This window comes from Micromonospora sp. DT233, from assembly GCF_049841815.1.
Classification (GTDB): Bacteria; Actinomycetota; Actinomycetes; order Mycobacteriales; family Micromonosporaceae; genus Micromonospora.
The window spans coordinates 435555-492982 of sequence record NZ_JBNCLB010000003.1 but is presented as its reverse complement, the minus strand read 5'-3'; the positions used below and the strand labels follow the sequence as shown (position 1 = coordinate 492982).

The 57428-nt window shown below is 74.1% G+C and carries 48 protein-coding genes and 3 pseudogenes (2 of these 51 cut by a window edge); 15 read left to right on the top strand and 36 right to left on the bottom strand.

Annotated elements, in window-relative coordinates; translation table 11 throughout:
- Nucleotides 1-180, bottom strand: the 5' end (the start) of a protein-coding gene (locus ACLQ2V_RS10315) for a glycosyltransferase family 87 protein (RefSeq protein ID WP_425718335.1). The gene continues 1158 nt to the left of window position 1, outside the view; the window shows 180 of its 1338 coding nt (coding positions 1-180); the start codon lies at nt 178-180; its stop codon lies off the left edge, out of view.
- A gap of 44 nt (nt 181-224) precedes the next feature.
- Between ACLQ2V_RS10315 and ACLQ2V_RS10310 the strand changes: the two genes are divergently transcribed.
- On the top strand, nt 225-800 hold the full coding sequence (locus ACLQ2V_RS10310) for a GNAT family N-acetyltransferase (RefSeq protein WP_425718163.1): 576 nt from the start codon (nt 225-227) through the stop codon (nt 798-800).
- On the opposite strand, the gene ACLQ2V_RS10305 is transcribed toward ACLQ2V_RS10310, so the two are convergent.
- The 18 genes from ACLQ2V_RS10305 to rimP all read right to left on the bottom strand — a co-directional run bounded on the left by ACLQ2V_RS10305 (nt 801) and on the right by rimP (nt 19516).
- Nucleotides 801-1286: a GNAT family N-acetyltransferase gene (locus ACLQ2V_RS10305; protein WP_425718162.1), complete on the bottom strand. Its 486-nt coding sequence runs from the start codon at nt 1284-1286 to the stop codon at nt 801-803.
- An 86-nt stretch (nt 1287-1372) separates the two neighbouring features.
- Nucleotides 1373-2146 carry a 4-hydroxy-tetrahydrodipicolinate reductase gene (dapB, locus tag ACLQ2V_RS10300; RefSeq protein ID WP_425718161.1) on the bottom strand — a complete coding sequence of 258 codons (774 nt, stop codon included), beginning with the start codon at nt 2144-2146 and terminating at the stop codon, nt 1373-1375.
- Between the two features lie 201 nt (nt 2147-2347).
- Nucleotides 2348-3718, bottom strand: a complete 1371-nt coding sequence (locus tag ACLQ2V_RS10295; RefSeq protein ID WP_425718160.1) for a M16 family metallopeptidase — start codon at nt 3716-3718, stop codon at nt 2348-2350.
- Nucleotides 3719-3810: 92 nt separating this feature from the next.
- Nucleotides 3811-6210 carry a polyribonucleotide nucleotidyltransferase gene (locus tag ACLQ2V_RS10290; RefSeq protein WP_425718159.1) on the bottom strand — a complete coding sequence of 800 codons (2400 nt, stop codon included), beginning with the start codon at nt 6208-6210 and terminating at the stop codon, nt 3811-3813.
- A gap of 231 nt (nt 6211-6441) precedes the next feature.
- Complete coding sequence (gene rpsO, locus ACLQ2V_RS10285) at nt 6442-6711, bottom strand: 30S ribosomal protein S15 (RefSeq protein ID WP_425718158.1); 270 nt, start codon at nt 6709-6711, stop codon at nt 6442-6444.
- A gap of 257 nt (nt 6712-6968) precedes the next feature.
- Nucleotides 6969-7898: a bifunctional riboflavin kinase/FAD synthetase gene (locus ACLQ2V_RS10280; protein WP_425718157.1), complete on the bottom strand. Its 930-nt coding sequence runs from the start codon at nt 7896-7898 to the stop codon at nt 6969-6971.
- Nucleotides 7899-7991: 93 nt separating this feature from the next.
- Nucleotides 7992-8876 (bottom strand): tRNA pseudouridine(55) synthase TruB, encoded by an 885-nt coding sequence (truB, locus tag ACLQ2V_RS10275; RefSeq protein ID WP_425718156.1) that lies wholly within the window; start codon nt 8874-8876, stop codon nt 7992-7994.
- Nucleotides 8877-9047: 171 nt separating this feature from the next.
- The gene (locus ACLQ2V_RS10270) at nt 9048-10373 is read right to left on the bottom strand and encodes an MATE family efflux transporter (RefSeq protein ID WP_425718155.1); all 1326 of its coding nucleotides are present in this window, start codon (nt 10371-10373) and stop codon (nt 9048-9050) included.
- A gap of 82 nt (nt 10374-10455) precedes the next feature.
- The gene (locus ACLQ2V_RS10265; RefSeq protein ID WP_425718154.1) at nt 10456-10974 is read right to left on the bottom strand and encodes an adenylate kinase; all 519 of its coding nucleotides are present in this window, start codon (nt 10972-10974) and stop codon (nt 10456-10458) included.
- 546 nt (nt 10975-11520) lie between these two features.
- Entirely contained in the window at nt 11521-11730 is a 210-nt protein-coding gene (locus ACLQ2V_RS10260; protein ID WP_425718334.1) for a DUF6186 family protein, read from the bottom strand.
- Nucleotides 11730-12137, bottom strand: coding sequence for a hypothetical protein (locus tag ACLQ2V_RS10255; RefSeq protein ID WP_425718153.1), 408 nt, complete (start codon nt 12135-12137; stop codon nt 11730-11732). Before ACLQ2V_RS10255 ends, ACLQ2V_RS10260 begins: the two co-directional genes overlap by 1 nt.
- Nucleotides 12138-12201: 64 nt before the next feature.
- Nucleotides 12202-13230, bottom strand: a complete 1029-nt coding sequence (locus ACLQ2V_RS10250) for a DHH family phosphoesterase (RefSeq protein ID WP_425718152.1) — start codon at nt 13228-13230, stop codon at nt 12202-12204.
- Nucleotides 13227-13718 (bottom strand): 30S ribosome-binding factor RbfA, encoded by a 492-nt coding sequence (gene rbfA, locus ACLQ2V_RS10245; RefSeq protein WP_425718151.1) that lies wholly within the window; start codon nt 13716-13718, stop codon nt 13227-13229. The genes ACLQ2V_RS10250 and rbfA overlap by 4 nt, the downstream gene beginning before the upstream one ends.
- 182 nt (nt 13719-13900) lie before the next feature.
- On the bottom strand, nt 13901-14197 hold the full coding sequence (locus ACLQ2V_RS10240; RefSeq protein ID WP_425718150.1) for a DUF503 domain-containing protein: 297 nt from the start codon (nt 14195-14197) through the stop codon (nt 13901-13903).
- A 90-nt stretch (nt 14198-14287) separates the two neighbouring features.
- Nucleotides 14288-17317 (bottom strand): translation initiation factor IF-2, encoded by a 3030-nt coding sequence (infB, locus tag ACLQ2V_RS10235; RefSeq protein WP_425718149.1) that lies wholly within the window; start codon nt 17315-17317, stop codon nt 14288-14290.
- A 93-nt stretch (nt 17318-17410) separates the two neighbouring features.
- A complete protein-coding gene (locus ACLQ2V_RS10230) occupies nt 17411-17743 on the bottom strand; it encodes a YlxR family protein (RefSeq protein WP_425718148.1) in 333 nt (110 codons plus the stop codon).
- A 16-nt stretch (nt 17744-17759) separates the two neighbouring features.
- Nucleotides 17760-18803, bottom strand: coding sequence for a transcription termination factor NusA (nusA, locus tag ACLQ2V_RS10225; protein ID WP_425718147.1), 1044 nt, complete (start codon nt 18801-18803; stop codon nt 17760-17762).
- On the bottom strand, nt 18800-19516 hold the full coding sequence (rimP, locus tag ACLQ2V_RS10220) for a ribosome maturation factor RimP (protein WP_425718146.1): 717 nt from the start codon (nt 19514-19516) through the stop codon (nt 18800-18802). Before rimP ends, nusA begins: the two co-directional genes overlap by 4 nt.
- A gap of 230 nt (nt 19517-19746) precedes the next feature.
- Here rimP and ACLQ2V_RS10215 point away from each other — a divergent pair, with 230 nt between their 5' ends.
- The 6 genes from ACLQ2V_RS10215 to ACLQ2V_RS10190 all read left to right on the top strand — a co-directional run bounded on the left by ACLQ2V_RS10215 (nt 19747) and on the right by ACLQ2V_RS10190 (nt 25469).
- Nucleotides 19747-20193, top strand: coding sequence for a hypothetical protein (locus tag ACLQ2V_RS10215; RefSeq protein ID WP_425718333.1), 447 nt, complete (start codon nt 19747-19749; stop codon nt 20191-20193).
- The gene (locus tag ACLQ2V_RS10210) at nt 20190-20639 is read left to right on the top strand and encodes a ferritin-like domain-containing protein (RefSeq protein ID WP_425718145.1); all 450 of its coding nucleotides are present in this window, start codon (nt 20190-20192) and stop codon (nt 20637-20639) included. Before ACLQ2V_RS10215 ends, ACLQ2V_RS10210 begins: the two co-directional genes overlap by 4 nt.
- 69 nt (nt 20640-20708) lie before the next feature.
- Nucleotides 20709-21305, top strand: a complete 597-nt coding sequence (locus tag ACLQ2V_RS10205; protein WP_425718144.1) for a PadR family transcriptional regulator — start codon at nt 20709-20711, stop codon at nt 21303-21305.
- Nucleotides 21302-22066, top strand: a complete 765-nt coding sequence (locus tag ACLQ2V_RS10200) for an ABC transporter ATP-binding protein (RefSeq protein WP_425718143.1) — start codon at nt 21302-21304, stop codon at nt 22064-22066. The genes ACLQ2V_RS10205 and ACLQ2V_RS10200 overlap by 4 nt, the downstream gene beginning before the upstream one ends.
- Nucleotides 22063-24903: an FtsX-like permease family protein gene (locus tag ACLQ2V_RS10195; RefSeq protein WP_425718142.1), complete on the top strand. Its 2841-nt coding sequence runs from the start codon at nt 22063-22065 to the stop codon at nt 24901-24903. The genes ACLQ2V_RS10200 and ACLQ2V_RS10195 overlap by 4 nt, the downstream gene beginning before the upstream one ends.
- A 68-nt stretch (nt 24904-24971) precedes the next feature.
- The gene (locus tag ACLQ2V_RS10190) at nt 24972-25469 is read left to right on the top strand and encodes a nitroreductase/quinone reductase family protein (protein WP_425718141.1); all 498 of its coding nucleotides are present in this window, start codon (nt 24972-24974) and stop codon (nt 25467-25469) included.
- An 11-nt stretch (nt 25470-25480) separates the two neighbouring features.
- Here the strand turns inward: ACLQ2V_RS10190 and ACLQ2V_RS10185 are convergent, their stop codons facing one another.
- Together ACLQ2V_RS10185 and map are read right to left on the bottom strand one after the other, a co-directional pair.
- Entirely contained in the window at nt 25481-26194 is a 714-nt protein-coding gene (locus ACLQ2V_RS10185; RefSeq protein WP_425718140.1) for a VIT1/CCC1 transporter family protein, read from the bottom strand.
- A complete protein-coding gene (gene map, locus ACLQ2V_RS10180) occupies nt 26191-27048 on the bottom strand; it encodes a type I methionyl aminopeptidase (protein ID WP_425718139.1) in 858 nt (285 codons plus the stop codon). The genes ACLQ2V_RS10185 and map overlap by 4 nt, the downstream gene beginning before the upstream one ends.
- A gap of 118 nt (nt 27049-27166) precedes the next feature.
- Between map and ACLQ2V_RS10175 the strand changes: the two genes are divergently transcribed.
- Complete coding sequence (locus ACLQ2V_RS10175; RefSeq protein ID WP_425718138.1) at nt 27167-27481, top strand: STAS domain-containing protein; 315 nt, start codon at nt 27167-27169, stop codon at nt 27479-27481.
- 66 nt (nt 27482-27547) lie between these two features.
- Here ACLQ2V_RS10175 and ACLQ2V_RS10170 read toward each other — a convergent pair whose 3' ends face one another.
- From ACLQ2V_RS10170 to ACLQ2V_RS10155, 4 genes are all read right to left on the bottom strand, one after another.
- Nucleotides 27548-31285: a SpoIIE family protein phosphatase gene (locus tag ACLQ2V_RS10170; protein WP_425718137.1), complete on the bottom strand. Its 3738-nt coding sequence runs from the start codon at nt 31283-31285 to the stop codon at nt 27548-27550.
- Nucleotides 31286-31522: 237 nt separating this feature from the next.
- Nucleotides 31523-32290: a 3-oxoacyl-ACP reductase gene (locus tag ACLQ2V_RS10165; RefSeq protein ID WP_425718136.1), complete on the bottom strand. Its 768-nt coding sequence runs from the start codon at nt 32288-32290 to the stop codon at nt 31523-31525.
- Nucleotides 32291-32294: 4 nt separating this feature from the next.
- Nucleotides 32295-33650: an aldehyde dehydrogenase family protein gene (locus ACLQ2V_RS10160; RefSeq protein WP_425718135.1), complete on the bottom strand. Its 1356-nt coding sequence runs from the start codon at nt 33648-33650 to the stop codon at nt 32295-32297.
- Nucleotides 33651-33670: 20 nt separating this feature from the next.
- A complete protein-coding gene (locus tag ACLQ2V_RS10155) occupies nt 33671-35035 on the bottom strand; it encodes a glutamine synthetase family protein (RefSeq protein WP_425718134.1) in 1365 nt (454 codons plus the stop codon).
- Between the two features lie 142 nt (nt 35036-35177).
- Here ACLQ2V_RS10155 and ACLQ2V_RS10150 point away from each other — a divergent pair, with 142 nt between their 5' ends.
- A complete protein-coding gene (locus tag ACLQ2V_RS10150; RefSeq protein WP_425718133.1) occupies nt 35178-35360 on the top strand; it encodes a DUF397 domain-containing protein in 183 nt (60 codons plus the stop codon).
- Between the two features lie 234 nt (nt 35361-35594).
- Here the strand turns inward: ACLQ2V_RS10150 and ACLQ2V_RS10145 are convergent, their stop codons facing one another.
- From ACLQ2V_RS10145 to pcaF, 3 genes are all read right to left on the bottom strand, one after another.
- On the bottom strand, nt 35595-36095 hold the full coding sequence (locus ACLQ2V_RS10145) for a DUF456 domain-containing protein (protein WP_425718132.1): 501 nt from the start codon (nt 36093-36095) through the stop codon (nt 35595-35597).
- Complete coding sequence (locus ACLQ2V_RS10140; protein ID WP_425718332.1) at nt 36092-38305, bottom strand: putative bifunctional diguanylate cyclase/phosphodiesterase; 2214 nt, start codon at nt 38303-38305, stop codon at nt 36092-36094. Before ACLQ2V_RS10140 ends, ACLQ2V_RS10145 begins: the two co-directional genes overlap by 4 nt.
- 334 nt (nt 38306-38639) lie before the next feature.
- Nucleotides 38640-39845, bottom strand: a complete 1206-nt coding sequence (gene pcaF / locus ACLQ2V_RS10135) for a 3-oxoadipyl-CoA thiolase (RefSeq protein WP_425718131.1) — start codon at nt 39843-39845, stop codon at nt 38640-38642.
- Nucleotides 39846-40215: 370 nt separating this feature from the next.
- On the opposite strand from pcaF, the gene ACLQ2V_RS10130 reads away from it, so the two are divergent.
- Both ACLQ2V_RS10130 and ACLQ2V_RS10125 read left to right on the top strand, forming a co-directional pair.
- A complete protein-coding gene (locus ACLQ2V_RS10130; RefSeq protein ID WP_425718331.1) occupies nt 40216-41526 on the top strand; it encodes a dicarboxylate/amino acid:cation symporter in 1311 nt (436 codons plus the stop codon).
- Between the two features lie 83 nt (nt 41527-41609).
- A complete protein-coding gene (locus ACLQ2V_RS10125) occupies nt 41610-42674 on the top strand; it encodes an NADH:flavin oxidoreductase/NADH oxidase (RefSeq protein ID WP_425718130.1) in 1065 nt (354 codons plus the stop codon).
- 31 nt (nt 42675-42705) lie between these two features.
- On the opposite strand, the gene ACLQ2V_RS10120 is transcribed toward ACLQ2V_RS10125, so the two are convergent.
- Nucleotides 42706-46236 (bottom strand): ATP-binding cassette domain-containing protein, encoded by a 3531-nt coding sequence (locus ACLQ2V_RS10120; RefSeq protein ID WP_425718129.1) that lies wholly within the window; start codon nt 46234-46236, stop codon nt 42706-42708.
- A gap of 138 nt (nt 46237-46374) precedes the next feature.
- Nucleotides 46375-47214: a GNAT family N-acetyltransferase gene (locus ACLQ2V_RS10115; protein WP_425718128.1), complete on the bottom strand. Its 840-nt coding sequence runs from the start codon at nt 47212-47214 to the stop codon at nt 46375-46377.
- A 115-nt stretch (nt 47215-47329) separates the two neighbouring features.
- Here ACLQ2V_RS10115 and ACLQ2V_RS10110 point away from each other — a divergent pair.
- A pseudogene (locus ACLQ2V_RS10110) lies at nt 47330-47886 on the top strand (PadR family transcriptional regulator).
- Nucleotides 47887-48028: 142 nt separating this feature from the next.
- Here the strand turns inward: ACLQ2V_RS10110 and ispG are convergent.
- From ispG to ACLQ2V_RS10080, 6 genes and pseudogenes are all read right to left on the bottom strand, one after another.
- On the bottom strand, nt 48029-49207 hold the full coding sequence (ispG, locus tag ACLQ2V_RS10105) for a flavodoxin-dependent (E)-4-hydroxy-3-methylbut-2-enyl-diphosphate synthase (protein ID WP_425718127.1): 1179 nt from the start codon (nt 49205-49207) through the stop codon (nt 48029-48031).
- A 9-nt stretch (nt 49208-49216) separates the two neighbouring features.
- Nucleotides 49217-50467: a M50 family metallopeptidase gene (locus ACLQ2V_RS10100; RefSeq protein WP_425718126.1), complete on the bottom strand. Its 1251-nt coding sequence runs from the start codon at nt 50465-50467 to the stop codon at nt 49217-49219.
- The gene (gene dxr / locus ACLQ2V_RS10095) at nt 50467-51678 is read right to left on the bottom strand and encodes a 1-deoxy-D-xylulose-5-phosphate reductoisomerase (RefSeq protein WP_425718125.1); all 1212 of its coding nucleotides are present in this window, start codon (nt 51676-51678) and stop codon (nt 50467-50469) included. Before dxr ends, ACLQ2V_RS10100 begins: the two co-directional genes overlap by 1 nt.
- Before the next feature lie 43 nt (nt 51679-51721).
- Entirely contained in the window at nt 51722-52387 is a 666-nt protein-coding gene (locus tag ACLQ2V_RS10090) for a Uma2 family endonuclease (protein WP_425718124.1), read from the bottom strand.
- Nucleotides 52388-52782: 395 nt separating this feature from the next.
- A pseudogene (locus tag ACLQ2V_RS10085) lies at nt 52783-52944 on the bottom strand (DUF397 domain-containing protein); the annotation flags it as partial.
- 4 nt (nt 52945-52948) lie between these two features.
- Nucleotides 52949-53485, bottom strand: a pseudogene (locus ACLQ2V_RS10080) (DUF5753 domain-containing protein); the annotation flags it as partial.
- Nucleotides 53486-54411: 926 nt separating this feature from the next.
- On the opposite strand from ACLQ2V_RS10080, the gene ACLQ2V_RS10075 reads away from it, so the two are divergent.
- From ACLQ2V_RS10075 to ACLQ2V_RS10065, 3 genes are all read left to right on the top strand, one after another.
- Nucleotides 54412-55386, top strand: a complete 975-nt coding sequence (locus tag ACLQ2V_RS10075; RefSeq protein WP_425718123.1) for a peptidoglycan DD-metalloendopeptidase family protein — start codon at nt 54412-54414, stop codon at nt 55384-55386.
- Between the two features lie 659 nt (nt 55387-56045).
- Nucleotides 56046-57332, top strand: a complete 1287-nt coding sequence (locus ACLQ2V_RS10070; protein ID WP_425718122.1) for an amidase — start codon at nt 56046-56048, stop codon at nt 57330-57332.
- Nucleotides 57329-57428, top strand: the beginning of a protein-coding gene (locus ACLQ2V_RS10065) for an MFS transporter (protein WP_425718121.1). 1250 nt of this gene lie beyond the right edge of the window; the window shows 100 of its 1350 coding nt (coding positions 1-100); it begins with the start codon at nt 57329-57331; the stop codon falls past the right edge of the window. The genes ACLQ2V_RS10070 and ACLQ2V_RS10065 overlap by 4 nt, the downstream gene beginning before the upstream one ends.

Here is a 57428-nt window from a genome sequence, read left to right as displayed (position 1 = left end):
CTTGAGGAAGTCGTAGATCTCCCCGCCGTCGTGCACCCAGAAGTTCAGCGCGCCGTAGTAGACCTTCAGGTCGAAGAAGCCGTGCCGCACGGCCGCGACCGACAGGAACAGGGCCACCGCGACGGCGAGCCCGACCACCGCGACGACCTGCCCGGTCGTCCGTCCGGCGCCGCTGGCCACCCTCGCCACCCTCGTCTCCCCCACCCTGCGTAGGCTCACGTCCCATGGCTCTCGGGTACGTCCGCCCGGCGCGTCCCGAAGACGCCGGCGAGATCGCACGAATCCAGCTCGCGACCTGGCGGGTCGCCTATCGCCGGATCCTGCCCCGGCACGTGCTCGACAACCTGGACGAGGAGTATCTCGCCCGGCGGTGGAGCGCGGCGGTGCAGGAGCCGCCCTCGGGCGCGCACCGGGTGCTCGTCGCCGTCGAACAGGCCGAGCAATCGTATCTGGTGGGCTTTGTCGCCTCCGGTCCCCCCGACGCGGAGTCCCTCGCCCCGAACGAGCCGGCCGAGGCGCTCGGCGACGACGTGGTGGCGGTGACGGACCTGCTGGTCGAGCCGCGCTGGGGTCGGCGCGGGCACGGCAGCCGGCTGCTGGCCGCGAGCGTGGACCTGTGGCGCGAAGACGGCTTCGCCCGCGCCGTGGCGTGGACGTTCGACGCCGACGCGGCGACCCGCAAGTTCCTCACCACCGCCGGTTGGGAGCCCGACGGGGCGGCCCGCGCCCTCGACGTGGACGACATGCTGGTCAACCAGCTCCGCCTGCACGTCGCCCTCCCCACCGACCAGCCCGGCTGATCAGCCGGACGTGGCGGGGCCGGTCAGTTCGGCGACCAGCTCGTCGTCCTCCCGCTCGCCCGTCGGGGTGAAGCCCAGGCGCGGGTAGAGGGCGGCGGCGGCCCGGTTCTCCGGGTGGTACGACAGCCGGACGGCCACGCAGCCGGGCTGGGCGCGCAGCCAGTCGGCCAGGGTGGTCACCGCGGCGGCGCCCACGCCCCGCCCCTGCTCGGCGGCGTCGACCATCATCCCGCCGATCCAGCGCGAGCCGTCGTCGTCCACCGCCCACATCAGGTGCCCGACGACGGTCTCGTCGGCGTACACCGCCAGCGAGGTCCAGGTGCCGCCGCGCGCGCTGAGCAGCAGGTAGCGGGCCGCCATCGGAAAGACCCAGGCCCGCTGGTCGTCGCGGGGCACCACGTCGGCGACGGCCCGCCAGTTGTCGTCGTCGACCGGGCGCAGGCTGATCCGCCGCCCGGCCCGGTCCCGGAGACTGGAGTTGATCATGCAGCGAGCCTAGCCCCGCCCCGACCGGCCGGCGCGGAGATTTCCGCGCCGGCACACCCCGGCACACCGGGGCGATGCGGGCCGGCTCAGTCGAGCAGCGGGTCCAGGCCCAGGGTGAGGCCGGGCCGGTGGCGCACCGCGCGGACGGCCAGCAGCACGCCGGGCATGAACGACACCCGGTCGTACGAGTCGTGCCGGATGGTCAGCGTCTCGCCCAGCGTGCCGAGCAGCACCTCCTGGTGGGCCAGCAGGCCGGTGGCGCGCACCGCGTGCACGCGTACGCCGTCGATGTCGGCGCCCCGCGCGCCCGCGACCTCCTCGGCGGTGGCGTCCGGGACCGGGCCGAGGCCGGCCTCGGCGCGGGCCGCCGCGATTCGCCGGGCCGTGTGGGTGGCGGTGCCGCTGGGGGCGTCGAGCTTGCGCGGGTGATGCTGCTCGATGATCTCGACGGACTCGAAGTGCCGGGCGGCCCGCTCCGCGAACTGCATCATCAGCACCGCGCCGATGCCGAAGTTGGGGGCGATCACCACCCCGACACCGGGCTTGTCGGCCAGCCAGCCGCGCACCTGCGCGATGCGCTCCGCGGTGAAGCCGGTGGTGCCGACGACGGCGCTGATGCCCTGGTCGACGCACCAGCGCAGGTTCTCCATGACCGCGTCGGGGGTGGTGAAGTCGACGACGACCTCGGCCCCGGCGTCCGAGGCGGCGAAGAGGCCGTCGCCCTGGTCGACCATCGCCACCAGCTCCAGGTCGGCGGCGGCGTAGACCGCCTTGCACACCTCGATGCCCATCCGGCCCCGGGCACCCAGCACGCCGACCCGGATCGGCTCCTGCGGGCCCTTCTCCTGCTCGTCAGTCACGGGGCACAACGTATCCCAATCGCTTACGCCACCGAGGGACGGCACGGCCCCGTCCCACGACGGGACGCGGGCGCGGGCGCGGGGTGATCAACTGCGTTTGCGGCACATCGCGGGTTCCCTCGGCTCGGAGACCGCAAGATCCCGCATGTTGCGCTGCGCGCGCCGAGGCGGGCGACGCCGGGCGGGCAATGCCCCCGCCGGTCAGGCGGAGAAGTCGTGCTTGCCGAACGGGCCGACGACCGCGAGGGACATCGGCCGGGTGAGCAGCTCGGCGGCGAGGGCGTTCACGTCGTCGCGGGTCACCGCGTCGACCCGGGCCAGCAGCTCGTCGACGGGCATCAGGTCGCCGTAGAGCAGCTCCCCCTTGGCCAGTCGGCTCATCCGGGAGCCGGTGTCCTCCAGGCCGAGCACGAACGAGCCCTTGCTCATCCCCTTGCCCCGGGCCACCTCGGCCTCGGTGACGCCGTCGGCGGCCACCCGGCGCAGCTCGGCGCGGGTCAGCTCCAGCACCTCGTCGACCTTGCCGGGGGCGCAGCCGGCGTAGACGGCGAAGAGGCCGCTGTCGGCGTACTGGCTGGCGTAGGAGTAGACCGAGTACGCCAGGCCGCGCCGCTCGCGGATCTCCTGGAACAACCGGCTGGACATGCCGCCGCCGAGGATGTTGTTGAGCACCCCGAGGGCGAAGCGCCGCTCGTCGGTGCGGTCGAAGCCGGGGCAGCCGAGGATGACGTGCGCCTGCTCGGTCTCCTTCGGCTCGACCAGGGTGCTGGCCGGCTGGACCGGCACCGTCGGGGTGGCGGGGCGGTGCGGGCCCGGCGCGGCCGGCTCGGTGTCCAGCGGGCTGCCGGCCAGCGCCTGACGGACCAGCTTGACCACGGCGGAGTGGTCGAGGTTGCCGGCGGCGGCGATGACGATCTGCGGCGGGGTGTAGCGGCTGCGGTAGAAGCCCTGGATCTGCCGGCGGGTCATCGGGGTGACCGTCTCCTCGGTGCCGGAGATCAGCCGGCCGAGGGGGTGGTCGCCGTAGACGGCGCGGGCGAAGATGTCGTGCACCTCGTCGCCGGGCTCGTCGTCGTGCATGGCGATCTCTTCGAGGATGACGCCGCGCTCGGTCTCCACGTCGTCCGGCTCCAGCAGCGAGTCGGCGACCGCGTCGCACATGACGTCGATGGCCAGGGGCAGGTCCTCGTCCAGCACCCGGGCGTAGTAGCAGGTGTATTCCTTGGTGGTGAAGGCGTTGGTCTCGCCGCCCACCGCCTCGATCTCGGCGGAGATGTCCATCGCGGTGCGCTTGTGGGTGCCCTTGAAGAGCAGGTGCTCCAGGAAGTGCGCCGCGCCCGCCTGCGGGCCCGTCTCGTCCCGGGAGCCGACCGCGACCCAGATGCCGAACGAGACGCTGCGCATCGCCGGGATCGCCTCGGTGAGCACGCGCAGACCGCTGGGCAGCACGGTACGGCGTACCGTGCCGCCCAGCGGGTCGTCACTGAGCGTGCGGGTGACCGCCCGCGCGGGCCCGCCGTCCCGGCCGGGCTGACCGCCGGCGGCGTGCCGGACGGCCCCGGGCCGGGCCACCCCCCGTCGATCCGCAGGAAAAGACGCGCGCTGGGCCCGACTCACGGAAACCTGCTCTCAACTCGACGAGGGGTGGGTGGTGCGGTGTTACGTCAGCTGTGCCGGGTCCGGCGGCGCGGACGCTCGCCGCCCTCGCCACCCTCCGAGCCGCCCTCGCCACCGGCGGACGGGGCGCGCTCGCCGCCGCCCGGGCCACGACCGCCCCGGTCGCCGCCGCGCTCCCGGTCGCCCCGGTCACGCGGGCCCCGGTCGCCGCCCCGGCTGGCCGGACGCTCGCCGCCGGCGACCTCGCCGGTGGCGGCCGGCGCCTCGGTGCCCTCCGGACGGACCTTGTCCAGGTAGATCTTGCCGCGGGCGTCGATGTCCGCGATCTCGACCTCGACCCGGTCGCCGACGTTGAGGAAGTCCTCGACCCGCTCGACCCGCTTGCCGTCGCCCACCTTGGAGATGTGCAGCAGGCCGTCGCGGCCGGGCAGCAGCGAGATGAACGCGCCGAACGCGGCGGTCTTGACCACCGTGCCGAGGAACCGCTCGCCCGCCTTCGGCAGGGTCGGGTTGGCGATGCCGTTGATCCGGTCCACGGCGGCCTGGGCCGACGGCCCGTTGGTCGCGCCGACGTAGATGGTGCCGTCGTCCTCGATGCTGATCTCGGCGCCGGTCTCGTCCTGGATCGCGTTGATGGTCTGGCCCTTCGGGCCGATCACCATGCCGATCTTGTCCACCGGGATCTTGACGGTGGTGACGCGCGGGGCGTACTCCGACATCTCCGCCGGGGCCTCGATGGCCCGCTGCATCACGTCGAGGATCGTCTGCCGGGCCTCGTACGCCTGCTGCAGCGCGGCGGCCAGCACGTCCGACGGGATGCCGTTGAGCTTGGTGTCGAGCTGCAGCGCGGTGACGAACTCCCGCGTGCCGGCGACCTTGAAGTCCATGTCGCCGAACGCGTCCTCGGCGCCGAGGATGTCGGTCAGCGTCACGTACTCGGTCTTGCCCTCGACCTCGTCGGAGATCAGGCCCATGGCGATGCCGGCGACCGGCGCCTTCAGCGGCACACCGGCGCTGAGCAGGCCCAGCGTGGAGGCGCAGACCGAGCCCATCGAGGTGGAGCCGTTGGAGCCGAGCGCCTCGGAGACCTGCCGGATGGCGTAGGGGAACTCCTCGCGCGAGGGCAGCACCGGGATCAGGGCCCGCTCGGCGAGCGCGCCGTGGCCGATCTCGCGCCGCTTCGGCGAGCCGACCCGGCCGGTCTCACCGGTCGAGTACGGCGGGAAGTTGTAGTTGTGCATGTACCGCTTGCGGTTCTCCGGGGAGAGGGTGTCCACCATCTGCTCCATGCGCAGCATGTTCAGGGTGGTCACGCCCAGGATCTGGGTCTCGCCCCGCTCGAAGAGCGCCGAGCCGTGCACCCGGGGCAGCACGCCGACCTCGGCGGTCAGCGGGCGGATGTCGCGCGGGCCCCGGCCGTCCATCCGGACCTGCTCGCGCAGCACCCGGTTGCGGACCTCGGACTTGGTGAGCGAGCGGAAGGCGGCGGAGAGCTCCTTCTCGCGGCCCTCGAAGCGCCCGCCCAGCTCCTCGGCGACCTTGGCCTTGATCCGGTCCAGGGCCTCCTCGCGGTCGGCCTTGCCGCCGATGGTGATCGCCTCGGCGACCTCGGCGCGGACCAGCTCGGCGACGGCGTCGTACGCGTCGGCGGCGTAGTCCAGGAAGACCGGGAACTCGGTGACCGGCTTGGCGGCCACCTCGGCCAGCTCGCTCTGCGCGCGGCACAGCTCGCGGATGGCCGGCTTGGCGGCCTCCAGGCCGCTGGCGACGATCTCCTCGGTCGGGGCGGTGGCCCCGCCCGCGATCAGGGTCACGGCGTGCGGCGTCGCCTCGGCCTCGACCATCATGATCGCCACGTCGCCGTCGGCGAGGGTGCGACCGGCCACGACCATGTCGAAGGTGGCGCGGGCCAGCTCCTCCAGGGTCGGGAAGGCCACCCACTGGCCGTCGATGTGCGCGACCCGGGTCGCGCCGATCGGGCCGGAGAACGGCAGGCCGGAGAGCTTGGTCGACATCGACGCGGCGTTGATCGCGACCACGTCGTACGGGTGCTGCGGGTCGAGCGCGAGGATGGTCTCGACGACCTGGACCTCGTGGCGCAGGCCCTTGACGAACGACGGGCGCAGCGGCCGGTCGATCAGCCGGCAGGTGAGGATCGCGTCCTCGCTGGGGCGGCCCTCGCGGCGGAAGAACGAGCCGGGGATCCGGCCCGCGGCGTACATCCGCTCCTCGACGTCGACGGTCAGCGGGAAGAAGTCGAACTGCTCCTTCGGGTGCTTGCCGGCGGTCGTGGCGGAGAGCACGACCGTCTCGCCGAGCGTGGCGACGACGGAGCCGGCGGCCTGACGGGCCAGCCGGCCGGTGGAGAAGGTGATCTCACGGGTGCCGAAGGACCCGTTGTCGATCACGGCGGTGCGGGACTCGGTGCCGAGGTTGTGCTCGGTCATTTTGCGGTGGTGCTCCTTCGCATCGGGGGGCCCACGACGCGGGGAGCTGCTCAGCCGGCCGGTCTTCGATCGAAGCGCCCGGGGCGCCGGCGACTGCCGGGCTCCCGGGGGCCACTACCGGAGACCGGTACGCTGACCGGCTCCCTGTCGGGTGGTCGCGCGGCCCCTGTGGTTCTTCAGGTGCTGGACGCCGATCGGGGGAGCGACCCCATGGGCCGCTCCCCCGTCACGTCAGCGACGCAGGCCGAGCCGCTCGATGAGCGACCGGTAGCGGGCGATGTCCTTCTTGTGGACGTAGTTGAGCAGCCGACGGCGCCGGCCGACCAGCAGCAGCAGCCCACGGCGGCTGTGGTGGTCGTGCTTGTGCACCTTCAGGTGCTCGGTCAGCTCCGCGATCCGCTTGGTGAGGACCGCGACCTGGACCTCCGGCGAACCGGTGTCGCCCTCGGCGGTCGCGTACTCCGAGCGGATCTTGGCCTTGGCTTCCTGGTCGAGCGCCATGTTCTCCCTGTTTCGTGGGTCGTCTGGTGGTGTCCGTCGGATCGGTCAGGTGACCGGTAACGGACCGGTTCCTCGCACCCGCGGCGTCGTGCAGGCACGCGAGGCCCCACGTCGGTCAGCCGACGTCTACGCCAGACTACCAGCCTTCGCCGGAACCGCCCGGCAAGGGCGGTACGCACCGCCCGACGGCACCCGCCCCGGCCAGGGCCGCAGCCCACCCGACCCACCCGGCGACCCGGGCCGGCAGGCGGGCGGACTCAGCCCAGGGCGCGGCGGGTGCGCTCGACGTCCTCGTTCATCTGGGCGATCAGCGGCTCGACCGAGTCGTAGCGCACCTGGCCGCGCAGCCGGGTGACGAAGTCCAGCGCCAGCCGCTCGCCGTACAGGTCGCCGGAGAAGTCCAGCGCGTACGCCTCGACCCGCCGCTCCCGCCCGGAGAAGGTGGGGTTGGTGCCGACCGAGACCGCCGCGGCCAGCCGCTCCCGGTGCCCCCGGCGCACCAGCCAGGCGGCGTAGACGCCGTCGGCGGGCACCGCCGCGTGCCGGTGGCAGAGCAGGTTGGCGGTGGGAAAGCCCAGCTCCCGGCCGCGCTGGTCGCCCCGGACCACCACCCCCTCGACCCGGTGCGGGCGGCCCAGCGCGACGCCGGCCGCGGTGACGTCCCCGGCGTCGACGCAGGCGCGGATGTACGTGGAGGAGAAGACCGTGCTCGCCTCGGCGACCAGCGACGCGCCCTCGACGGAGAAGCCGAAGGCCCGGCCGAGCCGCTCCAGCAGCGCCACGTCGCCGGCGGCCTTGTGCCCGAAGCGGAAGTTCTCCCCCACCACGACCAGCGCGGCGTGCAGGTGCTCGACCAGGATGTCGTGCACGAACGCCTCGGCCGGCAGGCGGGAGAAGGCCGGCGTGAACGGCACCACGCAGAGCGCGTCGACGCCGAGCGCCTCGATCAGCTCGGCCTTGCGGGCCGGCTCGGTGAGCACCGCCGGGTGGGAACCGGGGCGGACCACCTCGGCCGGGTGCGGGTCGAAGGTCACCACCACCGACTGCACGCCCAGCTGGCGGGCGCGGGCCACGGCATGCCCGATGGTCGCCTGGTGCCCCTTGTGCACCCCGTCGAAGACGCCGATGGTGACGACCGAACGGCCCCAGCCGCCGGGTGCCGCCTCGTACCCCCGCCACCGCTGCATGACGCTCCTCCCCTGCCCCTTCCGACTTCCCGCGCCGACCGTCGGCGGGTGCCCCGCTGCCCGGCCGGCGGCGGACGCTGCCCGCCCGTGCCGTCAGGCCGGGGCGAGCACGATCTCCGCGCGGGCCCGGCCGTCCCGCTCGCTGACGATAGCGATCAGGCCGCCGTCGGGGCCGAAGACGGCGTACGGCCCGGCGAGGCCGGCCGGTTCCAGCGGGCCGCCGTGGGAGAGCACCTTCGCCTCGTCGGCGTCGGCGGTGCGGCGTGGGAAGAACCGGGCGGCGGCGGCGTCGAGCGGCAGGTTGACCACCTCGGGCGCGCGCTGCTCCAGCTCGTCGAGGGTCGCCGCCTCGGCCAGCGCGAAGCCTCCGACCGCCGTGCGGCGCAGCGCGGTCAGGTGCCCGCCGACGCCCAGCGCGGCGCCCGCGTCCCGGGCCAACGCCCGGATGTACGTCCCGGAGGAGCAGGTCACGTCGATGTCCACGTCCACCACGTCGGGGGTGTCCCGGCGGATGGCCAGCACGTCGAGGCGGCCGACGGTGACCCGGCGGGCGGGCAGCTCGACGCTCTCGCCGTCGCGTACCCGCTTGTAGGCCCGCTGGCCGTCGATCTTGATGGCGCTCACCGCGCTCGGCACCTGGTCGATCTCGCCGGTCAGGGCCGCGAACGCCGAGCGGACCGCGGCGTCGGTGACCGTCCCGGCCGCGGTGGTGGCGATCACGTCACCCTCGGCGTCGTCGGTGACGGTGGCCTGGCCCAGCCGGACGGTGGCCGCGTAGCTCTTGCCCGCGCCGATGACGTACGTCAGCAGGCGGGTGGCCCGGCCGACCCCGATCACCAACACCCCGGTGGCCATCGGGTCGAGGGTGCCGCCGTGGCCGACCCGGCGGGTCCGGGCCAGCCGGCGGATCCGCGCCACCACGTCGTGCGACGTCATGCCGCCGGGCTTGTCGACCACGATCAGACCGTCTGCGCTCACGACCGCCAAGCCTGCCAGACGCGGCCGAGGGCCGGTCGACCGGTCGCCCACACCCCGCCGGAGGCAACCCGGAGACCCCCTTCGCGCCGCTGGACCGCGCCGCTCAGCGGACCGCGCCGCTCAGCGGACCGCGCCGCTCAGCGGACCGCGCCGCTCAGCGAACCGCGCCGCTCAGCGGACCGCGCCGACCACCGCCCAGCCGCCGGAGCGCAGTCGCAGCAGCAGGGCGGCCAGCCGCAGCAGCACGAACAGGGTCAGCCCGGCCCAGATCCCGCCGAGGCCCAGGTCGAACGCGTACGCCAGCCAGATCGCCGGCAGGAAGCCGCCGAACGCCGCGACCAGGGTGAGGTTGCGCAGGTAGCGCACGTCCCCGGCACCGATCAGCACCCCGTCGAGGGCGAACACCACGCCGCCGATCGGCTGCAACGCCACCAGCCAGGGCCAGGCGACCATGGCCTGCTGGCGGACCTGCTCGTCGGGGCTGAACAGCCCCGGCACGACGCCGGCCCCGGCGGCGATGACCACCGCGAACGCCACCCCGCATCCGGCGCCGAGCAGCGCGACCCGGCGGGCCAGGGCCCGCGCGGCGGCGGCGTCGCCGGCCCCGAGCGCCGCGCCGATCAGCGCCTGCGCGGCGATCGCCAGCGCGTCGAGCACCAGGGCGGTGAAGAACCACAGTTGTACGGCGATCTGGTGCGCCCCGACCGCCGCCGCGCCGAAGCGGGCGGCGACGGCGGTGGCGGAGAGGAAGCTGGCCTGGAAGGCGACGCCCCGCACCAGCAGGTCCCGGCTGAGCACGAGTTGCTGGCGGATCACCCGGGGGCGGGGGCGCAGCGACACCCGCTCGTTGGCCAGGGCGGCGGCGAAGAGCGCGCCGGAGAGGGTCTGCGCCGTCACGTTCGCCACCGCCGAGCCGGTCAGCCCCCACCCCAGCGGGTAGACCAGCAGCGGGCAGAGCAGCGCCGAGAGCAGGTTGGGGCCGAGCACGAACCACAGCGGGCGGCGGGTGTCCTGCACGCCGCGCAGCCAGCCGTTGCCGGCGGCGGCCAGCAGCAGCCCGGGCGCGCCGAGCACGGCGACGCGCAGCCACCGCTCGGCCGCCTCGGCCACCTCCCCGGCCCCGGCGAGGGCGTCGGTCAGCGGGCCGGCGCCGAGCTGCATGCCGAGCGCGGCCAGCACCCCGACGCCGAACGCCAGCCAGGACGCCTGCACCCCCTCGGCCACGGCGGCGGCCCGGTCGCCGGAGCCGAAGCGGCGGGCCGCCCGCCCGGTGATCCCGTACGCCAGCACGCTGCCCAGCCAGGCGATCAGGGTCATCACGGTGCCGGCGACCGCCAGCGCGGCCAGCGGCAGCCGGCCGAGGTGCCCGACCACGACGGTGTCGACCAGGACGTAGAGCGGCTCGGCGGCGAGCACCACGAGGGCGGGCAGGGCCAGCGCGGCGATCCGCCTCGGCGTGGCGACGGCAGACGGCGGGGCGAGGGCGGGCTGACTCATCACCGCCGATCCTGACACGGCCAGGGTAAGGACCGCAACAAGGCCGGTCGCTTACCAGTCGCCGGCCCGGCCCGCGGCGACCTCAGGTCGCTTCGGGTGGCAGGCGGGCCAGCCAGCGGCGGAGCTGGGCGCGGCTGCGGAGCCGGACCACCGGCAGCTCCGGGGCGTGCGCGGCCACCGCCGCGAAGACCCGGGGGCGAGCCTGCCGGGGATAGCGCCAGACGTAGCGCAGGAACGGCAGGTCGAGGCGTTCGGGGCAGTCGGGGGGCAGGTCCGGGCGGCCGGCGGCCCGCCGCTCCCAGCGGCGGCGCACCACCCGGGCGAGGCAGAGCGGCCAGGGCAGGTCCAGCACCACGAGCAGCTCCGCGCGGGGCAGCCGCAGATCGAGGCTGCCACCGTAGTTGCCGTCCATCACCCAGGCGGGCCCGGCGGCGAGGGCGGCGACGGTGGCCCGCCAACGGTCGTGGTCGGGGGCGACCCAGCCGGGCTGCCAGTAGTGCCGGTCGAGGTGGATCACCGGCAGGTCGAGTCGCCGGGCGACCTGGCGGGCCAGCGTGCTCTTGCCGGCGCCGGAACTGCCGACGATCAGGATGCGACGCACCGCGCCGACCCTAGCCGGGGCGGCCGGGGGCACGAAGTCGATTCCGGGGCAAGGCGATCACGGCCGGGACGGCCGGCCCAGCGGGTGGACGGTGACGCCGACTGCGTGGGGCATCGGCATCACCGCCGGCCGGGCTGGGTCACTGGCGGGTGTCCATCGACGTCTGGAGCGCCCGGCGGGCCTGCTCGCGGGCGTCGTCGGCGGTCTCGGGCTTGGGCGTGTTCGGCATGGGTCGGTCCTTCCAGGGGGCGGGCCGCGCTGGCGTGGCGGCCCGGGGGCCGGTCGTGCGGACACCCGACTGGCGACCCGGGGTTGCCGGAGCGGCCGGTCTGGGCGTGAGCCCGGGTCGGTCGGACCCTGGGAGGAGGAGACACCGGGTGTGGCGTCGCCACCGCCGACCGACACCGCGAGAACACGGTGTCGATCGATTCCCAAGCTATCGTTCAGGTCCACATAGTGCGCGCTCTTCCCGTCATCTGGACATGCCGCAGCGCCGGACGGGCGGGCGGGACGGGACGGCCCTCAGCGGGCGGGGTGGGACGGCTCTCAGCGGGCCAGGAAGTGCCAGCCGAGCCACCACCAGAAACCGAACAGGCCGATCCGGCCGACGGGCACCGGGCCGACCTCGTAGCGCATCACGTAGGCGCAGACGTCCGCCAGCGACGGAATCCGGGAGCCGGGGCGGCGGGCGGCCCACTCGACGGCGGCGAAGAGCGCCAGGGCCAGCGTGAAGCCGGCGATGGCCAGGACCCGCATCATCGCCGCACCAGCCCCCAGAACGCGGCGAGCCAGGCGAACCAGGCCGCCGAGCGGGCCAACTCCGCCTCCAGCAGCGGATCGGCCAGCCGGGAGAAGGTGGGGAAATCGTCGCCGGCATGCATGACGAAGGTCGCCCCCTCCAGCACGCCGAACACCGCGACCGGGAGCACCCACCACACCACGCCCGCGCCGAGCCTGCGGGGCACCGCCCGGCGGGGCACCCGATTGCCCAGCCCCAGCCAGATCAACGCGCCGCCGGTGCCGAGGGTGTAGAGGTTCGCCGAGGTGGAGAAGGAGGGCAACTGCCCGCCGACGAGGGAGAGGCAGACGAGCACCGGAACGGATACCACGGGACGGTCCCAGGCCCGGGACTCGCTGACGGTGAGGTCGCTCGGCTGGTCCATCCCGTGATTCTCCCCGCCGTCACCGAGCGCGGGAAGACCGACACCCCTCGCAGTCTTCGCTGATCTACGCCCCGACGAGCGCCTTCTCCAGCTCGGCCCGGATGCTCGCCACCACGTCGTCGGCGGTCCCCCGGCCGGTGAAGCCGGCCGCGAGCCGGTGACCGCCGCCGTCGAGGGCCACCGCGACGCGGCTGACGTCCACCGCGCCCTTGCTGCGCATCGAGACCGCCCACTCCGCCGGGCCGACCTGCTTGACCACGCAGCTCACGTCCGCCTCGGCGGTGCAGCGCACCGAGTCGATCAGCGCCTCCAGCACGTACGGCGGCTGGTCGTGCCGGGCCAGGTCGTCGAGCGTGGCGTACGTCCAGACGAGGCCGTTGCCGCCGGCCGCCGCCGGCTCCAGGCGGGCCCGGCCGAGCACCTCGCCGAAGAGCCGCACCGCGCCGAAGGGGCGGGTGTCGTAGACCCGACGGGAGATGTCACCGGGCCGGATCCCGGTGGCCAGCAGGCGGGCCGCCAGCTCGTGCACCGCCGGGGTGGTCGCCTCGAACCGGAACGAGCCGGTGTCGGTGCTCAGGGCGACGTAGAGGCACTCGGCGATCGCCGCGTCCACGCGCACCCCGAGCCGGTTCAGCAACTCCTCGGCCACCACCGAGGTGGCCGCCGCCCGGGGGTCGACCAGGTTGACCCCGCCGAACCGGGGATTCGAGGCGTGGTGGTCGAGCACCAGCACCGCCCCGGCGCCCGCCAGCCGGCCGGCCAGGCCGCCGAGCCGCGACTCGCTCGCCGCGTCGCAGCAGACCACCAGGTCCGGGGCGGGCTCCGCGTCGGCCTCGGGGACCAACAGCTCCAACCCGGGCAGGGCACGCAACGGCTCCGGCACCTCCGGCGGCCCGGGGAAGGTCGCCTGCAACCGCCGTACGCCGAGCTGCCGCAGGCCCAACCCGAAGCCGAGCATGCTGCCCAGCGCGTCGCCGTCGGGGTTGACGTGACAGATCAGCAGGACCCGGGCGTCGGCCGGCAGGCCGCGCACCACCGCGACGGCGGCGGCCCAGTCGGCCTCGGTCGGGCCGGCGTCGGCGGCTGCGGTCACGGCCGGTCCGCGCCGCGCGGGGTGTCCTCGTCGGCGGCGGACTCGTCGGCGGCGGACTCGTCGGCGTCCTCGTCGTCCAGCCGGTAGGGCTGGGCGTCGCCGGCGTACCGGGCGCGGGCGGCCAGCCGCTGCACCTCGGCGTCGGCATTGCGCGCCTGGGCCAGCAGGTCGTCGATCTGCTTGACCTGGTCCTGCACGTCGTCGAGGACGAAGGTCAGCGACGGCGAGTGGCGCAGCCCGAGGGCCTTGCCGACCGTGCTGCGCAGCAACCCCTTGGCGCTCTCCAGCGCCGCCGCCGTGCTCGCCTGCGCCGTCGCGTCGCCCAGGACGGTGTAGAAGACCGTCGCCTCGCGCAGATCGGCGGTGATCCGGGCGTCGGTAATGGTGATCATGCCGAGCCGCGGGTCCTTGATCTGACTCCGCACCACCGACGCGACCAGTTCGCGAACACGCTCCGCGTGCCGGCGTACCTTGGCCGGATCCGACATCTCGCCCACCTCCACGGCGTCTGGCTCCCGGCCGGACCGACGACGGGAAACGCCGCCGGCTCCGGCCGACCAACAATTCGAACACTACCTTCGCCGCCGGGTCGCCCGCCGGTCGCGGGCGGCACCGGCGGGACCGCCCCCGGGGCCGGCGATCGAGCCACCGCCCCGGGGCCGCGCCGCGCTCAGTCGTCGTCGTCGCCGTAGAGGCGATGGCGCACGGAGAGCAACTCGACCTCGGGACGGGCGGCGACCAGGCGCTCGCACGAGTCGAGCACCTCGCGCACGTGCGCACCCTCCGCGGCCACCACGGCCACGGCTATCTCCGCCCGACCGTGCAGGTCGAGCGCCCCCACCTCGGCGGCCGAGACCTCGAAGCGGCGCAGCGCCGCGACGATCGGCCGTACATATGATCTCTTGGCCTTGAGCGACCGGGAGTCGCCAGGCAGCAGCAGGTCGAAGACCACGGTTCCGGTGAACATCGCCCCGGACGATACCCGCGCCCACCCCCACATGATCAAGGGGTTTACGCCGTTGCGGGCGTAAACCCCTCGATCAGTGCGTGCCAACCGTCAGGCGCGCGGCTTCTCCCGCATCTCGAAGGTCTCGATGAGGTCGCCGACCTGGACGTTGTTGTAACCGCCCAGCGTCAGACCACACTCGAAGCCCTCGCGGACCTCCGTCGCGTCGTCCTTGAACCGCTTCAGCGAGCTGATCGTGAGGTTGTCCGCCACGACCTGCCCGTCCCGAAGCAGCCGCGCCTTCGCGTTGCGCCGGATGATGCCGGACCGGACGATACAGCCGGAGATGTTGCCGACCTTGGACGAGCGGAACACGTCGCGGATCTCCGCGCTGCCCAGCTCGACCTCTTCGTACTCGGGCTTGAGCAGCCCCTTGAGCGCGGCGTCGATCTCCTCGATGGCCTGGTAGATGACCGTGTAGTACCGGATCTCCACGCCCTCGCGGTCGGCGATCTCGCGGACCTTGTTCGCGGCCCGCACGTTGAAGCCGATGATCGTGACCGCCTCGGACGAGGCGCTCGCGAGCATGACGTCGCTCTCGGTGATCGCACCGACGCCCCGGTGGATGATCCTGAGCTGGACCTCCTCGGGGATGTCGAGGTTGAACAGCGCGTCCTCGAGGGCCTCCACGGAACCGGAGACGTCGCCCTTGAGCACCAGGTTGAGCGAGGTCTTCTCGCCCTCCTTGAGCTGCTCCATGAGCGTCTCGAGGGTGGCCCGGCCGCGCGAGTTGGCGAAGGACGCCGCCCGCCGCCGTGCCTGCCGCTGCTCGGCGATCTGCCGCACCGTGCGGTCGTCCGCCGCCGCGAGGAAGGTGTCGCCCGCCCCGGGGACCGCGGTGAGACCGAGCACCAGCACCGGACGGGCCGGACCCGCCTCGGCGACCTGGTTGCCGCTCTCGTCGAGCATCGCCCGGACCCGGCCGTGCGCCCCGCCGGCGACGATCGAGTCGCCCGCCCGCAGGGTGCCCTTCTGCACCAGCACCGTCGCCACCGCACCGCGACCCTTGTCCAGGTGCGCCTCGATGGCCACACCCTGCGCCGGCCCGTCGATCGGAGCGGTCAGCTCCAGCGACGCGTCGGCGGTCAGCAGGATCGCCTCCAGCAGCTCCTCGATGCCGATGCCCGGCTTCGCGGCCACGTTGACGAACATCGTCTCGCCGCCGTACTCCTCGGCGACCAGCCCGTACTCGGTCAGCTGCTGGCGGACCTTGTCCGGGTTGGCGTCCGGCTTGTCGATCTTGTTGACCGCCACCACGATCGGCACGTCGGCCGCCTTGGCGTGGTTCAACGCCTCGATCGTCTGCGGCATCACGCCGTCGTCGGCCGCGACCACCAGCACCACGATGTCGGTGACCTGGGCACCACGGGCACGCATGGCGGTGAACGCCTCGTGGCCCGGGGTGTCGATGAAGGTCACGGCCCGGTCCACGCCGTCGTGCGGCACGTGCACCTGGTAGGCGCCGATGTGCTGGGTGATGCCACCCGCCTCACCGGCCACCACGTTCGCCTTGCGGATCGCGTCGAGCAGCTTGGTCTTACCGTGGTCGACGTGACCCATGACGGTCACGACCGGCGCACGGCTGACCAGGCGGTCCTCCGCGACTGCGGCGTCGAGGTCGATGTTGAACTGCGCGAGCAGCTCGCGGTCCTCGTCCTCCGGGCTGACGATCTGCACGTCGAAACCGAGGTGCTCACCGAGCAGCAACAGGGTCTCGTCGGAGCAGGACTGGGTCGCCGTGACCATCTCGCCCAGGTTGAACATCTCCTGGACCAGCGAACCCGGGTTGGCGTTGATGCGGTCGGCGAAGTCCGACAGCGAGGCGCCACGGGAGAGCCTGACGATCTGACCCTGACCCCGGGGAGCACCCGAGCTCATGGTCGGAGCCGACAGGTTGTCGAACTCTTGTCTGCGCTGCTTCTTGGACTTGCGACCACGGGTCGGCTTGCCACCCGGACGCCCGAAGGCACCCGCGGCACCGCCGCCACGGCCACGACCGCCGCCACCCGGACGACCACCGCCGGACGGGGCACCCGGACGGAAACCGCCACCGGGAGCGCCACCGCCGCCACCGGGACCGCCGCGGTAACCACCGCCGCCGCCACCGGGACCGCCACCGCCGGGACCGCCGCGGAAGCCACCGCCGCCGCCACCGCCACCGGGACCGCCACGGAAGCCGCCGCCACCGCCGGCGGGACGACCCGCGCCACCGCCGCCGCCGGGACGACCCGCGCCGGGGCCGCCACCGGGACGACCGGGGCGCTGGCTCGGCATGGAGGCCGGGCTCGGCCGAGGCGGCATGGAGGCCGGACTCGGCCGAGGCGGCATCGACGCCGGGCTCGGACGGGGACCGCCACCACCGGCGGCCGGGGGCCGCTGCTGCTGGCCACCCTGGATGCCGAACGGGTTGTTACCGGCGCCACGCGCCGGCGGACGACCGCCCGGACGGGCGTTCGGACCCGGAGCCGGTGCGCCGGGGCGACCGGCGGCCGGGGAACCCGGGCGGGGCGGCATCGCACCCGGACCCGAACCCGGGGCCGGACGCGGGCCGGGACGGGGGCCACCCTCGGTCGGGGGCTCCCGTCGGACGTTGTCGCGCTGCTGCTGGCGGGCGGCCTGGGCGGCCTTGACCGCGGCCTCCTGCTCAGCCTTGAGCGCGGCGGCGCGCGCCTCGGCGGCCGCCACCTCGATGTCGTGGGCACTCGCCGGCTTGGCGACCGGGGTCGCCGGCTGCGGCGGGCCGGGAAGCGGCCCCTTCGGCTTGGGGCCGGGGGTGGCCGAGCCGGGCCGCCGGGGCGGCATCGGCTTGGCCGAGACCCGGGGGGCGCCCGGGGTCGGGGACGGGGATGGCGTCGGGGTCGACGTCGGGGTCGGACTCGGGGTCGGGGCGGCCGCCTGCGGGGCGGCCGGCGCCGACGCGCCAGCGACGAAGGCGTTGCGCAGTCGCCGGGCGACGGGCGCCTCGACGGTGCTGGACGCCGACTTCACGAACTCGCCCATTTCCTTCAACTTGGCGAGAACGGTCTTGCTTTCGACCCCGAGCTCCTTAGCAAGCTCGTGTACGCGGGCCTTACCTGCCACTGCACTCCTCACCTCGAGGTCGTGCGGGCAGCACCCGCAGCGACCTCACTCCTGCACTTGAAGCCTGGTCATTTCAGGGACTTCATCGTGTGCTCATGTCGGTCGTCCTACCCTGCTAGCGACCCTCGCCCGGTCGGGATGACCGGACGTAGTGGTTGGCGCATCGAGATGCTCGGCCAGTTCACCGTGGTCGATGACCCCGGCGACGCGCAGCGCACGCCCGAAGGCGCGGCGCCGCACTGCCAGCGCGAAGCAGGCCGGATCCGGGTGCATGTTCGCTCCCCGACCCGGCAGCCTGCGAGTCGGGTCGGGCCGGAGGCTGTGACCAGCCTCGTTGCCGACCGCGACCATCCGCAGCAATTCGTTGGCCGGCGCACGTCGCCGGCAACCCACACAGGTGCGCTCCGGCAGCGCGTGTCGTACCACCGGAAGAAGTCTACCCCTAGCTGCCGGAGATCGCTCCGCCCGGCTCCCGGACATGATCGGCCCCGGCCCGGGCGGCGGTGGCGGACTGCTCCGCGTCCGACCGGATGTCGATGCGCCAACCGGTCAATCGGGCCGCAAGTCGGGCGTTCTGCCCCTCCCGGCCGATCGCCAGGGAGAGCTGGAAGTCCGGCACGGTCACCCGGGCGGCCCGGGCGGCCAGGTCGACCACCTCGACGCGCAGCGCCTTGGCCGGCGAGAGGGCGTTGCCGACGAAGGTGGCCGGGTCGTCCGACCAGTCAATGATGTCTATCTTTTCGCCGTGCAGTTCGCTCATGACGGCCCGAACGCGCTGACCCATCGGGCCGATGCAGGCACCCTTGGCGTTCACCCCCGGCACGGCGGAGCGGACCGCGATCTTCGTGCGGTGGCCGGCCTCCCGGGCGATGGCGCCGATCTCCACGGTCCCGTCGGCGATCTCGGGGACCTCCAGCGCGAAGAGCTTCTTCACCAGCGCCGGGTGGGAGCGCGACAGGGTGATCTGCGGGCCGCGCATCCCCTTGGCGACGTGCACCACGATGCAGCGGATCCGCTCACCGTGCTTGGGCTTCTCGCCGGGAACCTGCTCGGACTGCGGCAGCACGCCCTCCAGCTTGCCGAGGTCGACGCTGATGATGCCCTTGACGTCGCGCGCCTCGTGCGCCTGCACCACGCCGGTGACCAGGTCGCCGTCGCGGCCGACGTACTCGCCGAAGTGCACCTCGTCGGTGGCCTCCCGCAGCCGCTGGAGGATCACCTGCTTGGCGGTCATGGCCGCGATCCGGCCGAAGTCGTGCGGGGTGTCGTCCCACTCCCGCACCACGCTGCCGTCGGCGTCCAGCTCCTGGGCGTAGACCAGGGCCGCGCCGGTCTTCCGGTCGATCTCCACCCGGGCGTGCGACTCCGCGCCCTCGGTGTGCCGGTAGGCGGTCAGCAACGCGGTCTCGATCGCCGCGAGGATCGTGTCGAACGGGATCTCCCGCTCGCGCTCCAGTCCGCGCAGCGTCGCGAGGTCGATGTTCACCTCTCCTCGTCCTCCACATCATCTTCGTCGTCGATGTCGTCAATGTCCTGGTCGTCGTCGAGCTCGTCGTCGCCGGCCTCGCCGAGGCGGTGGAACTCGACCTGCACCCGGCCGGGGCCGAGCTCGGCGTGCCGGAACTCGGCGCGACCGGAGTCGGTCTCCAGCACCACGCGGTCGTCGTCGGCGGCCACCACCCGCCCGGTGACCTGGCGGTCGCCGGCGGGCCGCTGCTCGGGCAGGTCGGTCGGAGCGGCGGGCCGGTCGGTCGGGGCGGCGGGCCGGGCGGTCACCTTCACCAGCCGGCCGATGTTGCGCCGCCAGTGCCGGGGCAGGGTGAGCGGGCGGTCCACCCCGGGGGAGCTGACCTCCAGCTGGTACTCGCCGGCCAGGATGTCGCCGCCGGCCTCCTCGGCCGCGTCGAGCGCGGCGGAGACGCCCCGGGAGACCTCGGCGACCGCGTCCAGGCTGATCCCGCCGTCGGCGTCCACGATCACCCGGACCACGTGCCGGCGGCCGGCCCGGGAGACGGCGACGTCCTCCAGGTCGTAACCGGCGGCGTTGACCACCGGCTCGATCACGGCGCGCAACCGGGCCCGCCGGGCGGCGAGGTCGTTACGGGGGGCTGCGGCACGGTCACCGCCACGGGGGCCCTCGGCCCGTCGGGGTCGTCCCGTCGGCCCCGTCGACCTGGTGGCACGGCCACGCTGTGTCATCTGGCGCACCCTCTCGTGATCGACGACGCCCGGCTCGGGACGCCGTGGCGGCGCGCCGCCGGGGCGTACCACCGGCGGCTGCGCAGAGCGTAACGCGCGCCCGGCTCGCCGGGTCCGGCGGCGCACCGACGCCGGTCGCCCACGTATGCGCTCGCATGGTGTTGACTTGTCCGGTGGCGAGGGGCAGAACGACACGGTGCGACCGGGCACCGGGACATTCCCGGCGAAACCTGCTCAGGGCGGGTGCGCTGCTGACACTCGGCGGTGCCACCGCGCCGCTGACCGGCTGTGATCTTTTCGACCGGGGCGACGGGCCGGATCCGGCCCCCGACCCGCTCGAGCCGCTGGCCGCCGAGGCGCACGACCTCGCCGCCCGGCACCGCGCCGCGCTGGCCGCCGAGCCCGAGCTGACCGGGCTGCTCACCCCGATCGCGCAGGCCCACGAGGCGCACGCCGGCGAGCTGGCGCGGCTGCTCGGCCGGCCGACGCCGGCGTCGGCCGCCCCGGCGACCGCCCCCGGCGGCGACCGGGCCGCGACGCTGGCCGCCCTGCGCCAGGGCGAGGAGGCCGGGCGCGAGTCGGCGGCGAAGCTCTGCGCCGCCGCGCCGCCCGAGCGGGCGGCGCTGGTGGGCACGATCGCCGCCGCCCGAGCCAGCCACGTGGAGGCGCTGCGATGAGCCGCCGACGGATGCCCTCCGGTCCGCTGCGGGCGCTGGCCGACGCGCTGAGCGCCGAGTACGCGGCGGTCTTCGCCTACGGGCCGATCGGAGTGCGACTCACCGACGCCGACCGCACGGCCGCCCGGCGGGCCGAGGCGGCGCACCGCGCCCGGCGCGACGCGTTGGTGCTGCAGCTCAGCGCGGCCGGCGACGAGGTCCCCGCCGACAAGGCCGGGTACGCCCTGCCCTTCCCGGTCACCGACGCGGCCGGCGCGCTGCGGCTGGCCGTCGAGGTGGAGGAGCGCACCGCCGCGTTCTGGCGGGCGGCGCTGCCGCACACCACCGGCGCGGACCGCAACCTGGCGCTGGCGGCGCTGACCGACTGCGCGGTGCGGGCCACCCGCTGGCGGCGCACCGCCGGGGTGAGTCCGGTCACCGTCGCCTTCCCCGGCCGGCCCGCCTGACCGGCCGGCGGGAGACGGCCCGCCACTCCCGGTTGCGGTCGGCATACCAGGTATGCATACTCCGGAACCATGTCCATCCGTCACGGTCTGCTCGCGCTGCTCGAACGCGGCGAGATGTACGGCTACCAGCTCCGGGCCGCGTTCGAGGAGTCGACCGGCTCGACGTGGCCGCTGAACATCGGGCAGGTCTACACCACGCTCTCCCGGCTGGAACGCGACGGGCTGGTGCGCCCCCTGCCGGAGCACGACGGCGGGCAGCGGCCGTACGAGATCACCGACGCGGGCCGGGCGGAGCTGACCCTGTGGTTCGCCACCCCGATCAGCCGCACCGACCGGCCCCGCGACGAGCTGGCCATCAAGCTGGCCCTGGCGCTGACCACCCCGGGCGTGGACGTGCGGACGGTGGTGCAGACCCAGCGTGCCGCCACCATGCGCACGTTGCAGGAGTTGACCCGGTTGAAGTACGCCAGCGACCGCCCCGAGGACCTGCCCTGGCGGCTGGTGCTGGACGCGATGATGTTCCAGGCCGAGGCGGAGGTCCGCTGGCTGGACCACTGCGAGAGCAGCCTGGTGCGGCACCGGCCCCCGGCGGGAGCCGGTGGCCGGGAGGCGGCGGCCCGGCCTGCGGAGGCGGTGGACCTCGACGGCGAGGAGGCACGACGGTGAGTGCGACGCACGACGCGCCGGTGGTCGGCTCCGCCGACCGCGCGGCGGTGCTGGACCTGCGCGACGTCCACCGCACCCACGGCAGCGGTCCGGCCGCCGTGCATGCCCTGCGCGGGGTCAGCCTGACCGTCGTCCCCGGCGAACTGGTCGCGGTGATGGGCCCCTCCGGCTCCGGCAAGTCCAGCCTGCTGGCCCTGGCCGGCGGGCTGGACCGCCCGACGGCCGGTGAGGTACGCGTCGAGGGGCAGCCGCTGGGCGGGCTGGGCCACCGCGCCCTGGCCCGGGTGCGCCGCCGACGCATCGGTTACATCTTCCAGAACCTCAACCTGCTGGGCAGCCTGACCGCCGTGGAGAACGTCGCGCTGCCGCTGGAGCTCGACGGCGTCGGCGTGCGGCAGGCCCGGCGGGCGGCGCGGGCCGCGCTCGCCGAGGTGGGCCTGCCCGAGCTGGACGGCCGCTTCCCCGACCAGATGTCCGGCGGGCAGCAGCAGCGGGTGGCCATCGCCCGCGCGCTGGTCGGGCAGCGGCGGCTGGTCCTGGCCGACGAGCCGACCGGCGCGCTGGACTCGGAGACCGGTGAGGCGGTGCTGCGGCTGCTGCGCCGCCGGGTCGACGCGGGCGCCGCCGCCGTCCTGGTCACCCACGAGGCCCGGCACGCCGCCTGGGCCGACCGGGTGGTGTTCCTCCGCGACGGGGTCATGGTGGACTCGACGGCGCCGCTGGTCGGCGTCGAGCAGCTGCTGGCCGGCAGCGGGCGGTGAACCGGCAGCCCCGGGCGGTGCGCGGCCGGCACCCGGGCGACCTCCCGGCGCAGCGGGCGGGCCGACGCCCGGCCGACGCAGCGCCACCGACGCCGCCCGATCTGGGCGACGCCGCCGCGCCGGGTCGGCGCTTCGTGGCGGCGCTGCGCTCCTGGCGGGCCGCGCTGCGCATCGCCCGGCGGGAGGCCCTGCGCGCCCGGGGGCGCACGGCGCTGGTGCTGGCGATGATCGCCCTGCCGGTGCTGGGTCTGACCTTCATCGCCGTCAGCTACGACATGTCCAAGCTGACCCGGGCCGAGCAGATCGACCGGCGGCTCGGCGTCGCCGACGCGGAGCTGCGCTGGATGTACGAGGGTCCGCTGACGCAGGACGCCTGGGGCGAGAACGCCATCTCCCGCGACGGCTCGCGGCACCGGAACCGGCCGGTCGGCACCGCCGAGCTGACCGCCCTGCTGCCCGCCGGCAGCAGGGTCGGCGAGGTGCGTCAGTGGCAGTCCCTCGAGGCGCGCGTCGGGGACCGGCGGCAGTGGATCAACGGCCGCAGGCTGGACCTCACCGACCCGCTGCTGCGTGGGCAGGCTCGGGTGCTCGCCGGCCGCCCGCCCACCGCCGCGCACGAGCTCGGGCTGAGCCCGGCGGCGCTGCGTCGACTCCACCTGCGCCTCGGTGACCGGGTCGTCGCGGCCGACGGCTCGGCCGAGCGGACCGTGGTCGCGGTGGTGGAGTTTCCGGACGACCTCTCCGCCCTGGCGGCGCTGCCGCCGGCGGCGCTGCCGTCGCCAGCTGAACCCAACCAGACGAGCTGGCTGGTCGACCTGCCCGGCGACGTCGACCCCGGCCTGACCGACCGGCTCAACGCGCGCGGAATCGTGGTGGTCGCCCGCACCCCCGCACCCCACCCCGCCCCGGAGGCGGCGCTCCCCGGCGCCCCGGTGAGCGTCGAGGACGTCGGGAGCAGCGCACTGATCGGCGGCCTCGGGCTGCTGGAGGTCGTGCTGCTGGTGGGGCCGGCGTTCGCCGTCGGGGTGCGCCGCCGACGCCGGGAGCTGGCCCTGGTCGCGGTGGCCGGCGGCGACGCCGCCCACCTGCGCCGCGTGGTGCTGGCCGACGGGGTGGTGCTGGGCTGCGCCGGGGCCGCCGCCGGGCTGGCGCTGGGCGTCGCCGCCGCGTTCGCCGCCCGCCCGCTGACCGAGGAGTACGTGGTGCAGGAGCGCTTCGGCGCGTACCGCGTCTTTCCGGCCGCGCTGGCGGCGATCGTCGTGGTCGCGGTGCTGGCCGGGGTGCTCGCGGCGCTCGCGCCGGCCTGGACCGCCGCCCGGCAGGACGTGGTGGCCGGGCTGGCGGGCCGGCGCACCCCGCCCCGGCACCGGCGGCGCTGGCCGCTGGTCGGGGCGGCGCTGACGACGTGCGGCGCGGCGCTGGCCGCGCTGGGCGCGGTCCGCAGCAGCACGCCGGTCCTCCTCGCCGGCCTGGTCCTCGGCGAGCTCGGGCTGGTCTTCGCCACCCCGGCGCTGGTCGGGGCGCTCGCCCGGTGCGGCCGGTGGCTGCCGCTGGCACCCCGCATCGCGCTGCGCGACGCGAGCCGCAACCGGGCCTCGACCGCCCCGGCCATCTCCGCGGTGATGGCCGCGGTCGCCAGCAGCGTCGCCCTCGGCGTCTACACGGCCAGCGACGACGCCCGGACCGACGCGAGCTACCGACCGAGCCTGCCGCACGGCAACGTCCTGGTCCTCGGCCCCGACGGCGCCGGGAAGGGGACGTTCCCGTCACCGGCCCGGGTCGCCGAGGTCGCCGCCGCCGAACTGCCGCCGAGCAGGGTGTTCCGGGTCGACGCCCCGGCCTGCCCCGAGCCCGTCGGGGCCGACGACTGGTGCGAGGTGCGGGCGGAGCTGCCCCCCGAGCGGGCCTGCCCGTACGAGTTGTCGCAGGCCGAGGATCCCGGCGTACGCCGGCGCGCCCGCGCCGACCCGCGCTGCACGGGCTGGCGGAACGCCCATTACGTCGCCGAGGACATGCTCCCGGTGGTGGTGGACGAGGGCGACGCGTTGGCGGCCTTCACCGGCATCGACCCGGCGGAGGTGGCCGCCGCCCGGCGGGTGCTGCGCGCCGGCGGCGCGGTGGTGACCGACCCGCGCTACGTCGTCGCCGGCCGGGTCGCCCTGACCGGGTCGCAGACCCGCCAGCAGCCGCAATCGCGGGTCAGCAACACCGTCGACGTGCCGGGATACGTGCTGCGCGGTGCGGTCGAGGCGGACCGGTTGGTGCTCTCCCGCGCGGCCACCGCCCGGGTCGGTCTGGCGGTGCGCCAGACCGGTTTCCTGCTGGCCACCGAGGCGACCCCGACCCTCGCCCAGCAGGACCGCTTCGACGTCGAACTACGCCGCCTCGGTCGGTTGGACGTACGCGTCGAGCGCGGCCAGGCGGGCAACGACCATCGGTCGATGCTGTTGCTGCTGGCCATCGGCTCCGGTCTGATCACCGTCGGCGCGGCGGCCGTCGCCACCGGCCTCGCCGCGGCCGAGGGGCGAGCGGACCTGTCCACCCTCGCGGCCGTGGGCGCCAGCCCCCGGCTGCGCCGGGTGCTCTCGCTCTGCCAGGCCGGGGTGATCGCCGTGCTCGGCTCGGTGCTCGGCATCGTGGCCGGGCTGGGCACCGCCGTGATCATCCTGGCCGCGATGAACCGCCGGTACGCCACGGAGTGGCCGGTGCAGGACCCGCTCCCGGTCGTGGTGCCCTGGCTCAACCTGGGGGTGCTGGTGGTGGTGCCGCTCGTGGCGATGCTCGGCGCGGCCCTGTTCACCCGCTCCCGGCTGGCGGTCGAGCGCCGCCTGGACTGACGGCCGGCGCGCGAGGGCGCGGCCGGTGGGGGGTGCCGCCGCCGGCCCGGAGGCGGCACACTGGTGGGATGCCCGCCCTCGGACGTCTCACCCGCCGCGTCGGCGACCGCCGCTGGTTCGGCGCCGTGGCCCGGCTGCTCGTTCCCGCCGACCGGGTGGTCGGGCGGCTCACCCGGGGCCGGGTGGTCGCGCTCGGGCTGATCCCGTCGCTGGTCCTGACCACCATGGGCCGCCGCTCGGGCGTGCCGCGCAGCAATCCCCTGCTGTACGTCCCGGACGGCGACGCCTACGTGGTGATCGGCTCCAACTGGGGGCAGCAGCACCAGCCCGGCTGGACGCTGAACCTGCTCGCCCGGCCGGAGGCGGAGGTCGACGTCAAGGGGCGGCGCGTCCCGGTCCGGGCGGAGGTGGCCACCGGGGCGGAACGCGAGCGGCTCTGGGAGCTGCTGGTCAGCGAGTGGCCGGCGTACCGCAGCTACGTGCGGCGGGCCGGCGGCCGGGAGATCCGCATCTTCCGCCTGACGCCGATCGGGCCCGGCGAGCCGGGCCCACCCGCCGGCCGCTGAGACCGGGCGGGCTACCAGCCGCCTTCGATGCCGATGAACCTGCCGACCAGGTACGTCGCCCCGGCCGCCGCCGCGCCGAGCAGCAACTGCCGCAGCCCGCTGGACCACCAGGGACGGCGGGTGAACCGGGCCACGATCGCCCCGGCGGCGAAGAGCCCGGCCCCGCCCACGGCCAACGCGAGCCACAGGCTGGTGAAGCCGAGCAGGTAGCTCAGCAGCGGGATCAGCGCGCCGATCGAGAAGCACACGAACGACGAGATCGCCGCCGCCCAGGGGCTCGGCTGATCGTCGGGGTCGACGCCGAGTTCCTCCCGCACGTGCACCCGCAGCGCCTCCTCCGGGTTGCGCCGGACCGCCTCGGCGACCTGCACGGCCAGGTCGCGGGGCAGGCCCCGGGCCACCCACGCCTCGGCCAGCTCACGGGCCTCCGCCTCCGGGTGCCGCTCCAACTCCCGGCGTTCCTTGGCCACCTCGGCGGCGACCTGCTCGTTGGCCGACCGGACGCTGGTGTACTCGCCGAGGCCCATCGAGATGGCCCCGGCGACCAGGCCGGCGACGCCGGTGAGCACGATGCTGCGCGGCGACACCCCGCCGCCGCCGACGCCGGCGATCAGCGCGATGTTGGTCACCAGGCCGTCCATCGCGCCGAAGACGGCCGGCCGCAGCCAGCCGCCGGAGACGTCCGCGTGGTGGGCCTCGCGCAGGGCCCCTGGGTGGTCGGTCACGGCAGGGTGAGGATTTCGCGGCCGTCCTCGGTCACCAGGATCGTGTGCTCGAACTGGGCCGTCCAGCGGCGGTCCTTGGTCACCACCGTCCAGCCGTCCTCCCACGTGTCGTACTGGTAGGTGCCGAGGGTGATCATCGGCTCGATGGTGAAGGTCATCCCCGGCTCCATCACGTCCGTGGGCCGAGGGCTGTCGTAGTGCGGCACGTAGAGGCCGCTGTGGAAGGCCTCGCCGATGCCGTGGCCGGTGAAGTCGCGGACCACCCCGTAGCCGAACCGCTTGGCGTACGACTCGATGACCCGGCCGATCACGTTGATCTGCCGGCCGGGGGCGACGGCCTTGATGCCCCGCATCATCGCCTCGTGGGTGCGCTCGACCAGCAGCCGGGCCTCCTCGCCGACCTCGCCGACGCAGAACGTGGCGTCGGTGTCGCCGTGCACCCCGTCGAGGTACGCGGTGACGTCGACGTTGATGATGTCGCCGTCGACCAGGACGGTGGAGTCCGGGATGCCGTGGCAGATGACCTCGTTGAGGCTGGTGCAGCAGGACTTCGGGAAGCCCCGGTAGCCCAGCGTCGACGGGTACGCCCCGTGGTCGCAGAGGAACTCGTGCACCACCCGGTCGATCTCGTCGGTGCTCACCCCGGGCTTGCAGTGCTCGCCGGCGAGCTGCGTGGCCTGGGCGGCGAGCCGGCAGGCGACCCGCATCTTCTCGATCGTCTCCGGGGTCTGCACGTGCGAGCCACGCCACTGTTGGGGGCTCTTCTTGCCCACGTACTCGGGTCGGACGATGTGACCGGGCACCGGTCGCGTCGGGGAGAGCGTGCCGGGGGTCAGCGGCGCACGGACGGTCATCCGGCAAGCCTAACGCCGCCCCCGGCGCGGCATGCGCCGGTGCGGGCCGGTGACCTCGGCCACCGGGCGGCCGGCCCGCTTGTTGCCGCGCACCTGCCGCTGTGCCATGGTGTTCTGCGTGGATCAAGATGGTGCCGCTCCGGTCTTCGCCGCTCGGGCGGAGACCGACGGCGACCACGTCCGCGTGGTGGTCTCCGGCGAGGTGGACATGTCCACCGCCGACGCCATGCTCCAGACCGTGCTGCGCGAGCCGGCCGACCGGGTGACCCTCGATTTGCGGGCGGTGACCTTCTTCGACTCCGCCGCGATCCACGCCGTGGTCCGGCTCTCCCAGCGCTACCCGGACGCGCTGACCGTCCTGCCGTCCCGGCAGGTCCGCCGGGTGCTGGAGATCTCCGGCCTGGCCGGGCAGGGCTGGCTCTCCCCGGCCTGACCCGCCGCCGGCCCACCCGCCTGACCCGCCGCCCGGCCGGCCCGCCGTCAGCTCTCCGACCGCGCGTCAGCTCTCCAACCGGCGGGTGAGCGTCACTTCCGTCCCCTGCGCCGAACGGTTGACCGTCAGGTCACCGAGCGCCTTGATCAGCCCGAGCCCCCGGCCGCGGAAGCCCGCGTCGGTCGACTCGCGCCACCGGCCGCTGTCGCGCACCCGGGCCACCACCGTCCGGTCGTCGATGCTCACCTCGACGCCGATGACCGGCTCGGCCGGGTCGACCGGGTGCTCGATGGCGTTCGCGGCGGCCTCGGAGACCGCCACGGTGAGGTCGAACAGGTCGTTCTCGCCGACCCGGTGGGAGGTGAGGAAGTCCTCCAGCCGCCGACGCAGCCCGCTGAGCCGGGTCGCGTCGGCCGGTAGCCGCACCGCGAACCGGTTCGGCTCGGTCGCCTCCAGCGCCAGCACCGCCACGTCGTCGCGCAGGGGTTGCGCGGCCACCCGCTCGACGACCGCGTCCACCAGGTCGGCGACGTGCCCGGCGTGCCGGGTGGCGTCCTCGCGCAGCTGGCCGAGGGCGGCGTCGATGCCGAGCTGGCGGTCCTCGATCAGGCCGTCGGTGTAGAGCAGCAGGCGGTTGCCGGGGGCCAGCTCGTCCTCCACCGTCGGGTACGTCGCGCTGGGGATCGCGCCGACGGGCGGCCCGAGGGCCCGGTCGTGCAGGAAGGTCACCTCGTCGCCGCGGATCACCAACGGCGACGGGTGCCCGGCGCTGGCGTAGCGCAGCCGGCCGGTGTGCGGGGAGAACCGCAGGCAGACCAGGGTCGCGAACGACGGCTGCCCGCCCGAGCCGACGAGCTGGTTGAGCCGGGTCAGCGACTCCCCCGGGTCGTAGCCCTCCAGGACGTACGCGCGCAGCGCGTTGCGCAGCTGCCCCATCGCGGCGGCGGCGCGGACGCCCTTGCCGACCACGTCGCCGATGACCAGGACCAGCTCGTCGTCGCCGAGGCCCACCACGTCGTACCAGTCGCCGCCGACCTCCACGTCGGCGCTGCCGGGCAGGTAGCGGCTGGCCACCACCGCGCCGGGCAGCCGGGGCAGCGTCCGGGGCAGCAGGCTGTGCTGCAGGGTGGTGGCGATGCGGTGCTCGGCCTCGTAGAGCTGCGCGTTCTCCAACCGCGCGCCGATCAGGCGGGCGAGCTGGGTCAGCGCGGCGTGGGCGGGGTCGGTGGCGTCCTCGGGGCGCCCCCAGACCCGCAGCTCGCCGAGCTGCTCGCTGTCGGTGCCGGTCAGCGGCAGCACGACGGACGGTTCGACGGCGGCCGTGCCACCGCCGTCGGCATCGGCGCGGGCCCCGGTGGCGGTGACCACCACCCGGGCGGCGTCGGCGAGGCCCAGGGCGTGCCCGGCGGCCACCTGGAGCACCTCGGCGGTGGTGCGGGCGCTGTTGACCGCCACGGCGGCGTCGGCCAACGCCCGCAGCCGCCGGATGATCTGGCCGCGTAGCTGGCCCAGCTCCACGTTCGCCCGGACCCGGGCGATCAGCTCGGCGGCGGAGAACGGCTTGGTGAGGTAGTCGTCCGCGCCCACCGAGAGGCCGGCGACCGACTCGGCCGAGCCGGCCCGGGCGGAGAGCAGCACGATCGGCACGTGCCGGGTACGCGGGTCGGCGCGCAGCGCGGTGACCAGGCCGAACCCGTCCAGCCGGGGCATCATCACGTCGGTCAGCACCAGGTCGAACGGGGTCTGCACGGCCCGGCGCAGCGCCTCCAGGCCGTCGGGCACCGCCACCACCTCCCACGACGGGGAGAGCAGCCGGACGACGTGTTCACGCAGGTCGGCGTTGTCGTCGGCGAAGAGGATCCGCCCGGCCGGGGATCGGTCGCCGGGCCCCGACGACGCGGCCGGCCCGGTGGCCTGCGCGCCGCTCCAGAGCGCGGTCTCGGCGGCGAAGAGCCGCGCCTGCCCCCGGTCCGGCGGCGTGGTCGTGGCGTTGGTCACCACCCGGTCGGCGGGCAGGTGGGCGGAGCCGAACGGGAGCGTGACGGTGAAGGTGGTGCCCTCGTCGACCCGGCTGCTCGCCTCGGCCCGCCCGCCGTGCATCTCCACCAGCTCGCGGACCAGCGCCAACCCGATCCCGGTGCCCTCGTGGGTGCGTGACGGGGCGCCGAGGACCCGGTGGAACCGCTCGAAGACGTGCGCCAGCTCCTCGGGGGCGATCCCGACGCCGGTGTCGGTGACCTCCAACCGGGCCTGGCCGTCGACCGCCCGCACCCGGACCAGGACCTCACCGTCGAAGGTGAACTTGATCGCGTTGGAGACCAGGTTGAGGACGATCTTCTCCCACATGTCCCGGTCGACGAAGACGGGACCGGGCAGCGGCTGGCAGTCGACCACCAGGCGCAGGCCGGCGCGTTCGATCGCCGACCGGAAGGTGCTGGCCAGCCGGGAGGTGTAGTCGGCCAGGTCCGTGGGCTCGTAGCGGGCGGCCAACCGGCCGGACTCCAGCCGGGAGAAGTCCAGCACCGTGTTGACCAGCTTGAGCAGCCGCAGCGCGTTGCGGTGCATCACGGCCAACTGCTCGGTGTACGGCTCGGGCAGCGCCGGTTCGGCCAGCAGGTCCTCCAGCGGGCCCAGCACCAGCGTCAACGGGGTGCGGAACTCGTGGCTGATGTTGGCGAAGAAGTTGGTCTTGGCCCGGTCCAGCGCGGCCAGCTCGGCGGCGCGGGCCCGCTGCTGCTCGTACGCCCGCTGCCGGCCCACCGCGCGGGAGAGCTGGGTGGCGACCAGGTCGAAGAAGGTGCGGTACTCGTCGGTCAGCGACAGCCGGGCGGAGACCCCCACCACCAGCGCGCCCACCGGCTCGTCGGTCGCGGTGATCGGCAGCACCAGGGCCTGGGCGGCGATCCCGTCGGGGGCCTCGGGCAGCAGCTCGGCGACGTCCACGGTGGCCGGGGCCCCGCCGTCGGAGACCCGGCTCACCACGGCCGTGGCGGCCTCACCGAGCGGCGGCGGGGCGTCGGTGCGCCGCCGTCCGGCGGCCCCGTTCGACCCGGCCGAGGGCGGATCGCCGCCGGCCCCGACCGGGCCGCTGTGCCCGGCGAGGGTGAGCTGCCCGGCCTGGTCGCGCAGGTAGATCGCGGAGAACGGGACGTCGGCCCGGTAGCCGTCGAGCACCCGGGCGGCGACCTTGCCCAGCTCGGCGACGGGCTCCGCCTGGACCAGCTCGGCGCCCAGCTCGGCCAGGGCCTGCAGTCGGCGCTCGCCGAGCACCCGGCCGGTCGTCTCGGCGACGATGCAGAAGACCCCACCGATCTCGCCGTCGGCGCCCCGGACCGGGTCGTAGGAGACGTCGAAGTAGACGTCCTCGAGGAAGCCGTGCCGGTCCAGCACGAAGGGGTGGTCCTCGCCCTGGTAGGGCTCGCCGCCGGCCAGCACCGACCCGAGCAGCGGGCCGAGGGCGTCCCAGGTCTCCGCCCAGTGCTCCCGGGCGGGCTGGCCGATGACGTGCGGGTGCTTCGCGCCGATCGTCGGCAGGTAGGCGTCGTTGTAGAAGGCGCGGTGCTCGGGGCCCCAGAAGAGCACGATCTGGGCCCGCGACGACAGCATCATGGCAACCGCGTGGCGCAGCGCATCCGGCCAGCCGGCCGGGGGGCCGAGCGGGCTGCCCACCCAGTCGAAGCGGGCCAGCCGCCGCCCCATCTCACCACCGGCGGCGAAGGCCGCCGCGAGCAGCGGCGGAAGCGTCTCGTCGACGATCCCGGCCGACGGATGCAGACCGTCTTCGCCCTCGTGGGCCGAGCCCATGCATCCTCCCGCGCCCGGTGTCTTGCTGTCTTGCAGGCGACAGCCGCATGATCGGCCGCCGTGCCCGCCCATGTACCCAGGCGGACGAGCAACGTAACGCATGCGGACCGGATGGCGCTGATTACCGTGCCCTACCCGCGCCGCACCGCCTGCGGCGACCCGGCCGGCGGCCCGCGGCACCGGCCGGGGGCCGGCCACGGCGCCCCGGCCGCCCGCCGCCGGCAGGCCGGCGGCGGGTCACAGCGGTGTGACGTACGCCCCGGTGATGCCCCCGTCCACCACGAACTGCGCGGCGGTCATGAACGACGAGTCGTCGCTGGCCAGGAAGGCCACTGCGGCGGCGATCTCCTCCGGCTGGCCGAACCGCCCCATCGGCACGTGCACCAGCCGGCGGGCGGCCCGCTCCGGATCGGCGGCGAAGAGCTCCAGCAGCAGCGGGGTGGCCACCGGGCCGGGGCAGAGCGCGTTGACCCGGATGCCGTCGCGGGCGAACTGCACGCCCAGCTCCCGGGTCATCGCCAGCACCCCACCCTTGCTGGCCGTGTACGCGATCTGCGAGGTGGCCGCCCCCATCAGCGCCACGAACGACGCGGTGTTGATGATCGACCCCTTGCCCTGCCGGCGCATGTGCGGGATGACGTGCTTGCAGCAGAGGTAGACGCTGGTGGTGTTGACCCGCAGCACCCGCTCCCAGGCGTCCAGGCCGGTCTCCAGGATCGAGTCGTCCTCCGGCGGGGAGATCCCGGCGTTGTTGAACGCCACGTCCACCCGCCCGTGCCGGGACGCCACCCCGTCGAAGAGGTCCCGCACCGCCGCGTCGTCGGCCACGTCACAGGCGACGAACTCGCCGCCCACCTCCTGCGCGGCCGCCCCGCCCGCCGTCGCGTCGATGTCCACGCAGACCACCCGGGCGCCCTCGGCGGCGAAGCGCCGCGCCGTGGCCAACCCGATGCCGCTGCCCGCCCCGGTGACCACCGCGACCCGATCCTCCAGCCGACCCTGCACCTTGTCACTCCTCCGTGGCGATGAAGACGTTCTTGACGTCGGTGAAGGCGTGCAGCGCGTCCGGGCCCAACTCGCGGCCCAGCCCGGAGCGCTTCATCCCACCGAACGGGGTCCAGTACCGCACCGAGGAGTGCGAGTTGACGCTGAGGTTGCCGGCGTCGACCGCGCGGGCCATCCGCAGCGCCCGGCCCACGTCCCGGGTCCAGATCGAGCCGGAGAGGCCGTACTCGGTGTCGTTGGCCAGCCGGATCGCGTCGGCCTCGTCGTCGAACGGGAGCACCGACACCACCGGCCCGAAGATCTCCTCCCGCCAGTGCCGGTCGGCCGGCGAGTCGGCCAGCAGCACCGTCGGGGCGTACCAGAAGCCGGGGCCCGCCGGGCAGGTGCCGGTGAAGGCCACGGTCGCGGCGTCGACGTACCCGCCGACCCGGTCCCGCTGGCCGGCGGAGATCAGCGGGCCCATCTCGGCCGTCTCCAGCGCCGGGTCCTCGACCCGCAGCCCCTTGACCGCCGGTTCCAGCAGCTCCAAAAATCGGTCGTACGCCGGGCGCTGGACCAGGATCCGCGACCGCGCGCAGCAGTCCTGGCCGGCGTTGTCGAAGACCGCGTACGGCGCGGTGGCCGCCGCCTGCTCCAGGTCGGCGTCGGCGAAGACCACGTTCGCGCTCTTGCCGCCCAGCTCCAGGGTGACCCGCTTCACCTGGGCGGCGCAGCCGGCCATGATCCGGGTACCGACCGCGACGGAGCCGGTGAAGCAGACCTTGCGTACGTCCGGGTGGGTGACGAAGCGCTCCCCCACCACGTCGCCCCGGCCGGGCAGCACGGTGAACACGTCGGCGGGCAGCCCGGCCTCGCGGCCCAGCTCCGCCAGGCGCAGCGCGGTCAGCGGGGTCAGCTCGGCCGGCTTGAGCAGCACCGTGTTGCCGGCGGCCAGCGCCGGGGCGAACCCCCACGCGGCGATCGGCATGGGAAAGTTCCACGGCACGATCACCCCGACCACGCCCAGCGGCTCGTGGAACGTGACGTCCAGGCCGCCGGCGACGGGGATCTGCCGCCCGGTCAGCCGCTCCGGCGCGCCCGCGTAGTAGTCGAGCACGTCGCGGACGTTGCCCGCCTCCCAGCGGGCGTTGCCGATGGTGTGCCCGGCGTTGCGCACCTCCAGCGCGGCCAGCTCCTCGGAGTGCGCGTCGACCAGGGCGGCGAAGCGCCGCAGCAGCCGCGCCCGGTCCCCCGGCGCCACCCGCCGCCACCCCTCGAACGCCCGAACGGCCCGCCCCACGGCGGCGTCGACCTCTTCCAGCGAGGTGGCGGCAACCTCCGCCACCACCACGCCCCGAGCCGGATCCAGAACCTCCATCACCCCACCCTCCCAGGCACGGATCAGAGGCGTTCGAAGCCTCGGGTCAGTTCCCAGTCCGTGACCGCGGCGTCGAAGGACTTCAGCTCCACCCGCGCCATGTTGGCGTAGTGGGCGTGGACCTCGTCGCCGAAGACGGCGCGGGCGATCGTGGAGGACTGCCACAGGTCCAGCGCGTCACGCAGGGTCGCCGGGACGCGCTCCGCGCTCGGGTCGTCGTACGCGTTGCCGGTGCACTCCGGGCCCAGCTCCAGCTCGCGCTCGATGCCGTGCACGGCGCCGGCCACCAGCGCGGCGATCGCCAGGTACGGGTTGACGTCCGCGCCGGGCACCCGGTTCTCCACCCGCATCCCCTCGCCGTGGCCGGCCAGCCGCAGCGCGCAGGTGCGGTTGTCGGTGCCCCAGCGCAGGGCGGTCGGGGCGAACGAGTCCGGCTGGTAGCGCTTGTAGGAGTTGATGTTGGGGGCGAAGAAGAGGCTGAACTCGCGCATGGTGTCCAGCAGCCCGGCCAGCACCCGCTGCCCGGTGACGCTCAGGTGCGCCGGGCCGTCGCCGAGCATCGCCGAGCGCCCGTCGGCGTCGCGCAGCGAGAAGTGGATGTGGCAGGAGTTGCCCTCGCGGGCGTTCGGCTTGGCCATGAACGTGATGGACATGCCCTCCTGCGCGGCGATCTCCTTCGCCCCGTTCTTGTAGATCACGTGGTGGTCGGCGCAGGCCACCGCCTCGTCGTACCGGAAGGCGATCTCGTGCTGGCCGAGGTTGCACTCGCCCTTGGCGCTCTCCGGGGTCAGGCCCGCGCCGGCCATCTCGTTGCGGATGCGGCGCAGCAGCGGCTCCACCCGGGCGGTGCCGAGCAGCGAGTAGTCCACGTTGTACTGGTTGGCCGGGGTCAGCTCGCGGTAGCCGCGCCGCCAGGCCTCCTCGTACGAGTCGCGGTAGAGCACGAACTCCAGCTCGGTGCCGGCGTACGCGGTCAGGCCGTGCGCGGCGAGCCGGTCGAGCTGGCGGCGCAGGATCTGCCGGGGCGAGGCGACCACCGGGCCGCCGCCGCCCGGCCAGGCCAGGTCGGAGAGGAGCATCGCCGTCCCCGGCTGCCAGGGCACCCGGCGCAGCGTGTCCAGGTCGGGCACCATGGCGATGTCGCCGTAGCCCCGATCCCAGCTCGACATCTCGTACCCGTCGACGGTGTTCATGTCGACGTCCACGGCCAGCAGGTAGTCGCACCCCTCGCTGCCGTTGTCGACCACCTGGTCGAGGAAGAACGGCGCGTGCAGCCGTTTGCCCTGCAAGCGGCCCTGCATGTCGACCATGGCCAGGACGACGGTGTCGAGCTTGCCGGCGGCGACGGCGGCCCGTAACTCTTCCAGGGAGAGGGGAGCTCTGCTCATCGCTTGAATATAGGGAGGGACGCCGGTGGGCGCACCACGTGGCGGCGGGGCGCTTGACATCGCCGCCGGCGTCCAGCCCAGGCCCAGCGCCGCATCGACCCGGCCGACAGCCCCCGGGACGACATACGCCCACCTGAGGTACATGTACTTCCCGGGAGGTCATCGTGCGGACCGTGGCGGGGCTTGCGTCGAGGTGGCCGACAACATGCCCGGCGTCGTTCTGGTGCGCGCCACCAAGGACCGCGACGGCGGCACCCTCCACTTCGCACCCGGCACCTGGCAGCCCTTCCTCGGCCTGGCGAAGAGGCTCGGCCCCGCGGGCTGAGTCGGCCCCCCCGTCACCGACCCCACGCCACCACGACCAGCCAAATTGCCTTGCCCGCAGCCTCCGCCCGGCCCATCCTTGAGCCTGTGACCAGGCCCGATCCGGACGGGCCCCGCCGGGCGCTCGGCAACGCCCGGCACGCGGCGGCGTGGGGCGTTCACCTCTCTCTCACTGCGGCGCTCCGCCCCACGCCGCCCCGGCACGCGCCGACGCTCACGCGACGAGCGCCGACGCTCAGGCCACCACCAGGCCCACCACCCACAGCCCGGCGATCACCAGCCCGGCGAGGAACTCCACCACCATCGACAGGCCGGCGGCCTTGAGCGCGTGCACCGTCGACGGCCAGGCGAGCTGGTGGCTGCCCAGCCGCAGCCGCTCGGCGCCCCACACCCCGCCGACGAAGCCGAGCACCAGCCCCACCACCGGGATCACGAAGAACCCGACCAGCCCCAGCGCACCCCCGGCCAGCAGGGACGACGTCGGCACCCCGGCGTTCTTCAGGTTCCGCCCCGGCCAGAGGTACTTGACCACGGCCCCGCCGGCGGCGACCACGGTCGCGGCGGCCAGCACCGCCCAGCGGCCCGCCCCGGCGTCGCCGAAGACCGCCCAGACCAGCACCCCGCCCCAGCACAGCGGCAGCGCGGGCAGGCCCGGCACCACCACGCCGGCCAGCCCGGCCACGATGGCCAGGGCGGCCACCACGGCGACCACCGCCTGCGAGTCCGTGATGCTCATTGCGTACGCTCCGCCCCTTCGCCCGCGCCGGCCGGCGAGGAGCCGGCGGCCTCCCCACCGTCGACGCCGCCGCACAGCCGCGCGGTGATCGTCGCGGCCGGCGCGGGAGCGCCGAACCAGCGCCCCTGCCCCGTGTCGCAGTGCAGCGCGTGCAGCCGCTCGGCCTGCACCCGCGTCTCCACCGCCTCGGCGGTGACCCGCAGCCCCAGCGCGTGCGCCAGCCGCACCAACGCGTCGACGATCCGCTCGTCGCGCTGGTCGCCGAGGCCGCCGGCCGCGTCGGCCCGGATGCCCTCCACGAACGGCCCCGCCAGCTTCAGACAGTGGATCGGCAACCGCCGCAGGTACGCCAGGTTGGAGTAGCCGGTGCCGAAGTCGTCGATCGCCAGTCGTACGCCCAGCTCGGCGAGGCGGTGCAGCGCGCGCAGCGGCTCCCCCGCCGTGCCCATCACGGCGCTCTCGGTCAGCTCGAGCTGGAGCAGGCCGGCGGGCAGCCGGGTGTGGCTCAGCGCGTCGGCCACGGTCTCGACGATGTCCGGGTGGTCGACCTGCCGGGCGGCCAGGTTGACGCTGACGACCAGCTTCGCCGCCGGGAACTGCCGGTGCCACGCCTCGGCGTCGTGGCACGCCCGCCGCAGCACCCACTCGCCGAGCGCGACGATCAGGCCGGTCTCCTCGGCCAGCCCGATGAAGTGGTCCGGCCCGACCAGCCCGCGCTCCGGGTGCTGCCAGCGCACCAGCGCCTCGACCGCCACCATGCTGGCGTCGTGCAGCGACACGATCGGCTGGTAGTGGACCACGAACTCGCCCCGTTCCAGCGCGGCGGGCAGGCTGGCGGCGAGCGCGGAGCGGGCGATGTCCTGGGCGCTGCGCTCGGGGTCGTAGACCGCCCACCGGCCGCGCCCCTCCGCCTTCGCCCAGTACAGGGTGCTGTCGGCGGCCTTCATCAGCTCCGACGCGCTGGTCTCGGCGGCCGGGCACTCCACGATGCCGACGCTGGCGGAGACCGTGAGCTGCTGGTCGCCGACGTGGACGGGGGCGGCGACCGCCGCGAGGGCCAGCTCCGCGACGCCCACCGCGTCGTCGATGCCGTCGCCGCCGTCGACGAGGATGACGAACTCGTCGCCGCCCATCCGGGCGACCAGGTGGCCGTGCGCGGCCACGCAGTCGGCGAGTCGACGGGCGATCACCGTCAGCAGCCGGTCGCCGAGGTCGTGGCCGAGGCTGTCGTTGATCGCCTTGAACCTGTCCAGGTCGAGGAAGCAGACCCCGAGCCGGTGCTCCGGGCCGGCGTCGGCCAGCAACTGGCCGAGGGTCTCGAAGAACAGCGTACGGTTCGGCAGGCCGGTGAGCGGGTCGTGCAGCGCCTGGAAGCGCAGTCGCTGCTGCAGTTCGTACCGTTCGGTGATGTCCTCGACCATGGCGACGGTGAAGCGGGGCCGGCCGTCGTCGTGGCGGATCAGCGAGACGGCCAGGTCCGTCCGGACCACGCTGCCGTCCTTGCGGTGGTAGCGCTTCTCCACCCGGGCCGACTCGTGCTTGCCCTCGATCAGCTCCCGGTAGAGCTCCCACATCCCGTCGGCGTCGTCGGGGTGGGCGAGCGACGCGACGTTGACCCGGCGCAGCTCCTCGACCGGGTACCCGAGCATGTCGGCGAAGGACTGGTTGACGTCCAGGATCTGCCCGTCGAGGTCGGCGATGCCGATGCCGATGGCCGCGCCCTTGAACACCGCCCGGAACCGTGCCTCGCTGTCGCGCAGGGCCTGCTCGACGGCGTTGCGGGCCTTCCAGGCGCTGCGGGCGATGCGCTCCTGCTGGGTGAAGGTGTGGTCGCGCAGCGCCCGCGCGAAGCCGGCGGCGAGGGCGCCCTGGAGGGCGGCGACCCGTTCGGCGGTACGGGGTCGGCCCGCCGAGCCCGGCACCACCTCGGTCGTGAAGCGCTGCCCGAGCGCGGTGACCGACCAGCCGAGGAACCTGGGCTCGATCAGGTGCGACTCGACCAGCGCCCGGCCCACCTCCTCGGCGGGTTGGGCGGTGAACGCCTCGGCCAGCAGCGCCTGGGCCAGCCGCACGGTGTGCACGAGGAGCAGGCGTTCGCTCTCGGCGACGGTCAGTGGCACGAACCCGAGCCGGCGTGCCGCGCGGGCCCACTCGGCCGCGTACGCCTCGGCGCCGGCCCGGCTGAGCTGCTCGTCGCCGGCTTCCGGCACGGCTGTCACGCCGGGCCTAGCCGGCGGGCCGTTCGTCGCGGGCGACGCCGCGCGCCACCGGCCAACCGCCCCGCACGCGTCGACGGACGCTGCGTGTCGGCCCCGGTCGGTGGTCCGTCCGGCATCTGTCTCACCCGCCCCGTCGTCGCCGTCCCGCCGTCGCCACACCGGCCGCCGGGGGGCGCGTGGAAGCACCCCGACGACGGCCGACACGACCCGGGGGTCTGTGGTGTGCACCACTCTAGGCCGGATGTCGCACGCTTAGCGAGGTCCAACCGGGCGCGGGGGCCCGACCGACGCCGGGACCGCCCGACCGCCGCACTTCAAAGACAGCTCAGGCGGCCGACTCCAGCATCAGGGAGATGCCCTGCCCCACCCCGACGCACATGGTGGCGAGCGCCCGCCGGGCGTCGCGGTGGCGCAGCTCCAGCGCGGCGGTCAGCGCCAGCCGGGCCCCGCTGGCGCCCAGCGGGTGCCCCAGGGCGATCGCCCCGCCGTTGGGGTTGACGTGCTCGGCGTCCTCGGGCAGACCCAGCTCGCGCAGCACCGCCACCGACTGCGCGGCGAACGCCTCGTTCAGCTCGATCACGTCGACCGCGTCGAGGCCCACGCCGAGCCGGTCGAGCAGCTTGCGGGTGGCGGGCACCGGGCCGATCCCCATGATCCGGGGCGGCACCCCCGCGGCGGCGGCGCCGGTGATCCGGGCCAGCGGGGTGAGGCCGTACCGGGCCACCGCCGCCTCGCCGGCCACCAGCAGCGCGGCCGCGCCGTCGTTGACGCCGGAGGAGTTCCCCGCCGTCACCGTGCCGCCGGCCCGGAACGGGGTGGGCAGCGCGGCCAGCTTCTCCGGCGACGTCTCCCGGGGGTGCTCGTCGACCTCGACGAGCGTCGTCCCGCGCCGCCCCGCCGGCACGGTCACCGGGACGATCTCCTCGGCGAAGCGCCCCTGCGCCTGCGCCTTCGCGGCCCGCTGCTGCGACCGGTACGCGAAGGCGTCCTGCGCGCGGCGGTCGACGCCGTACTCGGCGGCCACGTTCTCGGCCGTGTCGGGCATCGAGTCGATCCCCCAGCCCTGCTCCATCAGGGGGTTGACCAGCCGCCAACCGAGCGTGGTGTCGTACACCTGCGGGGTCCGGGCGAACGCGGCGTCGGCCTTCGGCATCACGTACGGCGCGCGGCTCATGCTCTCCACGCCGCCGGCCACCACCAGCTCGGCCTCGCCGGCGACGACCTGCCGGGCGGCGGTGGCCAGGGCGTCCAGGCCGGAGCCGCAGAGCCGGTTGACGGTGCTGCCGGGCACCTCGCCGGGCAGGCCGGCCAGCAGGGCGGCCATCCGGGCCACGTTGCGGTTGTCCTCGCCGGCCTGGTTGGCGCAGCCGAGCACCACGTCGTCGACGCGGGCCCAGTCCACCGACGGGTGGCGGGCGACCAGCTCGCGGATCACGTGCGCGGCGAGGTCGTCGGGGCGCACCCCGGCGAGGGCGCCGGCGTACCGGCCGATCGGGGTGCGGACACCGGCCACGAGATATGCCACGGTCATCGGCGTAGTCCTTCGGGGGTGGGGAAGGGCGACTTGCGCACCGCCGCCCGGGTCACGGCGACGCCGAGCCAGGATATCCGCCCTGGGCCGCCGCGCGCCCGCAGTGACCAAGCGCACGGTCTCGGCGCTTTCGGCCGGGGAATCCCCACCGGCGCCGGGAGCGCTGTAAGGCGGGTCACCGCCGACGCTCCTTTCCGGCGCGACGGAGGCCGCGTATCGTTGGTCGACGATGACCAATGTCTGGCACCTCACCGTGCGCCTGTACGTCGATCTTCGACGGCAGGCCAGCGGCGTCTGTCCGGCGCGGCCCGTTTTCTAGCCGCCCGCCCGACCGCCCACACCGACTCTTGGACATCCCATGGCTTCCGCCCTGCGCAAGATCCCCTTTTCCGTGCAGATCCTGCTCGGCCTCGTCCTCGGCGTGGCGCTGGGCTTCCTCGCCCGCGCCAACGACCTGAGCTGGCTGGCCAGCACCCTCGACACCGTCGGCGGCCTCTTCGTCCAGCTGCTCAAGCTGGCCGTGCCGCCGCTGGTCTTCACCGCCATCGTGGTCAGCGTGGTCAGCCTGCGCGGCGTGGCCAACGCCGCCCGGCTGGCGCTGAAGACCCTGCTCTGGTTCGGCGCCACCGCGCTGATCGCGGTGGGCGTCGGCATCGGCCTGGGCCTGCTCACCGACCCCGGCCGGGGCGTCACCCTGGACGTCGGCGCGGCCGCCCCGCCGAAGACCACCGGCTCCTGGACCGACTTCCTCGGCGGCATCGTCCCCACCAACCCCGTCGGCGCGTTCGTCGAGGGCAACGTGCTCCAGATCGTCTTCCTGGCCATGGTCGTGGGGGCCGCCGCGCTGCTGGTCGGCGAGGCCGCCGAGCCGTTCGTCAGGCTCAACCGGTCGCTGCTGGCCATCGTGCAGAAGGCGCTGTGGTGGGTGATCCGGCTCGCCCCGATCGGGACGCTCGGCCTGATCGGCCACGCCGTCGCCGCGTACGGCTGGGACCTGCTGGCCCCGCTGGCGAAGTTCACCACCGCCGTCTACGTCGGCTGCGCGATCGTGCTCCTCGTCGTCTACCCGCTGCTGCTGCTCGGCGCGGGCCGGCTCAACCCGGTGCGCTTCTTCGCCGGCGCGTGGCCGGCGATCCAGCTGGGCTTCGTCTCCCGCTCCTCGATCGGCACCATGCCGGTGACCCAGCGCGCCGTCGAGCGCCTCGGCGTCCCCCGCGAGTACGCCTCCTTCGCGGTGCCGTTCGGCGCCACCACGAAGATGGACGGCTGCGCGGCGGTCTACCCGGCCCTCGCGGCGATCTTCGTGGCGCAGGTCTTCGGGGTGGACCTCGGCGTCGGCGACTACCTGCTGATCGCGTTCGTCTCGGTGGTCGGCTCGGCCGCCACCGCCGGCCTGACCGGCGCGATCGTGATGCTCACGCTGACCCTGAGCACGCTGGGCCTGCCGCTGGCCGGCGCCGGCCTGCTGCTGGCGATCGACCCGATCGTGGACATGATCCGCACCGCCACCAACGTGGCCGGGCAGGCCGTCGTCCCGACCATCGTCGCCGCCCGCGAGGGCACCCTCGACCGCGCCGCGTACGCCTCGGCCGGCAGTCGGGACCTGACCGAGCCCGACCCCGTCGACGACCCCGTCGGCCGCCCCACCCGCACCGACCAGCCGAGCCCCCTTCCCGCCTGACGCGTACGCCGAGGAGGGTCCCGCCGCGGGCCCTCCTCGGTGGTCGGCTGCACGCCCACCGTGGCACCCGAGAGGATCACGACATGAGCACCCTGTTCACCCCCTTGGCGCTGCGCGCCGTCACCCTGCCCAACCGGGTCGCCATGGCCCCGATGTGTCAGTACAGCGCCGGCCCGGACGGGCTGCCGACCGACTGGCACCGGGTGCACCTCGGCGCCCGCGCCGTCGGCGGGGCCGGCCTGGTGATGACCGAGGCGACCGCCGTGCTCCCCGAGGGGCGGATCAGCCCGCAGGACACCGGGCTCTGGTCCGGGGCGCACGTCGACGCGTGGCGGCCGATCACGGCCTTCGTCGCCGCCCAGGGCGCGGTGCCGGTGGTCCAGCTCGCGCACGCCGGCTTCAAGGCGTCGACGTACCGGCCGTGGGCCCCGAGCCAGGGCGGGGTGCCCGACGCCGAGGGCGGCTGGACCCCGGTCGGCCCCGGCGCGGAGCCGTTCGTCCCCGAGTACCGGGTGCCGACCGCGCTCGACGAGGCCGGCATCGCGGGCGTGGTCGAGGCGTTCGCCGCCGCCGCCGTCCGGGCGGTGGACGCCGGCTTCGCCGCCGTGGAGATCCACGCCGCGCACGGGTACCTGCTGCACGAGTTCCTCTCCCCGCTGACCAACCACCGCGCCGACGCCTGGGGCGGGGACCGGGCCGGCCGGATGCGGCTGCCCCTGGCGGTGGCCCGCGCGGTCCGCGCGGCGGTCGGCGACGACGTGCCGGTGCTCACCCGCATCTCCGCCACCGACTGGACCGAGGGCGGCTGGACCATCGAGGACAGCGTGGCGCTCGCCGGGGAGCTGGCGGCGGCCGGCGTCGACCTGGTGGACGCCTCCTCCGGCGGTGCCGCCCCCCGGGCCGCCATCCCGGTCGGCCCCGGGTACCAGGTGCCGCTGGCCGCCCGGATCCGCCGCGAGGCCGGGGTGCCCACCGGCGCGGTCGGCCTGATCGTCGAGCCGGAGCACGCCGAGCAGATCGTCGCCGACGGCGAGGCCGACCTGGTCCTGCTGGGCCGGGAGCTGCTGCGCGACCCGTACTGGCCCCTGCGGGCGGCGGCCAAGCTGGGCGCCACCCCCGCCTGGCCGTCCCAGTACGCCCGGAGCTGACCCCCGCGACCGGCTGGCCCCCACGCGGGGGTCAGCCGGCCAGGTGTCCCCAGTGCTCCTCCAGGTCGCGCCACGGCCCGCGGGCCGCCACCGTCCCGCCGATCAGCACCACCACCTGGTCGGCCCGGACCAGCGCGGCCCGCTTCGACGTCGAGCCGACCACCGTCGCCCCGTGTTCCCGCAGCGCCGCCCAGAGCGCCAGCTCCGTGGTGACGTCCAGCGCCGAGGAGACGTCGTCGGCGACCAGGAGTTCGGTACGCGGTGCCAGCGCCCGCGCCAGCGCCAGCCGTTGCAGCTGCCCGCCGGAGAGCCGGGTCCCCTTGTGCCCGATGAGCAGCCCGAGACCGCCCCCGGCGGCGGCCAGGTCGTGTTCGAGCTGGGCGGTCGACACGGCGGCGGCGGCGTCCACGTCGTGGTCGAGCGCGACGTTGTCGGCGACCGTGCCGGAGAGCACCCGGGGCAGCTGCCCGACGTAGCCGACCTGCCCCGGGCGCAGGAAGAGCTCCGGCTCGGTGACCGGGTCGCCGTTCCAGCGCAGCGCCCCGGTGTGGTGCACGATCCCCGCCAGGGCGCGCAGCAGCGAGGACTTGCCGGAGCCGACCGGCCCCACCACGAGCACGAGCTGACCGCGTTCGACGGTCAGGTCCACGTCGCGTACCGCGTGGGTGCCGTCGCTGTGCAGCGCGCCGAAGCCGACGAGTTCCAGCCGGCGCAGCGGTCGCCGGGGCGGTGGCTGCGGCGCGGGCGCGGTCCCGGCGGCCAGGTCGACCCCGTCCACCGGCGCCGAGTACGCCCCCACCCCCGCCATCGACACCGTGCGGCGCGTCCAGACCCGCGCCGAGGGCAACTGGGAGACCAGCGACGCCGTGGTCCAGGCGAACCAGCGGGCCGCGCCGAGCGTGGCGACCGCGACCAGGGTGGCCCCGGCGGAGAGCCCGCCGGTCAGGTAGAGCGCCCAGGCGCCGATCGGCAGCAGGCCGCTGATCAGGGCGGGCGTCGACCGGGACCAGACCTGCACGGCGACCTCCCGGCGCTGTCGCTCGCTGCGGGTGGCGTCGAGGCCGGCGAGGTGGCCCAGCACCGACCGGGTGGCCCCGGCCAGCTTCACGGTGCGGGCCGCCGAGAGCGACGACACCAGGGCGGTGGCGAACGCCGCCCGCGCCGCGACGGTGTCCCGCGCCGACCGTTCCAGGCGCGGCCCGAAGAGCGTCGCCACCAGCCCGGAGACGACCATCGTCCCGACGAAGAACGCCGCCGGCACGAGGCTGCCGGACACCATCGTCATGGTGACCACCATGAGCAGGGAGATGCCCTGGTCGAAGAGGTTGTCGGCGAGGATCACCACCCGTTCGGTGTCGCCGCCCTGGGCGACCACCTCGGCGGGGGTGTGCCGACTGACCCGGCGCGGGCCGGTCTGCCCGTGCACCAGCCGCAGGCTGATCCGCAGCATCTGCCGGGTCCACCAGTTGGGGAAGAGGACGCTGGTCAGGTAGGGCACCGGCATGGTCACCACCAGGGCGGCCGAGATGCCGACCGCCGGCCACCAGGGCGCGCCGGAGGCGTCGACCAGATCCGCCCAGAGCCAGGGCAGCACCGCGCCGTCGAAGGCGAGCACCCCGCCGAACGCGTAGAGCGCGATCCCGAACAGGCCGTACCGGAGGTCGTTCGTGGTCAGGCGGAAGATCTCCCGCAGCGTCCGGGCGGGCGGCGTCGGCGGCAGCGAGGGCGGCGCGACCGCCGACGACCGCGCGGACGGCGGCGGCGCGGGCGGGATCGCCGGGGCGGGCGGAATCGGCGACGCGACCGGGATCGCCGCGCCGGGCCGCGCGGCCGGATCGGTCAGCACGCCGCCGCCGGTGCGCCCGCCCGCCCCGGCCTCGGCGTACGCGAAGGCGTTGCTGACCGCCAGCAGCTCGGCGAAGCGTTCCGAGGTGTCCAGCGGCCCGGCCTCGGCCACCGCGCCGTCGGCCAGCACCACCACCTCGTCGCAGCGGCGCACCGAGGAGAGCCGGTGGGCGATGACGATGCCGATCCGGTCGGTGAGCAGCCGGTCGGTGGCGCGCTGCACCAGCGTCTCGGTGACCGGGTCCAGCCGGGCGGTGGCCTCGTCGAGGATCACCACGTGCGGGTCACGGACCAGGATCCGGGCGAACGCGACGAGCTGCTCCTGCCCGGCCGAGAGCACGTGCCCGCCCTCGCCGAGCCGGGTGTGCAGGCCGTCGGGCAGCTCGGCGATCCAGCCGTCCAGCCCCAGCTCGCGCAGCGCCCGCGCGGCCCCGTCGAGCAGGTCGGGGTCGAAGAGGGCGACGTTCTCGGCGAGGGTGCCGGCCAGGATCTCGGTGCGCTGCGGCACCACGGCGATCCACCGGCGCAGCCGCTCGACGTCCAGGTCGAGCAGGTCCAGCCCGCCGAGGAAGACGGTGCCGCGCGGCACCTGCACCGCCCGGGTGAGCACCTTGGCGAGGGTGGACTTGCCGGAGCCGGTCCGCCCCACCAGGGCGTACGACCGGCCCCGGGTGAAGGTGAGCGACACGTCGCGCAGGGCCGCCGCGCGGTCGCCGTCCGCCCCGCCCGCCGGGTACCGGTAGGTGAGGTCCCGCACCACCAGGTCGCCGTCGACGGGCTCCCGGCCGCCGGTCGGCTCCTGGCGGGTGTCCTGCAGGAGCTGCACCCGCCCCCAGGCCCCGAGCGCGTACTGCAACTCCGGCACCAGCCGGCTGATGTGCTCGACGGTCGCGCCGAAGGCCAGCACGAGCAGCCACACGGAGGTGAGCCGGGCCGCGTCGACCCGGCCGGCGGCCAGCGCCCAGGCCCCGCCGAGCACCACCCCGACCACGCCGACCCGGACGACGCCCGCGCCGATCGTGGTGACCTGCGCGGACATCCGCCAGACCCGCTTGCCCCGGGCCAGCACCTCGGCGGCCCGCCGGGCGAACAGCCGCAGCACGTACGGCCGGGCCAGGCTGGTGCGGACGTCGTCCTGACCGTGGACGGCCTCCTCCATCACGGCGGCGAGGTCGGTCCAGGCCTCCTCCTCGGCCATCCGGGCCGGCGCGATGCGCTGGGTCGGCCGGCGCAGCACGACCGCCAGCAGCGCGGTCAACGCGATCATGCTGACCCCGGCCGGCCACCAGACCAGCAGGGCGACGAGCGTGGAGAGCAGGCCCGTGGCGGCCATCTGCGCGATCTGTACGCCGTGCCCGCGCACCTCGGAGGCCACCTGGTAGACGTCCCCGTCGATGCGGTCCAGCAGCTCGCCGACGGGGGTGCCCTCGAGGGTGGGCAGGTCCTGCCCGAGCGCCACCCGGCAGAGCCGACGCCGGACGTCGGCGGCCCAGTCGGCGCTCACCCGGGCCATCAGCAGGCCGACGGCGAGGTTGGTGAGGACGGCGGCGCAGAGCGCGACCGCGAGGACGACGAAGAGGACCCGTGAGCGGTGCACCAGCACCGGGCCGGCGAGCGCGGACGCCGCCGCCTGGCCGGCGGCACCGAGGAAGATCAGCACCGCCACGATTGTCATCCGGCGTGCCGAGGTGGCCCACAGGTCACGGAACAGGCGCATGTCGGACTCTCCGGACTCGACGGGGTGTGGCGGTGGTTCCACCCTGCGCGATCCGGCCGGGCCGTTCAACGCAATTACCCCCGCCGCACTCCCCCGTGCCCCGCCGCCGCCCGGCCCCCGCCCCGCCGCAGCGTGGGGCTAGAACAGCACGGTGGCGAGGGTGCCGACGGAGCGGAAGCCGCAGCGCTCGTAGACGCGCCGGGCGGGCACGTTGAAGTCGTTGACGTAGAGGCTGACCGTCGGGGCGACCCGCAGCAGCGCGTCGCGGGTCACCGCCGCCATCGCCGACGTGGCGATGCCCCGGCCGCGCCACTGCGGGGCCACCCAGACCCCCTGGACCTGCGCGGTGCGCCGGGTCACCACCGCCAGCTCGGCCTTGAACACCACCTGGCCGTCGACGACCTTGGCGTACGCCCGCCCGGCCCGGACCAGGTCGGTGACCCGGCGGCGGTAGCCGCGCCCGCCGTCGTCGGCCAGCGGGGAGACGCCGACCTCCTCGGTGTACATGGCCACGGCGGCCGGGAAGAGCCGATCCACCTCGTTGCCGCGCACCAGGCGCACCTGCGGGTCGATCGGCACCGGCGGCAGCGCGTCGGCGACCAGCAGCGGCTGGTTCGGCCGCACGTCGCGGGCCGGCCCCCACCGCCCGCAGAGCCGCTCCCAGAGCCCGAGCACCGCGTCGGCCCGCCCGACGATCGACGAGCAGAGCCGCTCCTCGGCGGCCAGCAGCTCGGCGTACGCGGCGACGGCCGTGTCGGAGGCGAGCACCGGGGTTAGGTTGCCGCCCAGCCAGCAGATCGATTCGAGGCTGCGCCGCGCCCCGTAGCCCAGGATCCGGCCCTCGGCCCGCCACCAGGCCAGCCCGCGCGCGGCGATCCGCTCGGCGACCTGCGCGCCCGCGAACGGGTCGAGGTCGAGCAGCCGCTCGACCGCGCGCCGCTCCGATTCCCCCAGTTGACGTACCGGCACGGTCAGCACGCCTATCAGCCTGCCAGACGCCCACCCCGCCCCGCCGCCCGCTCACCGAACCCCGCCCGCCCGCCAGTCGATCATGAGGTTGTCGGCGTTCCTGCGGCGGACCGGGAGAACCCTGATGGGTTTCCGCCACGGAATGCACCGCGAGGCGCGGATGCGGGCCTTCGGCTTTTCCCCCCCGGGGCACCTTTTCCGCCCATGCCACCCGGGCACCGGGGGCGCGGGCGGGGACGCCGGCCCAACGTCCGGGCCGCCGTGCTGGTGCTGCTCACGGAGCGACCGATGCACGGGTACGAGATGATCCAGGAGATCGACTCCCGCACCGGCGGGGCCTGGCGGCCCAGCCCGGGGTCGATCTACCCGACGCTGCAACTGCTGGAGGACGAGGGCGTCGTCGGCGCGTCGGCCCAGGAGGGCGCCGGCGGCCGGAAGCGGTTCACCGTCACCGACGAGGGCCGCGCCGAGGCCGACGCGGCGGCCCAGGCCCCGCCGTGGGGTGAGTTCGCCGAGGACACGGTCAACAGCTGGCACGACATCCGCGACGCCGGCAACCAGGCGATGCAGGCCCTGCGCCAGGTGCTGACGACCGGCACGGACGACCAGCGGGAACGGGCCGCCCAGGTGCTCGTCGAGACCCGCCGCAAGCTCTACGCCATCCTCGCCGAACCCGAGTGATCCGCCGGTCCTCGTCGACGGGTGCATTTCTTGTCGCCAGGGCGGCAAGAAATGCACCCGCAGCGGGCGCGGCTCGGAAAACGAAGAAGGGGCCGTTCCGCGTGGAACGGCCCCTTCTTTCGCGCGCCGGTGCGCGCGAGGGTCAGTGCACCGTGACCGTGGCGCCCGTGCCGGGCAGGAGGTCGCGCAGGTCGTCAGGGAGCTCGGCGCCCATCTCGTCGGCGATCCGCAGCGCCTCGGCGATCAGGGTCTCCACGATCTGCCCCTCGGGGACGGTCTTGACGACCTTGCCCTTGACGAAGATCTGCCCCTTGCCGTTGCCGGAGGCCACCCCGAGGTCGGCCTCGCGGGCCTCCCCCGGGCCGTTGACGACGCAGCCCATGACCGCCACCCGCAGCGGCACCGGCAGCCCCTCCAAACCGGCGCTGACCTCCTCGGCCAGCTTGTAGACGTCCACCTGGGCCCGGCCGCAGGACGGGCACGAGACGATCTCCAGGCCCCGCTCACGCAGCCCCAGCGACTCCAGGATCTGGTTGCCGACCTTGATCTCCTCCACCGGCGGGGCCGACAGCGACACCCGGATCGTGTCGCCGATCCCCTCGGCCAGCAACGCGCCGAACGCGACCGCCGACTTGATGGTGCCCTGGAACGCCGGCCCGGCCTCGGTCACGCCGAGGTGCAGCGGGTAGTCGCAACGCTCGGCGAGCTGCCGGTACGCCCGGATCATCACCACCGGGTCGTTGTGCTTCACCGAGATCTTGATGTCCCGAAAACCGTGCTCCTCGAACAAGGAACACTCCCACAGCGCCGACTCGACCAGTGCCTCGGCGGTGGCCTTGCCGTACTTCGCCAGCAGGCGCTTGTCCAACGAGCCCGCGTTGACACCGATCCGGATCGGCGTACCGGCGGCCGAGGCCGCCGCCGCGATCTCCTTGACCTTGTCGTCGAACTGCCGGATGTTGCCCGGGTTCACCCGCACGGCGGCGCAACCGGCGTCGATCGCCGCGAAGACGTACTTCGGCTGGAAGTGGATGTCGGCGATGACCGGGATCTGCGACTTACGGGCAATCGCCGGCAGCGCCTCCACATCGTCCTGCGACGGCACCGCCACCCGCACGATCTGGCAGCCGGACGCGGTCAGCTCGGCGATCTGCTGGAGGGTGGCGTTGACATCGGAGGTCAGGGTGGTGGTCATCGACTGCACCGACACCGGCGCACCCCCACCCACCGGCACCGAACCGACCATGATCTGACGGCTGAGCCGACGCGGGGCAAGCGCGGGGGGCGGTACGGGGGGCATACCGAGACTGACTGCGGTCACTTCAGGCACTCACCTTGAGAAGAGCGTAATGGGATTGACGACGTCCGCGGTGATGGTCAGCAGCGTGAACGCGCCACCGATCAGGATCACCGCGTACGTGAGGGGCATGAGTTTGAGATAGTCGACGTGCCCCGGGTCGGGTTTGCCGAACCGGGCGAAGAGCCAGGACCGGGCCCGCTCGAACCAGGCGATGGCGATGTGCCCGCCGTCGAGCGGAAGCAGCGGCAGCAGGTTGAACACGCCGATGAAGAAGTTCAGCGAGACGAAGAGCATGAAGAAGATCAGCCAGGCGTTGTTCTCCACCGCCTCGCCGCCGAGCCGGCTCGCGCCGACCACGCTGATCGGGGTGTCCATGTCCCGCTCCTCGCCGGTGATCGCCGCCCAGAGGGCGGGGACCTTCTGCGGGATGCGCTTCATCGCCTCGTAGGTGCCGACGGCCATGTCGCCGGTGAAGCGGGCGGTGCCGCCGAGCGCGGAGACCGGACCGTACTCGACCCGGGTGGGGGTGCTGAACTGCAGGCCGATGCCGAGCGCGGAGACCGGGCCGAGCTGGCCCTTCGGGTCGTTCAGCGGGGGGCGCTGGGTCTGGGCGAGCACGGTGCTGGTGGTGCCGGGCTGGCCGTCGCGGACGTACGAGATGTCGGCCTTGTCGCCCGGCTTGGTGGCCCGCAGCGCGGTCAGCAGGTCGCCGTAGTTGTTGATCGGGGTGCCGTTGAGGCCGGTGATCCGGTCGCCGTTGCGCAGGTTGGCGGCGGCGGCGGGGCTGGCCGGGTCGGCGGGGGCGCACTCCCGGGCGACGTTCTCCGGCACCACGCACTTGGCCAGGGCGATCACCGCGGGCTCCTGGCGGGCCTCGGTGTCGGTGGTCGGGAAGTCGGGGTTGGGCAGGCCGGCGGAGATCGCGATGATCCAGGTCGCGACCAGGGCGAGCGCGAAGTGGGTGAGCGAGCCGGCGGACATCACGATCGTCCGCTTCCAGACCGGGTAGCGCCACATCGCCCGGTGCTCGTCGGCCGGTTCGACGTCGTCGTCCTGCGGCGTCATGCCGACGATCTTGCAGAAGCCGCCGAGCGGGACGCCCTTGATGCCGTACTCGGTCTCGCCCCGCTTGAACGACCAGAGGGTGGGGCCGAAACCGACGAAGTACTTCGTGACCTTCATCCCGAACGCCTTGGCGGTGAGCATGTGCCCCGCCTCGTGCAGGCTGACCGAGACGAGGATGGCCAGGGCGAAGAGCACCACCCCGAGCAGGTACGCCATCAAGCTCCTTCCACCGACGCCACGATGATCTCCTGCGCGTGCGCGCGTGCCCACGACTCGGCGGCGAGCACGTCCTCGACGGTACCTGGTTCGGTGAAATCGGGAGCGTCCTCCAACACCCGTTGCAGGGTGTCCACGATCCCGAGGAACGGCAGCCGCCCGGCGATGAACGCCTCGACGCACTCCTCGTTGGCCGCGTTGTAGATCGCCGGACGGCAGCGCCCGGCCTCGCCGGCGGCCTTCGCCAGCGCCACGGCGGGGAACGCCGCGTCGTCCAGCGGGGCGAACTCCCAGGTGTGGGCCTTCGTCCAGTCCACGGCGGCGGCGGCGGCGGGCACCCGGTCGGGCCAGCCGAGCGCCACCGCGATCGGCAGCCGCATGTCCGGCGGGCTGGCCTGGGCGATCGTGGAGCCGTCGACGAACTCGACCATCGAGTGGATCACCGATGTCGGGTGCACGGTCACGGTGATGTCGGCGTAGGGCACGTCGAAGAGCTCGTGCGCCTCGATCACCTCGAGCGCCTTGTTGACCATGGTGGCCGAATTGATCGTGATGACCTTGCCCATGTTCCAGGTGGGGTGGGCCAGGGCCTGCTCGGGCGTGACCTGCGTCAGCTCGTCGCGCCGCTTGCCCCGGAACGGGCCGCCGCTGGCGGTGACGATCAGCCGGCGCACCTCGCCGCGCGTCCCGGAGCGCAGGCACTGCGCCAGCGCCGTGTGCTCGGAGTCGACCGGCACGAGCTGCCCCGGCCGCGCCACCGCCGCCTTCACCAGCGGGCCGCCGGCGACGAGGGACTCCTTGTTGGCCAGGGCGAGGGTACGGCCGGCGCGCAGCGCGGCCAGGGTCGGCGCGAGCCCGAGCGAGCCGACCACCCCGTTGAGCACCACGTCGCAGGGCCACTGGGCCAGCTCGGTCATCGCGTCCGGGCCGGCCACGATCTTGGGCAGCTTGAAATCGCCGGTGGCCCAGCCGCGCCGGCTCGCCTCGGCGTAGAAGGCGAGTTGGAGGTCCTGGGCGGCGGACGCCTTCGCCACCCCGACCGCCTCGACGCCGAGCTCGAGGGCCTGGGCGGCGAGCAGCGCGACGTTGCCGCCACCGGCACCGAGCGCCACCACCCGGAACCGGTCCGGGTTGCGCCGCACGATGTCGATGGCCTGTGTGCCGATGGAACCGGTGGACCCGAGCAATACGAGATCGCGGGGAGTTGTCACCCGGCCATTCTTCCCCAGCCCCGCTGCACGCCCGCTGGGAGCCTCAGCTCTCGGCGCGCGGATCCTCCAGCGGCGCCTCGTCGCCGAGCAGATCGACCGGGTCGATGGAGAACTCGAACGGCTCCCGCATCACGAACCGGGTGCCGGCGGCGGCAGCGGCCACCGGCCGGTACTCCCCCTCCACCAGCTCGAACAGGGCGAGCGTGGGCACCCTGTTGCACAGGTCGACGCGGAGGAAGAAGGGCACGCCGGCGGCGGCGTACTCCCGGGGCCGGTCGATGATGTCCTTGCGCCGGTTGCCGGGCGACACGATCTCACCGAGCAGCACGGCGTGCCCGATGTCCATCGTCGTTCGCCCGCCCCCGGGAACGTCGAGGATGACGATGTCCGGAATGAAGAGGTCGTCGCCCGAGACGACGTTCGTCTCGAGATAGAGCCAGAGTTTGGCGCGCCGGGCTGCCTGCTTGAGGAGATACGCGAGGTCCAGCTCCGCGTCTTGGTGGTCATATCCGGCATGTGGTGTCACGATCACGCTTCCGCTCAGGACCTCAACCTTGGGGCCGTTGGTCTCCGGCAACAGGTCGAGGGCGAGCTGGGCGGTCCACGGCTCGTCGTGCCACCGCAACACGTCGAACGACGGTTCGGCGGCCGGCGGCGCCGGCTCGACTTGACGCGGCGCCGGCTCGGGCGCGAATGCGGCCTGGGCCATCCGGGCTCACCCCCTCAGCGGGACATTCTGCTCAGACCAGCCTAACCGCCGCAGCCCTCGCCACCCGGCATCGCACAACCTGTGCGCCCTCGAAATGCGTCCCACAGGACGGCGGCTGTTGATCAAGAGGTTTGTGTCATCCGGCGTCTATTTCTTGACGCAAACCTCTTGATCAACAGCCGAGGGTGGGCCAGCCCTGTCGGTCCTTTCGTGAGTGAGCCGGCAGCCGGTCGAACGCGTCGCCGCCAAGTCGTTGCGCAAGCTCGACCGGCCCGCGCGGGACGGCAAGTCGTTCTCCCGACAACTCGGGCTGCCTGTCGGCTGACTCCTGGCCTCCGGTGCCCCCCGCAAGAGGCGGGCCCCGGAGGACCAACCGCTACGGGCGGTCGAGGGTGCCCGTAGCGGGTCGCCCGGACGAAGCCGGCCCAGGCCGCCGGGCCGAAGCTGAGCGCCGGCCCCTGCCGGTCCTTGCTGTCGCGGACCCCGATCGCGTCGACGAATCCGGCCACCTCCACGCAGTTGCCCTCGCCGCCGGACCGGGAGGACGTGCGCCACACACCGTCATGCTGCACTGGACATCTCCTTCGCTATCGACCTGATCAGCTCGCGGGACTCTTCCCCGCTCAACGCCCGCCCGGCGAGCGAGTGCCAGGCTTCCTCGTAGACCTCGATCTCGTGTGGCTTGTCCAGACAGACCGCGCCGCACGGCCCGTCCGAGTAGATGGTGGTCGGCTCCGGCTCCCGTACGTCGGTCGGGAAGTCGAGCATGGTGAACGTGCCCGCCTGCGACCAGCGGAACAGCCCGGCATCCAACGGCAGGACCCGGACGCTCACGTTGGGCTGGCCGCCCATCACCACCAGGGCGTCGAGCTGCCGAGCCATCGCTGCCCGGTCCCGCAGCGGCCGGCGCAGCACCGCCTCGCTGAGGATCACGTCGAGCTGCGGGGCCTGCGGCACGGCCCTGGTCAGCAGTCGCTGGCGACGCAGCCGGACCTCCACCTTCGCCTTGCGCTCCGCCTCGCTGAAGTGCGGGCAGTCGGTGGCGATCACCTCGGTCATGTACTCGACGGTCTGCAACAGGCCGGGCACGAGGTTGACCCCTTTCCTGCCGTCTCGTAAGGCACCTCATCCCTTGGCCCGCATTCTTCTCCGAATCATTGCTCACCACCAGCTACGAAACGAACACCGTGAGTGACCGCGCTGCCGCGCTGGTCACGCCGGGGGGCAGGAATCACCCCCCGAAACCTCATTTCGATTCCTGCCCCCGGCCTCGACACCAACCACTCCGGAGGGTCCCGTGGGAATGTTCGGCAACCGGCGAGCCGACCGGCCCGTGCCGCTTGGCCCGAGGCACCGCCGCGACTGGTCCCGCTGGGGGCGGCAGTGCGTCTGCGGGCTGCGCTGGCCCTGCCCGGATCAACTGGCGGGCGTACCGGTGGAGGAACCCGGACCGGCGCCCTCGCCGAGCCGGCGGACGAGGGGCGCGCACCGGTGGGCCGGGCCGGCCGTCGTCGCCCGCGTCGGCGTGGCGCCCTCGGCGTCGCCGCCGCACCGGGCCGTCGCCTCCCTGCGGCGGGGCGGGCCACGACCATGACCAGGTACGCAGTGTCGCTGGCCGAGCTGCGTCGGCGCACGGCGGCCCGGCCGACGTGGCGGTGCCGGGTGTGCGCCGCACCGTGGCCGTGCCAGCCGGCGAAGCTGTCCCTGCGCGCCGAGTACGCGACGAGCCGGATCGCGCTGATCATCCAGTTGTGCGCGCTGATGGAGGACGCGATCGGCGACCGTTGCGCATCCACCCGGACGAGGTCGTCCCGGCGGACTACTACGCCCGTTTCGTCGGCTGGGCCCGCCGGCACCCGCCGAGCCTCCCACCCCCGGCGCGGGCTGCTCCCGAAGACGGCCGGCGCGCGGCGGCCGGCGGCGAAGGAAACCAGCAACGATCTATGTAGCTCCCTTACATTGATCGATCGATTTTGGTTGAATACCTTCACTTCGTCCCCTCTCGACCCCCTCGGAGACACTTCGTGAAACTCGCCACCGCCGCACGCGGCCTGGCCGCCGGGCTGACCGCGGCCGCCATGGTGCTGCTCGGCCCCGCCGGATCCGCCACCGCGGCGACCACCACCGTGGACAACGCGACCGCCGGGCGCTTCACCGCCAGCGCGAACTGGGGCACCTCGTCCTGGGCCGCCCAGAAGAACGGCGCGGACTACCGGTACGCGACGCCGTACACCGGGGGCAGCGACGCCGCCTGGTTCAGCGCGTCCGTGCCGGCCGCCGGCCCGCACCTCGTCGAGGTCTGGTACCCGGCCGACGCCGGCTACAACAGCGCCACCCCGTTCATCGTGGCGACCAGCAGCGGCAACCAGACGGTGGTCGTGGACCAGCGCGCCAACGGGGGCCGCTGGGTCGGCCTCGGCACCTTCACGCTGGCCGCCGGCGACCACCCCGTCGTCGGGATCAGCCGCTGGAGCACCGCCACCGGCTACGTCGTCGCCGACGCCGTCCGCATCACCACCGCCACCGGCGGCGGCTCCGGCTTCTCCCTGCCACTGCCCAAGAGCGCGCTGCCGCGCAGCGAGTACGACGACCCGCACCACGACTACGCCGCCATCGACCTGCCGGTCGGCACCGGCACCCGGGCGTACGCCGTGCGGGCCGGCACGGTCACCATCATCAACGACAGCTCCTGCGGCCAGGGCGTCAACCTGACCGGCGCCGACGGGGCGACCTACACGTACTGCCACTTCTCGGCGTGGTCGGTCAGCAACGGCGCGACCGTCACCGCCGGGCAGCAGGTCGGCCTCACCGGCAACACCGGCAACTCCACCGGGCCGCACCTGCACTTCGGCATCCGCACCGGCACCACCCGGCGCTGCCCGCAGAACTTCCTGCTGGCGCTCTACGACGGGGTGACCCCGCCGGCGGCGACGAGCCTGCCCACCAGCGGCTGCTCGTACGTCAGCTTCGGCGCGACCAAGGCCGAGCCGCTGGGCTGACCACCGCCATACCCGCACCACGGGGCCGCCGGACCACCCGTCCGGCGGCCCCGCCGCGTCGCGGCCCCTGGGCCGCGGCGACCTGCCGGGTGCGACCTGTGGGCCGGCCCGCCGGCCTCCCCCACGCAGGTGGGTTCTGCCGCCACGAAGCGTCACGACCAGCTAAAGGTGACGCGGATCACAGTATTTCGCCCAAGTGGCGTGACGCCCTCCGATCACGCGGGATGCAGCAAAAGCCAACCAAGAGCAATGCGTGCATAGGCCAAGAAAAGCCGCAAGGCGCCCACCGCCCCGCCATCACCCTGCGTGATGACACGTTGCGAGTAAATCGAGGCCCTCGTATGGTGCGCAGCGTCCGTTGGTCGAGTGTGGAGCGGGGGCCTACATTGATGCCAACCAGAGTTGATCAACCACGCGTCGCGCCGGGAGACGCCATCTTCGTTCCCCGGACAACCGCCTGCGGCTGCGCTCGCGCCCATTACTGAGATTTCTTCAGCGCGAGTTGCGCATTTCCGTTGCAATCACGTGGGGAACCCATGATCGGATCAGATTCATCGAGTGCCGCAACATGGGCACTGAAATCATTTGGAAACATCACTCAGCCTGCCTCTCTCCTGATCTCACTTCGCGAAAGAGATCGGCAAATTGCTCAGGGAGACTTGGACCCCGCCGAATTTCGTTCGACGGCGAACGAGTGGAGCTATCGCGCCGACGAGCTGTACCGGGCCTCCGTCATCCTGCGTGACCTGGAAGAAGGCTCGCTTCGCGTGGGCGTCAAGGATCTGATCGACGTCCGCGGCCTGCCCACCCGGCTGGGCCTGCCGCGATATCGCCGCTATCCCCAACGGTCGGCAGCCGCGCTGGCCGGCGTCCCGTCGGAGGCCGTCACGGCCAAACTCATAAGCACCGAACTGGGCATCGGAATGCGGCACGGCTGCGTCAACCCCTACTTTCCCCATCTCGATCCGGCCGGGTCGAGCACCGGGAGTGCGGTCGCCGTGGCAGCCGGAATCTGCGACCTGGCGCTGGGCACCGACACGGTTGTCTCCGTCCGACTACCGGCCGCCGCCTGCGGCATCGTCGGGCTTCGGCTCACCCACCGACCCGCCGCCATGTCCGGCACATTCGTGCTCTCGTCGACGCTGGACGCCCCGGGCTGGATGACCCGGACCGTCGACGACCTGGCCTACCTGTGGCACCGCTTCGAACTCACTCTCGGCAACCGTGGCCATTTCGCTGCCCCGCCTGCCCGGCTCCGGGTCGGCGTGCTCACGGAGGTCGCCGACGACGAGGTCGAGCCCGAGATGCGGGCGGCGTTCGACGCTGCCTGCGCCGCACTCGTCGCCGCGGGCCACGACGTCGTCCCCGTCTCCGTGGGCGAACTGTTCCGGAACCGTGGCCTGGCCTACGAGCTCTGCGCTCGAGATGCCTGGGACTCCTACCGACGTCATCGCGACCAACTCGCCGACTCGCTCGATGACTCCACCGTGGAGGCGTTACAGGTCGGCGCGGCGGTCAGCGACGCGCGGCAGCAGGAGTTGCTCGCGACGCAGACCGCCTACCGCGACGCAGCCCTGCGCAGCTTCGCCGAGCACCGGCTCGACGCGTGGCTGATGCCCGCCGGCACCCTGATGCCCCGCAACCTCTTCGTCGAGGAGGGCCCGTCCTCGACGATTCCCCAGGCCGGCGAGCGGCGCACCGCCACCCGGGTCAACTACGCGACGATGGCGAGCTTCGCCGGGTTGCCCGCCATCACGTTCCCCATCGGCTTCAGCCCCGACCACCACGCGCCCATCGGGGTGCAGGCGATGGCTCCGCCGCACGCGGAGCCGACCCTCATCGCGCTCGCCTCGGCCATCTCCGACGCCGCACCCGCGTACGACTTCTCGCTCGCGCAGACCCGCCACCCGTCGTGGCCCGCAGACCTGGAGGCCCGCACGCCATGAGCCGACCGAAGTCTCGCGAGGACGGCCTCACCGCCCCCGGCGGCACGGACGGTCGCAGCGCCAGCGCCTTCTTCGGCATCTGGCTGCCCAGTCTCG

What these genes read in the sequence shown, in the direction of transcription:
- ACLQ2V_RS10090 (WP_425718124.1), bottom strand. Translation starts at nt 52,387, where the DNA reads ATGGCCCAGGCCGCATTCGCGCCCGAGCCGGCGCCGCGTCAAGTCGAG.
- ACLQ2V_RS10270 (WP_425718155.1), bottom strand. Translation starts at nt 10,373, where the DNA reads ATGAGTCAGCCCGCCCTCGCCCCGCCGTCTGCCGTCGCCACGCCGAGG.
- rpsO (WP_425718158.1), bottom strand. Translation starts at nt 6,711, where the DNA reads ATGGCGCTCGACCAGGAAGCCAAGGCCAAGATCCGCTCGGAGTACGCG.
- ACLQ2V_RS10125 (WP_425718130.1), top strand. Translation starts at nt 41,610, where the DNA reads ATGAGCACCCTGTTCACCCCCTTGGCGCTGCGCGCCGTCACCCTGCCC.
- rbfA (WP_425718151.1), bottom strand. Translation starts at nt 13,718, where the DNA reads ATGTCGGATCCGGCCAAGGTACGCCGGCACGCGGAGCGTGTTCGCGAA.
- ACLQ2V_RS10240 (WP_425718150.1), bottom strand. Translation starts at nt 14,197, where the DNA reads ATGTTCACCGGAACCGTGGTCTTCGACCTGCTGCTGCCTGGCGACTCC.
- pcaF (WP_425718131.1), bottom strand. Translation starts at nt 39,845, where the DNA reads ATGACCGTGGCATATCTCGTGGCCGGTGTCCGCACCCCGATCGGCCGG.
- map (WP_425718139.1), bottom strand. Translation starts at nt 27,048, where the DNA reads ATGACCGTCCGTGCGCCGCTGACCCCCGGCACGCTCTCCCCGACGCGA.
- ACLQ2V_RS10145 (WP_425718132.1), bottom strand. Translation starts at nt 36,095, where the DNA reads ATGAGCATCACGGACTCGCAGGCGGTGGTCGCCGTGGTGGCCGCCCTG.
- ACLQ2V_RS10210 (WP_425718145.1), top strand. Translation starts at nt 20,190, where the DNA reads ATGAGCCGCCGACGGATGCCCTCCGGTCCGCTGCGGGCGCTGGCCGAC.
- ACLQ2V_RS10290 (WP_425718159.1), bottom strand. Translation starts at nt 6,210, where the DNA reads ATGACCGAGCACAACCTCGGCACCGAGTCCCGCACCGCCGTGATCGAC.
- ACLQ2V_RS10260 (WP_425718334.1), bottom strand. Translation starts at nt 11,730, where the DNA reads ATGCGGGTCCTGGCCATCGCCGGCTTCACGCTGGCCCTGGCGCTCTTC.
- ACLQ2V_RS10310 (WP_425718163.1), top strand. Translation starts at nt 225, where the DNA reads ATGGCTCTCGGGTACGTCCGCCCGGCGCGTCCCGAAGACGCCGGCGAG.
- ACLQ2V_RS10150 (WP_425718133.1), top strand. Translation starts at nt 35,178, where the DNA reads ATGTACTTCCCGGGAGGTCATCGTGCGGACCGTGGCGGGGCTTGCGTC.
- ACLQ2V_RS10100 (WP_425718126.1), bottom strand. Translation starts at nt 50,467, where the DNA reads ATGGCGTACCTGCTCGGGGTGGTGCTCTTCGCCCTGGCCATCCTCGTC.
- ACLQ2V_RS10120 (WP_425718129.1), bottom strand. Translation starts at nt 46,236, where the DNA reads ATGCGCCTGTTCCGTGACCTGTGGGCCACCTCGGCACGCCGGATGACA.
- ACLQ2V_RS10205 (WP_425718144.1), top strand. Translation starts at nt 20,709, where the DNA reads ATGTCCATCCGTCACGGTCTGCTCGCGCTGCTCGAACGCGGCGAGATG.
- ACLQ2V_RS10155 (WP_425718134.1), bottom strand. Translation starts at nt 35,035, where the DNA reads ATGAGCAGAGCTCCCCTCTCCCTGGAAGAGTTACGGGCCGCCGTCGCC.
- ACLQ2V_RS10190 (WP_425718141.1), top strand. Translation starts at nt 24,972, where the DNA reads ATGCCCGCCCTCGGACGTCTCACCCGCCGCGTCGGCGACCGCCGCTGG.
- ACLQ2V_RS10280 (WP_425718157.1), bottom strand. Translation starts at nt 7,898, where the DNA reads ATGCAGCGGTGGCGGGGGTACGAGGCGGCACCCGGCGGCTGGGGCCGT.
- ACLQ2V_RS10305 (WP_425718162.1), bottom strand. Translation starts at nt 1,286, where the DNA reads ATGATCAACTCCAGTCTCCGGGACCGGGCCGGGCGGCGGATCAGCCTG.
- ACLQ2V_RS10255 (WP_425718153.1), bottom strand. Translation starts at nt 12,137, where the DNA reads ATGGACCAGCCGAGCGACCTCACCGTCAGCGAGTCCCGGGCCTGGGAC.
- ACLQ2V_RS10170 (WP_425718137.1), bottom strand. Translation starts at nt 31,285, where the DNA reads ATGGGCTCGGCCCACGAGGGCGAAGACGGTCTGCATCCGTCGGCCGGG.
- rimP (WP_425718146.1), bottom strand. Translation starts at nt 19,516, where the DNA reads ATGACACAGCGTGGCCGTGCCACCAGGTCGACGGGGCCGACGGGACGA.